The organism is Nocardia sp. NPDC051929 (genome assembly GCF_044548645.1).
In the GTDB taxonomy this organism is placed as follows: Bacteria; Actinomycetota; Actinomycetes; order Mycobacteriales; family Mycobacteriaceae; genus Nocardia; species Nocardia sichangensis.
Window position 1 is genome coordinate 57672 of sequence record NZ_JBIUCG010000004.1, and the last position, 56520, is coordinate 114191.

Annotated in this window: 57 protein-coding genes (2 of these 57 running past the window's edge); 26 read left to right on the plus strand and 31 right to left on the minus strand. The window is 68.2% G+C overall.

Features of this window, described 5'->3' with window-relative positions; genetic code table 11:
• From rpsR to rpsF, 3 genes are all read right to left on the minus strand, one after another.
• Window positions 1-14: the 5' portion of a 30S ribosomal protein S18 gene (rpsR, locus tag ACIHAX_RS06265; RefSeq protein ID WP_043700357.1), read on the minus strand. Its footprint begins 238 nt before the window's first position; the window shows 14 of its 252 coding nt (coding positions 1-14); the start codon lies at window positions 12-14; its stop codon lies off the left edge, out of view.
• Between the two features lie 58 nt (window positions 15-72).
• Window positions 73-609 (minus strand): single-stranded DNA-binding protein, encoded by a 537-nt coding sequence (locus ACIHAX_RS06270; RefSeq protein ID WP_039803206.1) that lies wholly within the window; start codon window positions 607-609, stop codon window positions 73-75.
• An 88-nt stretch (window positions 610-697) separates the two neighbouring features.
• A complete protein-coding gene (gene rpsF, locus ACIHAX_RS06275; protein WP_039803204.1) occupies window positions 698-985 on the minus strand; it encodes a 30S ribosomal protein S6 in 288 nt (95 codons plus the stop codon).
• Window positions 986-1199: 214 nt separating this feature from the next.
• On the opposite strand from rpsF, the gene ACIHAX_RS06280 reads away from it, so the two are divergent.
• Window positions 1200-2591: a hypothetical protein gene (locus ACIHAX_RS06280; protein ID WP_397276111.1), complete on the plus strand. Its 1392-nt coding sequence runs from the start codon at window positions 1200-1202 to the stop codon at window positions 2589-2591.
• Here the strand turns inward: ACIHAX_RS06280 and ACIHAX_RS06285 are convergent.
• Window positions 2588-3121 (minus strand): CGNR zinc finger domain-containing protein, encoded by a 534-nt coding sequence (locus ACIHAX_RS06285; protein ID WP_364424829.1) that lies wholly within the window; start codon window positions 3119-3121, stop codon window positions 2588-2590. The genes ACIHAX_RS06280 and ACIHAX_RS06285 overlap by 4 nt on opposite strands.
• Before the next feature lie 83 nt (window positions 3122-3204).
• Between ACIHAX_RS06285 and ACIHAX_RS06290 the strand changes: the two genes are divergently transcribed.
• Window positions 3205-4101 (plus strand): DMT family transporter, encoded by an 897-nt coding sequence (locus ACIHAX_RS06290; protein WP_364424828.1) that lies wholly within the window; start codon window positions 3205-3207, stop codon window positions 4099-4101.
• Window position 4102: 1 nt separating this feature from the next.
• On the opposite strand, the gene ACIHAX_RS06295 is transcribed toward ACIHAX_RS06290, so the two are convergent.
• The 3 genes from ACIHAX_RS06295 to ACIHAX_RS06305 all read right to left on the minus strand — a co-directional run bounded on the left by ACIHAX_RS06295 (window position 4103) and on the right by ACIHAX_RS06305 (window position 6654).
• Window positions 4103-4726 (minus strand): Tellurium resistance, encoded by a 624-nt coding sequence (locus ACIHAX_RS06295; RefSeq protein ID WP_397075120.1) that lies wholly within the window; start codon window positions 4724-4726, stop codon window positions 4103-4105.
• A 95-nt stretch (window positions 4727-4821) separates the two neighbouring features.
• A complete protein-coding gene (locus ACIHAX_RS06300; RefSeq protein WP_355071148.1) occupies window positions 4822-5919 on the minus strand; it encodes a DUF475 domain-containing protein in 1098 nt (365 codons plus the stop codon).
• Between the two features lie 159 nt (window positions 5920-6078).
• Window positions 6079-6654 (minus strand): TerD family protein, encoded by a 576-nt coding sequence (locus ACIHAX_RS06305; RefSeq protein WP_355071149.1) that lies wholly within the window; start codon window positions 6652-6654, stop codon window positions 6079-6081.
• 144 nt (window positions 6655-6798) lie between these two features.
• Here ACIHAX_RS06305 and ACIHAX_RS06310 point away from each other — a divergent pair, with 144 nt between their 5' ends.
• Genes ACIHAX_RS06310 through ACIHAX_RS06330 form a run of 5 tightly spaced genes read left to right on the plus strand, consistent with a single transcriptional unit; the run spans window position 6799 to window position 12685 of the window.
• Window positions 6799-8016: a hypothetical protein gene (locus tag ACIHAX_RS06310; protein WP_355071151.1), complete on the plus strand. Its 1218-nt coding sequence runs from the start codon at window positions 6799-6801 to the stop codon at window positions 8014-8016.
• A 13-nt stretch (window positions 8017-8029) separates the two neighbouring features.
• Entirely contained in the window at window positions 8030-9244 is a 1215-nt protein-coding gene (locus ACIHAX_RS06315; protein WP_355071153.1) for an HpcH/HpaI aldolase/citrate lyase family protein, read from the plus strand.
• Complete coding sequence (locus ACIHAX_RS06320; RefSeq protein WP_364424825.1) at window positions 9241-10701, plus strand: phosphoribosyltransferase family protein; 1461 nt, start codon at window positions 9241-9243, stop codon at window positions 10699-10701. The genes ACIHAX_RS06315 and ACIHAX_RS06320 overlap by 4 nt, the downstream gene beginning before the upstream one ends.
• On the plus strand, window positions 10698-11837 hold the full coding sequence (locus ACIHAX_RS06325; protein ID WP_355071157.1) for a cysteine protease StiP family protein: 1140 nt from the start codon (window positions 10698-10700) through the stop codon (window positions 11835-11837). Before ACIHAX_RS06320 ends, ACIHAX_RS06325 begins: the two co-directional genes overlap by 4 nt.
• A 59-nt stretch (window positions 11838-11896) precedes the next feature.
• Complete coding sequence (locus tag ACIHAX_RS06330) at window positions 11897-12685, plus strand: HAD family hydrolase (RefSeq protein ID WP_397276349.1); 789 nt, start codon at window positions 11897-11899, stop codon at window positions 12683-12685.
• Here the strand turns inward: ACIHAX_RS06330 and ACIHAX_RS06335 are convergent.
• Together ACIHAX_RS06335 and ACIHAX_RS06340 are read right to left on the minus strand one after the other, a co-directional pair.
• Window positions 12657-13052 carry a hypothetical protein gene (locus tag ACIHAX_RS06335; RefSeq protein ID WP_397276116.1) on the minus strand — a complete coding sequence of 132 codons (396 nt, stop codon included), beginning with the start codon at window positions 13050-13052 and terminating at the stop codon, window positions 12657-12659. The two genes, ACIHAX_RS06330 and ACIHAX_RS06335, sit on opposite strands and share 29 nt — an antisense overlap.
• Before the next feature lie 12 nt (window positions 13053-13064).
• The gene (locus tag ACIHAX_RS06340) at window positions 13065-13463 is read right to left on the minus strand and encodes a MerR family transcriptional regulator (RefSeq protein WP_397276118.1); all 399 of its coding nucleotides are present in this window, start codon (window positions 13461-13463) and stop codon (window positions 13065-13067) included.
• 47 nt (window positions 13464-13510) lie between these two features.
• On the opposite strand from ACIHAX_RS06340, the gene ACIHAX_RS06345 reads away from it, so the two are divergent.
• On the plus strand, window positions 13511-14308 hold the full coding sequence (locus ACIHAX_RS06345; protein ID WP_356963106.1) for an MBL fold metallo-hydrolase: 798 nt from the start codon (window positions 13511-13513) through the stop codon (window positions 14306-14308).
• A gap of 3 nt (window positions 14309-14311) precedes the next feature.
• On the opposite strand, the gene ACIHAX_RS06350 is transcribed toward ACIHAX_RS06345, so the two are convergent.
• From ACIHAX_RS06350 to ACIHAX_RS06370, 5 genes are all read right to left on the minus strand, one after another.
• Window positions 14312-15157: a hypothetical protein gene (locus ACIHAX_RS06350; RefSeq protein WP_355071170.1), complete on the minus strand. Its 846-nt coding sequence runs from the start codon at window positions 15155-15157 to the stop codon at window positions 14312-14314.
• 119 nt (window positions 15158-15276) lie between these two features.
• The gene (locus tag ACIHAX_RS06355) at window positions 15277-16779 is read right to left on the minus strand and encodes a hypothetical protein (RefSeq protein ID WP_397276121.1); all 1503 of its coding nucleotides are present in this window, start codon (window positions 16777-16779) and stop codon (window positions 15277-15279) included.
• A 103-nt stretch (window positions 16780-16882) separates the two neighbouring features.
• Window positions 16883-17647 (minus strand): AIM24 family protein, encoded by a 765-nt coding sequence (locus ACIHAX_RS06360; protein ID WP_355072070.1) that lies wholly within the window; start codon window positions 17645-17647, stop codon window positions 16883-16885.
• Between the two features lie 2 nt (window positions 17648-17649).
• Entirely contained in the window at window positions 17650-18345 is a 696-nt protein-coding gene (locus ACIHAX_RS06365; protein ID WP_356963104.1) for an AIM24 family protein, read from the minus strand.
• Between the two features lie 6 nt (window positions 18346-18351).
• Window positions 18352-18975: an AIM24 family protein gene (locus ACIHAX_RS06370; RefSeq protein ID WP_364424877.1), complete on the minus strand. Its 624-nt coding sequence runs from the start codon at window positions 18973-18975 to the stop codon at window positions 18352-18354.
• A 181-nt stretch (window positions 18976-19156) separates the two neighbouring features.
• Between ACIHAX_RS06370 and ACIHAX_RS06375 the strand changes: the two genes are divergently transcribed.
• Both ACIHAX_RS06375 and ACIHAX_RS06380 read left to right on the plus strand, forming a co-directional pair.
• On the plus strand, window positions 19157-20578 hold the full coding sequence (locus ACIHAX_RS06375) for a TerD family protein (RefSeq protein ID WP_355071175.1): 1422 nt from the start codon (window positions 19157-19159) through the stop codon (window positions 20576-20578).
• Between the two features lie 28 nt (window positions 20579-20606).
• The gene (locus ACIHAX_RS06380; protein ID WP_397276124.1) at window positions 20607-22178 is read left to right on the plus strand and encodes a TerD family protein; all 1572 of its coding nucleotides are present in this window, start codon (window positions 20607-20609) and stop codon (window positions 22176-22178) included.
• Between the two features lie 21 nt (window positions 22179-22199).
• On the opposite strand, the gene ACIHAX_RS06385 is transcribed toward ACIHAX_RS06380, so the two are convergent.
• The 3 genes from ACIHAX_RS06385 to ACIHAX_RS06395 form a co-directional block, all read right to left on the minus strand.
• Window positions 22200-23930 (minus strand): glycosyltransferase family 87 protein, encoded by a 1731-nt coding sequence (locus ACIHAX_RS06385; protein WP_397276127.1) that lies wholly within the window; start codon window positions 23928-23930, stop codon window positions 22200-22202.
• Window positions 23931-24503: 573 nt separating this feature from the next.
• Window positions 24504-26933, minus strand: coding sequence for a transglycosylase domain-containing protein (locus ACIHAX_RS06390; RefSeq protein WP_397276129.1), 2430 nt, complete (start codon window positions 26931-26933; stop codon window positions 24504-24506).
• A gap of 450 nt (window positions 26934-27383) precedes the next feature.
• A complete protein-coding gene (locus tag ACIHAX_RS06395; RefSeq protein WP_355071181.1) occupies window positions 27384-27803 on the minus strand; it encodes a DUF5318 domain-containing protein in 420 nt (139 codons plus the stop codon).
• Between the two features lie 112 nt (window positions 27804-27915).
• On the opposite strand from ACIHAX_RS06395, the gene ACIHAX_RS06400 reads away from it, so the two are divergent.
• From ACIHAX_RS06400 to ACIHAX_RS06415, 4 genes are all read left to right on the plus strand, one after another.
• On the plus strand, window positions 27916-29019 hold the full coding sequence (locus ACIHAX_RS06400; protein WP_364424816.1) for a DUF1707 domain-containing protein: 1104 nt from the start codon (window positions 27916-27918) through the stop codon (window positions 29017-29019).
• A gap of 3 nt (window positions 29020-29022) precedes the next feature.
• Window positions 29023-29820, plus strand: a complete 798-nt coding sequence (locus tag ACIHAX_RS06405) for a DUF1707 domain-containing protein (RefSeq protein ID WP_397276131.1) — start codon at window positions 29023-29025, stop codon at window positions 29818-29820.
• A gap of 113 nt (window positions 29821-29933) precedes the next feature.
• A complete protein-coding gene (locus ACIHAX_RS06410) occupies window positions 29934-30491 on the plus strand; it encodes a PadR family transcriptional regulator (protein WP_039803160.1) in 558 nt (185 codons plus the stop codon).
• Window positions 30484-31584, plus strand: a complete 1101-nt coding sequence (locus tag ACIHAX_RS06415; RefSeq protein WP_355071185.1) for an inositol-3-phosphate synthase — start codon at window positions 30484-30486, stop codon at window positions 31582-31584. The genes ACIHAX_RS06410 and ACIHAX_RS06415 overlap by 8 nt, the downstream gene beginning before the upstream one ends.
• Window positions 31585-31653: 69 nt before the next feature.
• On the opposite strand, the gene ACIHAX_RS06420 is transcribed toward ACIHAX_RS06415, so the two are convergent.
• From ACIHAX_RS06420 to ACIHAX_RS06445, 6 genes are all read right to left on the minus strand, one after another.
• Window positions 31654-32079 (minus strand): GyrI-like domain-containing protein, encoded by a 426-nt coding sequence (locus tag ACIHAX_RS06420; RefSeq protein WP_355071187.1) that lies wholly within the window; start codon window positions 32077-32079, stop codon window positions 31654-31656.
• A gap of 9 nt (window positions 32080-32088) precedes the next feature.
• Window positions 32089-32547 carry a GyrI-like domain-containing protein gene (locus ACIHAX_RS06425; protein ID WP_355071188.1) on the minus strand — a complete coding sequence of 153 codons (459 nt, stop codon included), beginning with the start codon at window positions 32545-32547 and terminating at the stop codon, window positions 32089-32091.
• Between the two features lie 251 nt (window positions 32548-32798).
• Window positions 32799-35087 carry a transglycosylase domain-containing protein gene (locus tag ACIHAX_RS06430; protein ID WP_397276134.1) on the minus strand — a complete coding sequence of 763 codons (2289 nt, stop codon included), beginning with the start codon at window positions 35085-35087 and terminating at the stop codon, window positions 32799-32801.
• 234 nt (window positions 35088-35321) lie between these two features.
• Window positions 35322-36215, minus strand: a complete 894-nt coding sequence (locus ACIHAX_RS06435) for a carbohydrate ABC transporter permease (protein WP_355071192.1) — start codon at window positions 36213-36215, stop codon at window positions 35322-35324.
• Complete coding sequence (locus ACIHAX_RS06440) at window positions 36215-37240, minus strand: carbohydrate ABC transporter permease (RefSeq protein WP_397276136.1); 1026 nt, start codon at window positions 37238-37240, stop codon at window positions 36215-36217. Before ACIHAX_RS06440 ends, ACIHAX_RS06435 begins: the two co-directional genes overlap by 1 nt.
• 44 nt (window positions 37241-37284) lie before the next feature.
• Window positions 37285-38586 (minus strand): ABC transporter substrate-binding protein, encoded by a 1302-nt coding sequence (locus ACIHAX_RS06445; protein ID WP_356963088.1) that lies wholly within the window; start codon window positions 38584-38586, stop codon window positions 37285-37287.
• 122 nt (window positions 38587-38708) lie between these two features.
• Between ACIHAX_RS06445 and ACIHAX_RS06450 the strand changes: the two genes are divergently transcribed.
• Together ACIHAX_RS06450 and ACIHAX_RS06455 are read left to right on the plus strand one after the other, a co-directional pair.
• Complete coding sequence (locus ACIHAX_RS06450; protein ID WP_355071196.1) at window positions 38709-39554, plus strand: DUF2786 domain-containing protein; 846 nt, start codon at window positions 38709-38711, stop codon at window positions 39552-39554.
• A 103-nt stretch (window positions 39555-39657) separates the two neighbouring features.
• Window positions 39658-40170, plus strand: a complete 513-nt coding sequence (locus ACIHAX_RS06455) for a TIGR04338 family metallohydrolase (protein ID WP_364424812.1) — start codon at window positions 39658-39660, stop codon at window positions 40168-40170.
• Between the two features lie 384 nt (window positions 40171-40554).
• On the opposite strand, the gene ACIHAX_RS06460 is transcribed toward ACIHAX_RS06455, so the two are convergent.
• Window positions 40555-41541: an o-succinylbenzoate synthase gene (locus ACIHAX_RS06460; RefSeq protein WP_397276139.1), complete on the minus strand. Its 987-nt coding sequence runs from the start codon at window positions 41539-41541 to the stop codon at window positions 40555-40557.
• A gap of 106 nt (window positions 41542-41647) precedes the next feature.
• Between ACIHAX_RS06460 and ACIHAX_RS06465 the strand changes: the two genes are divergently transcribed.
• The 3 genes from ACIHAX_RS06465 to ACIHAX_RS06475 all read left to right on the plus strand — a co-directional run bounded on the left by ACIHAX_RS06465 (window position 41648) and on the right by ACIHAX_RS06475 (window position 43733).
• On the plus strand, window positions 41648-42037 hold the full coding sequence (locus tag ACIHAX_RS06465) for a hypothetical protein (protein ID WP_355071201.1): 390 nt from the start codon (window positions 41648-41650) through the stop codon (window positions 42035-42037).
• Window positions 42038-42073: 36 nt separating this feature from the next.
• Window positions 42074-42412 (plus strand): hypothetical protein, encoded by a 339-nt coding sequence (locus ACIHAX_RS06470; protein ID WP_355071203.1) that lies wholly within the window; start codon window positions 42074-42076, stop codon window positions 42410-42412.
• 85 nt (window positions 42413-42497) lie between these two features.
• Window positions 42498-43733, plus strand: coding sequence for a lycopene cyclase family protein (locus tag ACIHAX_RS06475; protein WP_397276141.1), 1236 nt, complete (start codon window positions 42498-42500; stop codon window positions 43731-43733).
• 87 nt (window positions 43734-43820) lie between these two features.
• On the opposite strand, the gene ACIHAX_RS06480 is transcribed toward ACIHAX_RS06475, so the two are convergent.
• Window positions 43821-44993, minus strand: coding sequence for a thiolase family protein (locus ACIHAX_RS06480; protein WP_364424811.1), 1173 nt, complete (start codon window positions 44991-44993; stop codon window positions 43821-43823).
• A 99-nt stretch (window positions 44994-45092) separates the two neighbouring features.
• Between ACIHAX_RS06480 and ACIHAX_RS06485 the strand changes: the two genes are divergently transcribed.
• Window positions 45093-45623 carry a winged helix-turn-helix transcriptional regulator gene (locus tag ACIHAX_RS06485; RefSeq protein WP_397276351.1) on the plus strand — a complete coding sequence of 177 codons (531 nt, stop codon included), beginning with the start codon at window positions 45093-45095 and terminating at the stop codon, window positions 45621-45623.
• A gap of 141 nt (window positions 45624-45764) precedes the next feature.
• On the opposite strand, the gene ACIHAX_RS06490 is transcribed toward ACIHAX_RS06485, so the two are convergent.
• The 3 genes from ACIHAX_RS06490 to ACIHAX_RS06500 all read right to left on the minus strand — a co-directional run bounded on the left by ACIHAX_RS06490 (window position 45765) and on the right by ACIHAX_RS06500 (window position 49311).
• Window positions 45765-46847 (minus strand): sn-glycerol-3-phosphate ABC transporter ATP-binding protein UgpC, encoded by a 1083-nt coding sequence (locus tag ACIHAX_RS06490; protein ID WP_355071208.1) that lies wholly within the window; start codon window positions 46845-46847, stop codon window positions 45765-45767.
• 91 nt (window positions 46848-46938) lie between these two features.
• On the minus strand, window positions 46939-47925 hold the full coding sequence (locus ACIHAX_RS06495) for a phosphotriesterase-related protein (protein ID WP_356963081.1): 987 nt from the start codon (window positions 47923-47925) through the stop codon (window positions 46939-46941).
• Window positions 47926-48051: 126 nt separating this feature from the next.
• Window positions 48052-49311 (minus strand): helix-turn-helix domain-containing protein, encoded by a 1260-nt coding sequence (locus tag ACIHAX_RS06500; RefSeq protein ID WP_364424808.1) that lies wholly within the window; start codon window positions 49309-49311, stop codon window positions 48052-48054.
• A 148-nt stretch (window positions 49312-49459) separates the two neighbouring features.
• Here ACIHAX_RS06500 and ACIHAX_RS06505 point away from each other — a divergent pair, with 148 nt between their 5' ends.
• The 6 genes from ACIHAX_RS06505 to ACIHAX_RS06530 all read left to right on the plus strand — a co-directional run bounded on the left by ACIHAX_RS06505 (window position 49460) and on the right by ACIHAX_RS06530 (window position 54701).
• Complete coding sequence (locus ACIHAX_RS06505; RefSeq protein ID WP_355071212.1) at window positions 49460-50254, plus strand: LLM class F420-dependent oxidoreductase; 795 nt, start codon at window positions 49460-49462, stop codon at window positions 50252-50254.
• Window positions 50255-50406: 152 nt separating this feature from the next.
• A complete protein-coding gene (locus tag ACIHAX_RS06510; RefSeq protein WP_355071214.1) occupies window positions 50407-52203 on the plus strand; it encodes an ABC transporter substrate-binding protein/permease in 1797 nt (598 codons plus the stop codon).
• Window positions 52204-52929 (plus strand): amino acid ABC transporter ATP-binding protein, encoded by a 726-nt coding sequence (locus ACIHAX_RS06515; RefSeq protein WP_355071216.1) that lies wholly within the window; start codon window positions 52204-52206, stop codon window positions 52927-52929.
• Between the two features lie 98 nt (window positions 52930-53027).
• Window positions 53028-53324: a hypothetical protein gene (locus ACIHAX_RS06520; protein WP_355071217.1), complete on the plus strand. Its 297-nt coding sequence runs from the start codon at window positions 53028-53030 to the stop codon at window positions 53322-53324.
• Between the two features lie 33 nt (window positions 53325-53357).
• The gene (locus ACIHAX_RS06525) at window positions 53358-54197 is read left to right on the plus strand and encodes an alpha/beta fold hydrolase (RefSeq protein ID WP_397276145.1); all 840 of its coding nucleotides are present in this window, start codon (window positions 53358-53360) and stop codon (window positions 54195-54197) included.
• A 99-nt stretch (window positions 54198-54296) separates the two neighbouring features.
• Entirely contained in the window at window positions 54297-54701 is a 405-nt protein-coding gene (locus ACIHAX_RS06530; RefSeq protein ID WP_356963070.1) for a nitroreductase family deazaflavin-dependent oxidoreductase, read from the plus strand.
• An 11-nt stretch (window positions 54702-54712) separates the two neighbouring features.
• On the opposite strand, the gene ACIHAX_RS06535 is transcribed toward ACIHAX_RS06530, so the two are convergent.
• The 3 genes from ACIHAX_RS06535 to ACIHAX_RS06545 all read right to left on the minus strand — a co-directional run.
• Entirely contained in the window at window positions 54713-54943 is a 231-nt protein-coding gene (locus ACIHAX_RS06535) for a hypothetical protein (RefSeq protein ID WP_355071223.1), read from the minus strand.
• Between the two features lie 219 nt (window positions 54944-55162).
• On the minus strand, window positions 55163-56419 hold the full coding sequence (locus tag ACIHAX_RS06540; protein ID WP_397276148.1) for a CHAT domain-containing protein: 1257 nt from the start codon (window positions 56417-56419) through the stop codon (window positions 55163-55165).
• On the minus strand, window positions 56416-56520 hold the 3' end of the coding sequence (locus ACIHAX_RS06545) for a tetratricopeptide repeat protein (protein ID WP_397276150.1). It continues 1422 nt past the right edge of the window; 105 of the gene's 1527 nt are visible here — the last part of the coding sequence; its start codon lies beyond the right edge, outside the window; its stop codon occupies window positions 56416-56418. Before ACIHAX_RS06545 ends, ACIHAX_RS06540 begins: the two co-directional genes overlap by 4 nt.

Genomic DNA, 56520 nt, shown 5'->3' on the forward strand with positions numbered 1-56520 from the left:
GGCGCTTTAGGCATGGTCTTGTACTCCGTAATCAGTGATGGCCCGAATTCGTGCGGGCCGTTGTGGCCGTTCTCAGAACGGCGGTTCGTCATCCATGCGGCTGTTGCCCCCGAAGGAGCCTGCCGCGGGCGCACTGCCCCAAGGGTCGTCCTCGGCACCGCCGGAACGCCCACCGCCACCACCGGAGGAGGCGTAGCCGCCACCGCCGCCGGACCCGGACCCGAAGCCGCCGCCACCACTGCCGCGGCTGGTCTTGTTGACCTTCGCGGTGGCGTAGCGCAGCGAGGGACCGACCTCGTCGACCTCGAGCTCGACGACCGTGCGCTTCTCACCCTCGCGGGTTTCGTAGGAGCGCTGCTTGAGCCGTCCGCTCACGATGACACGGGAACCCCTGGTCAGGCTTTCGGCGACATTCTCTGCGGCCTCGCGCCAGATATTGCAGCGCAGGAACAGCGCTTCGCCGTCTTTCCATTCGTTCGAATTACGGTCGAACACACGGGGAGTCGACGCGACGGTGAAATTCGCCACCGCCTGTCCCGCCGGTGTGAATCGAAGCTCCGGGTCGGCCGTCAGATTTCCGATGACGGTGATGACCGTGTCGCCTGCCATGTGGTTCCTCCTGCTCGGTGTGCAGTCCGCGTCTCGCTGTTGCGCTAGAGCCTAGGCACAGGCTCCGACGCAAACGAGGGTTGCCGGACTACTTGTCGTGGCGCAGAACCTTGGTGCGCAGCACCGACTCGTTGAGACCGAGCTGGCGGTCGAGCTCGCTCACGGTGGCGGGCTCGGCGGTCAGGTCGACCACGGCGTAGATGCCCTCGGCGTGCTTGGCGATCTCGTAGGCGAGCCTGCGGCGGCCCCAGATGTCGACCTTGTCGATCTTGCCGCCCTCGGTGCGAACGACACTGAGCAGGTTGTCCAGCGACGGACCAACAGTGCGCTCGTCCAGGCTCGGATCGAGGATGACCATCACTTCGTAATGACGCACGGACCAATCACCTCCTGTGGACTAGGAAACGGCCACGGACGGTCCGTGGCAGGAGGGTCGTTGCGTCAGCAACCCGAACAGGCTACATGAGCGGCACCTGAGCAGTGAAATCGCCCCGCGAGCCGCCCCGGCTCGCACGTGTTCGGCTCGCGCGTTCGCGTCGCTAGGAAGGGGAATGGCGGCACGGCCCCGACCGTCCGCTTAGGGTGGATCCATGCCGACCGGACTCGCCGCCAGCGACCTGCCCGCGGGTGGCGTGCGACGCCGCGCGGCGTTCGCCGTGGTGGTGGTGCTGCTCTGCGGTCTCGTCCTCGCGCTGGCGTACGCGAACAAGGCGCGTTGCGCGGGTGCGCCGTTCGACCGGGACGGGCGCAGCACGGTTTTCGATGTGATCAAGGATTCGGACGTCTGCTATTCCGATATCCAATTCCTCTGGCTCGGCCGAGACATCAACGAGCACGTCTTTCCCTATGTGACCGGCGGCATCACCGACGACGGGGCGTTGGTCGGCGGCGCGGTGGAATATCCGGTGCTCAGCGGCGTGCTGATGTGGTTCGGCGCGGTGGGCGCGCACAATGACGCCGATTTCCTGCGGTACTCGGCGCTGCTGCTGGCGCCCTTCGCGTTGCTGACCGCGTGGATGCTGGCTCGCCTGGCCGGCGGCGCGGCCCTGCTGTGGGCGGCCGGACCGCCGCTGGTGCTCTATGCCTTCCACAACTGGGAGCTTCCGGTGGTGTGCACGGCGGTGGCGGCCGTCTACGTGATGACCGCGTTGACCCGCTACTCGGTGCGTACCAGGGGCGTCGTGGCCGCGGTGCTGCTCGGGCTCGGGTTCTGCCTCAAGCTGTACCCGGGGATCTTCGTGTTGCCCTTGCTGGCGTACGTGCTCACCGGCGGTGGCGAGCGCGACACGGGAGCGGGCGATCGCGGACCGGACGTCCGTGGCGCTCTGCTCACCGCGGGCGCGGCGATCGGCACCGTGGTAGTGGTGAATCTGCCGTTCGCGCTGGTGGGTTACGAAGGCTGGCGCGCGTCCATCACCTTCCAGCAGTTGCGTCAGGCCGATATCACCACGAATTCCATCTGGTACTGGGGACTTCGGCCGATGTTCGGTCCCGATCCGCGCAGCGAGGCGGCGTTCCAGCAACTGGTCTCGGTCGCTTCCCCGTTGCTGGTGCTCGCGGCGTTCGCGCTGGCCATGTGGCTCGGCTGGCGGCGCTACCTGGCGACCGGCGTGTTCCCGTGGGTCGGTGTGAGCGGCGCGATGCTGTGTGGATTCCTGTTGTTCCACAAGGTGCATTCCCCGCAGTACACCCTCTGGCTGGTGCCGTTCCTGGTGCTGCTCGAGATCCCCTGGTGGTTGGTCGGCAGCTATCTCGTCGCCGACGCGGCCATCGGGATCGGGGTGTTCCGCTACTTCTACTCGATGGGTACGGGCAAGTCGGTCGAGTTGATGGAGCACATTGTCCAATTCGGTGTGTGGGGGCGCGCGAGCCTGCTGATCGTGTTCTTCTTCGTCTTCCTGTGGGCGGCGCCGCGTGGAAATCGGTCGATGACGCCCCGGGCCGCGCGGTCCGACCCCCGCGATCTGGTTCCGGTGGTCTAAGGCCCACCGTGCCGGGCCCGAAAGGCCGCGCTTTTGGCGCGGTTGCCGCACAGGGTCATGTCGCACCACCGGCGCGAGCCGCCACGGGAAGTGTCCACATACAGCCGCGTGCACACGGGGCGACCGCACTCCTTGACGAGCGCCCGGCTGCCCAGTAACTCGATCGCGGAACGTGCGACGGCGGCCAAGGCCGCGTCCGCGTCGCCGGAACGGACGACCGTGCCGTCGGCGCGCAGGCTGATCGAGGGCGGGACGCCCTCGGCGAATTCGTTGACGGTCCGGCGATCGCCGTCGTCGAAGGCGGTTTCGCGGGCAGCGGCCAGCGCCATGCGATAGGCCGCCTCACGCAAGCGCACCGCCCGCGCGAGGGTGTCCGCGTCGGCGGTTGGCGGACTGTCGAGCAGGCCCGCGGCGACGATCCAGTCGGCCAGCGCCGCGGGTGTGGAGAGGACGTCCTCGAACCTGGTCGAGCGCCCCATGACGGTACCGGCGAAGTCCAGGGCGAGGTTGCCGCTCACGAAGGTGAACACCTCCTCATAGTAACCGCCTTGACAGGTTATTGAACCGGATGCCACTGTGATAACCACCCAAGGTGGTTACTCGAGGAGGGTCCGTGCAGAGCCGATTCGCGATGGTGGCCGCGCAGCCGCTGTTCGTCTTGTTGTGGAGCAGTGCGTTCATCGCGGGGGTGATCGGGGTCGGCGCGGCGCCGCCGCTACTGGTGCTGTTCGTGCGCTTCGCCGTCGCGGGAGTGCTGCTCACGGCCTACGCCCTCCTCGCGCGGGTCACGTGGCCGCAGGGAGGCCAATTGCGTCACGTGCTCGTCGCCGGGCTGCTGATGCAGATGGTCCAGTTCGGCGCGTTCTACACGGCGATGGCCGAGCATGTTTCGGCGGCGGTGATCGCGCTGGTGCAGGGCTTGAATCCGGTGGTCATCGCTCTGTGCGCCGGACTGATCGGCGAAGTCGTCACGATGCGGCAGTGGTTCGGCTTCGGCATCGGCGGCATCGGAGTCGCACTCGCCGTGTTCGACCAGTCCCACTTCTCCCTGGCCGGACTGCTGCTGTGCGTGGCAGGGCTGCTCGGGTTGAGCATCGGCACCGTGTACCAGAAGCGATTCACGCCCACCGTCGATCCCAGGGCGGCCACGGCGCTGCACGTGGCGATCAGCGCGCCGATCGCCGGGGTGCTGACCTGGCTGTCCGGCCAAGTGCACGTGTCGGACGTGGGCCGGTTCGCCGGGTCGCTCATCTGGATGGTGCTGGTCAACTCCATGGCCGCGTTCCTGCTGCTCAACGCCATGTTGCGCCGGTGGGACGCGACCAGGGTGGGCAAGCTGTTCTTCGCGACGCCGGCCGTGACCGCGATCCTGGCCTGGTTGCTGATCGATCAGCCGCTGCGACCGTTGACCGTCGCCGGACTCGCCATCGGCCTGGTGGGTTTGGTGTTCGCGGCTCGCAAGCCGGCGACGGCGGTCGTCGCGCGGCAGCCGGTGCCCGTGCCGCGGTGACCTACTTGCGCCCGGCCTGCCACTGCATACCCCACTGGTATGCCTGGTCGAGTTCGCGCTGGGCGCCGTTGACGTAGTGGACTTCCCGGTGCACGGTGATCCCGGCCCCCTGGTTCTGCAGCAGGGCGATGGCGCACGAGCGAGCGCCGTCCACCGGAGAATCGAGGCGGACCTCGACCTGCGGACCGGATGTGGGGTAGAGCGTCACCACGCCGTCGGCGGCGGCCCAGTTCGGCACACCCTCGTAGATGAAGGCGAAGATCAGGATGCGCCGGAACAGCTCGGGCCGCGCGAGGTCGATGTGCAGGTTCTCGCCCGACGCGGCCGCGCCGCTGCGATCGTCGCCGTCGAGCCGGATGTAGGGCTCGGCCTCCAGCGTGCCGAAATTGCCGCCGATCGCCTGGACGACGCCCTTGGCGCCGTTGGACAGTTCGTAGAGACAGCCGAGGTCGAGATCGATCGGCTTGGCGCGGCGGAAGAATCCCCTCGGTCCGCTCGACCAGTTCAGGTTGACCCGCATGGTGCCCTGCTGCTCACCCGGCTTGGTCAGGTTGATGCTCGGTGTCGCCTTCGACAGGGTCACCTTGGACAGGTTGACGCCGCCGGGGTTGTCGTCGATCGCCATGGCGCGATCCCCCCTCTGTGGAAACGAGAGCGGCAGCGGCCATCCCTCGGGATGGGGCCGCTGCCGCAACGGGTCTTCGGGCTGCTTGCCGGGAATCAGCCTACCGGCGTCGGTTCCCGTTCGCTGTCCAGTTCCTCTTCGTCCGCTCGGCCGTTGCGGACGATGCTGGTGATGAACGCCGCGCCGATGAACGCGACGCCGACCAGGCCGGTGACGACCTCGTTGATGTGCACTCCGATCGAGACCAGCAGGATCGCCGCGAGCGCGCCGATCGCCCAGTGCGCGCCGTGCTCCAGGTAGACGTACTCCGACAGCGTGCCCTTGCGAACCAGGTACACCGTGATCGACCGGACGAACATGGCGCCGATCAGGCCGAGGCCGAGCGCGATGATGATCGGGTCGGAGGTGATGGCGAACGCGCCGATCACGCCGTCGAAGGAGAACGACGCGTCGAGCACCTCCAGGTAGAGGAACAGGAAGAAGCCCGCCTTACCGGTGGCCTTGACCAGCTCCGACGGCCCTCCGCTCTGCTCCTCGGTGTGGAACATGGAGCCGAGCCCGTCCACCGCGATGTAGGTGATCATGCCGAGCAGGCCCGCGACCAGCACGGTCGAGCGGTGCGCCTCGTCGGCGATGAACTCCGCGGTGAGGATCAGGCCCGCACCCGCGACCACCACGGAGAGCATGTCCAGCTTGCCCGCCTTGGCAAGCGGCCGCTCCAGCCAGCTCAGCCAGGTGATCTCGCGTTCCTCGAAGATGAAGTTGAGGAACAGCAGGGCCAGGAACATACCGCCGAACGCCGCGATCTGCGGATGCGCGTCGGTGAGCAGCTTCTCGTAGCTCGGGCTGCCGTCCGGGAAGGTAAGGGCGCCGTCCGGGGGCGGGTTGAGGGCCAGGTCGAAGGCCCGCACCGGATCCAGCCCCGCGGTGATCCACACGATCGCCAGCGGGAAGACCAGCCGCATGCCGAACACGGCGATCAGCACGCCGACGGTGAGGAAGATCCGCTGCCAGAACGCGCTCATCCGTTCCAGGACGGTGGCGTTGATCACGGCGTTGTCGAACGAGAGCGACACCTCGAGGATGCCGAGGATCGCGGCGAGCGCGAGGGCGGTCGGTCCGCCGTACACGACCGCGACGACGAGCGAGAGCACCGTGACGACGAGGGACATGCCGAATATGCGCAGGACCACGCTGGGACCTTTCGTGAGTGAAAACGAGGCGGCGACGTTTGCTACCAGCGTGGCTGCTGGATCGCCGGTTGTCCAACGTTGCTCCCAGGGCGCCGGCATGCCTGGGTGGCACGACGAGGGGGCCCGTCGCCGGGCCCCCTGTGAACAGCTAAGTGTTGCTCAGACGTTCACGCCGTAATCACGGGCGATGCCCGCCAGACCGGAGGCGTAGCCCTGACCGATCGCGCGGAACTTCCACTCCGCGCCGTTGCGGTACAGCTCGCCGAAGACCATGGCGGTCTCGGTCGAGGCGTCCTCGGTGAGGTCGTAGCGGGCGAGCTCCTCGCCGTTGCTGCGGTCCACGACACGGATGTAGGCGTTGCGGACCTGGCCGAAGGACTGCGACCGGGAGTCGGCGTCGTAGATCGAGACCGGGAAGAAGATGCTCTCGATCGTGGGCGGGGTGTTCGCCAGGTCGACGTTGATGACCTCGTCGTCGCCCTCGCCTTCGCCGGTCCGGTTGTCGCCCGCGTGCTCGATCGAGCCCTCGGGAGAACGCAGGTTGTTGAAGAAGACGAAGTGCTGGTCGGACAGGACCTTCTTGTCCCCGCCGGTCGCGATGGCGCTGGCGTCGAGGTCGAAGTCGGTGCCGGTGGTGGTCCGCACATCCCACCCCAGGCCGACCGAGACAGCAGTGAGGTTAGGCGCCGCCTTGGTCAGCGAGACATTGCCGCCCTTGGACAAACTGACACCCATGCGGGATTCCCTTTCAATAGTCCGTCATTGGTTCCCAGCATGTCCGGATCGCCGGGGACGCCATCGACAGTAGTAGGTTTCCGCGAACTTTCGTAGGAACCCGCGTAACCCCCGGCGAACAGGAAGATCTCCTACCATCGGGGCGTGGCAGGCCGGAGGCGTGGATGGTTTCGTTCGTCGGAGAACGACGAGTGGATCGAGCATGCCCGCACGACGCTGGCGACGGCTTTCCTCGACATGGATCGGCGCCAGAGCGCGGCCGAGGCCGCGGTGCACGCCGCCGACCAGATCTTCCCCGAGCGGCGCACGGGCGCGCGCTGGGAACCGTTGCGGCACAGGTGCTATGGCGCCGCGGAGGTGTATCTGACGCTGAGCGCCGAGCTGGAGGCCGCGCAGCAGGGCGGCCCGCCGGTGCCGCAGGGCCGGCAGCGCGTCGACGCGGCGGTACGGCAACTGGCCGACGCGGCGCGCGCGGTCGACGAGTTCTATCGCGGCGACCAGGGCAAGCTGGAGGAGTCGGTGGCGGTGCTCGGCGCGGTGCCGCAGTTGGCCCAGCAGGTCAAGGTCGCCGCGGCCGGTGTGCGCGGGCGGGCCGCCGAATCGGAGTTCGCGGACTATCCGTCGGTGCGCAGGCACGCCGCCGCGGTCGATGAGGCGCTGGTCACACTGGAGGCGGCGGGCTCCGGCGGGTCCGCGGGCACCGTGCGGGAGGCCGCGAACCATCTGCAGGCGGTCACCAACGAGCTGGCGGATGCGTTGGCGCAAGCACCATCTCGGGCGGCGGCCGCGAACAACGCGATATCGTCCGTGACAACCCGGCTTGCCGCCGTCCGGACCAGGGCCGAAGGCGTTCCGCAGGCGTTCTCGGCGCTGCTGCGCGAGTTCAATGCTGCGAGTTCGGCCGATCTGGCTAACAATGAGCGGGAAAGTCAGCGAGCCATCGAGGCCGCGGACGCGGCCCTCGGCAGGGCTCGTGCGGCGGCGGTAGAGAACAATCCGGAGTTTGCACTTGATCTGACCACATCCGCGCGCGGGTTCCTCGCCGAGGCCGAGCAGCGAGTCGACGCCGTCACCAAGCGGCTCAGCCTGCTGCGTGCGATTCGGTCCGACCCGCACGAACAGGCCAAGGCCGTACGATTCCGGCTGCGGGACGCCCAGATGCTCGCGGTGAGCCGCGGGCTGGTCGCCGAATGGGGCTCGGTCCTCGACGCGCAAGCGGCACGAATCGACCGAATCAGCGAAACACTGTCGGGGCGTCACCCCGACTACTGGGCCTATGTGGCGGAACTGGATGCCGTCACCGAATTCATAGCCGGGGTAGTGGATCGAATGAGAAGACAAGCAGGACCACGACGAGAATGAGAATGGGGCAACGATGACCGCAGGCATCGCCGTCCAGCAGGAGGTTTCCCTGCGGAAGCGAATGCCGCTGCGCCACTTCCGGCAGTTGCCCGGACCGGAGGCGAGGCGTCTTTTCCACCGGCAGCCCGAACCGTTCGGCGACGACAACACCGACCGCGAGCTGCTCGCGATCGGTCTCGGTGCGACGCTGTACGCGCCCGCGACCAGGCCCGATCTCGCGCTGACGATCGGCAGGCGGGCCGGGCACGGCGTGTGTTCGATGGTGATCGACCTCGAGGACGCGGTGGCCGATCACGAGGTGGAGTACGCCAAGCGGCAGACCGTCGACGCGCTGGATCTGCTCGCGGGCAGCCACGACGCCAACCCGCTGTTGTTCGTTCGGGTGCGCGACGCGGACACGATCACCGAGCTCATCGAGCAACTCGGACCGGGCGCCAAGGTGCTGACCGGGTTCGTGTTCCCGAAGTTCGACAGCGTCACCGGGCCGAAGTACCTCAACGCGCTGAACGTGGCGGCCCAGCGGCTGGGCCGGCCGCTGTACGGGATGCCGGTGCTGGAGTCGGCGGGGCTGGTGCATCGGGAGACCCGCGATTACGAACTCACCCAGATCGCGGCGCTGCTGGCCGCGCACCGGGACCGGGTGCTCGCGGTGCGGGTCGGCGCGACCGACATGTGCTCGACCTTCGGCATCCGGCGCGACCGCGACCTGACCATCTACGACGTGCGCGTGGTCGCCGACGTCATCGCCGACATCGTGAACTACCTGGGGCGCGCGGACGGAACCGGATTCGTCATCACGGGGCCGGTGTGGGAGTACTTCGCCGATCACGAACGGATGTTCCGGCCGCTGCTGCGGACGGCGCCGTTCGAGGAGTCCGACGCGGTGCCGTTCCGGCAGTACCTGGTCAGCCGGGATCTGGACGGTTTGCTGCGGGAGATCACGTTGGACCGGGCCAACGGCATCCAGGGCAAGACGGTGATCCACCCGTCCCACGTGGCGGCCGTGCACGCGTTGTCGGTGGTGACACACGAGGAGTACTCGGACGCGCTGGACATCCTGCGCGACGACGTCGGCGGCGTGGCGGCCTCCGGCTACCGGAACAAGATGAACGAGATGCGGCCGCATCGCAGTTGGGCGCGACAGACCCTGTTGCGCGCGCGGGTGTTCGGCGTGGCGAACAAGGGAGTGTCGTTCGTGGATCTGCTGACGGCGTTGGTCACCGTATGAGCCGAACCGCGACCGATTTCGGCGACAACGAAACATTCTGGGCGACAAAAGTACTCGGTATAGACCTGCATCACGATCCGGTGCGCGAACTCGGCTCGGACCGGCTGCGCACGGCGCGTTTGCCGATCACGGCCCTGGTGCAGCCGGGTGTGCGCCACAACAATCGGCGCCGGGCGCACCTGCTGGTTTCCACCGTGCTGGGCAAGCATCTGCCGACCGATCCGCGGGTAGTGCTCGGTGCGGGCGATCAGCTGGGCGATCTGGTCCGCGCGGTGCTCGGTGAGCGCGATGCCGTCGTGCTCGGATTCGCCGAGACCGCAACGGGTCTCGGTCATTGTGTGGCCGCGCGAATCGGCGCGAGCTGCTACCTGCATTCGACCCGGCGCGCGGTGCCGCACGCGTCGACGCTCGCCGGTTTCGAGGAAGGGCACTCGCACGCCACTTCCCACCTGCTGCAACCGGCGCCTGCCGACATCTTCGTCAACGATCTGCCGCTGGTACTCGTCGATGACGAGATTTCCACCGGCGCGACGGCGATCGATGCGGTGCGCGCGCTGCACGCCTTCGCGCCCCGTGCGCACTACGTGCTCGCGTCACTGGTCGATCTGCGCACCGAGGCCGATCGCGCCCGATTCGACGCGGCCGCGGCCGAACTCGGTGCCCGGATCGACACGGTCTGTCTCGCCATCGGTCGCGCGTCGCTGCCCGACGGGCTGGTCGAGGCGGTCGGCGCCCTTCCCGAACCGCGGCTCAACCCGACCGCCGCGCATCTCGGTTCGTTCGGGCGCGTCGAACTCCCCTGGCCGACCGCGGTTCCAGAGGGTGGCAGGCACGGCGTACTCGCTTCCGACATCGGCGCGTTCGAGGCGGCGCTGCTGGAAGCAGGCCAGGCTTTGACCGCCCGGCTCGACGCGGACTTCGCGGGCAGGCCCGTCATCGTGCTCGGACACGAGGAGCTGATGTACCTGCCCCTGCGATTGGCGGCGCTGCTCGCCGAGTCGGGCACGCCCACCCGCTTCCAGACCACCACGCGATCGCCCGCGTACGTGCTGGATGAGCCGGGATATCCGTTGCGGCGAGGGTTTCGCTTCACCGCGCCCGAGCCGGGCGATGCCGCGCCGCGCTATCTCTACAACGCGCAGTGGCCCGCGACCTCGCTCGACCTGTTCGAGGCCGACTTGGCGGGGCTGGTCGCCGCCCCGTCGGAGCGCGATGCCGCCGTGACGATCACCGACGACGGTGTGGACAGCGGCGCGGAGGGCGACGGCCCGGCCGCCGATCCGGTGCTCGTCGTCGTGGTCGACTCGCCTGCCGACACCGCGGAGCTGACGGCCGAACACGGGCTGATCGATGTACTGACCGCTTCCGGGGCCGACGTGCTACTCGCGGTGCTGCCGGAGGCGGATCCGCGGCGGCTGTACGCCGAACGCGTGGAGTCGAACGGGAGCCGGATATGACCGGTACCAGGGTGGGCGCGCTACCCATCCCGCTGCACGGACCGGAATTCGGCTCCTACGCGGCCGAGGAAGTTTCCTGGCTGCTGAAGGATCTGTCGGAAGTCGACCTGGAGGCCGACATCGCCGAGCGGGAACGGCGGATCCAGGCCGGGAAGGCGCACTACGCGGAGTCGCTGCCGATCGAATATCAGCCCGACGCGTCGTACCGGGCGCTGTTCGACGAGGTGCTCGCGGCCAGCGCCGAACGGCTCGCGCTGGCCGTGGCGACCGTGTCGGAGCTGGTCGTCGCCGAACGTGGCGAGGACGTCGTCCTGGTGTCGCTGGCCCGCGCGGGCACGCCGGTCGGCATTCTCATGCGCCGGTGGCTGCGTTCGCGGCGTCCGAGCCTGGAGGTGCCGCACTACGCGGTGTCGATCGTGCGGGATCGCGGCATCGACGCGGTGGCGCTGGACTATCTGGCCGAGCAGCACGATCCGTCCTCGGTCGTGTTCGTGGACGGATGGACCGGCAAAGGCGCGATCACCCGCGAACTGACCGAAGCGCTGGACGCCTACCACGCCGCCGGTGGCCCGCGGTTCGACGACGAATTGGCGGTGCTGGCCGATCCAGGGCACTGCGTGCGCACCTACGGCACCCGCGACGACTTCCTGATCGCCTCGGCCTGCCTGAATTCGACTGTCTCCGGCTTGGTTTCGCGCACGGTTCTGAACGACACGCTGATCGGACCCGGCGATTTCCACGGCGCCAAGTTCTACCGCGAACTGGCCGGTGACGACGTGTCCGGGCGCCTGCTGGACACCGTGAGCGGCGCCTTCGACGCGATCCGCGATCGGGTGCCCGCCGAGGTGGCCGCGATCCGCGCGAGCGACCGGACGCCCACCTGGACCGGCTGGGCATCGGTGGAGCAGGTGCGGGAGCGGTACGGCATCACCAGCGTGAACTTCGTGAAGCCCGGTGTCGGCGAGACCACGCGGGTGCTGCTGCGGCGGGTGCCGTGGCGGGTGCTGGTGCGCGAGGCGGACGCCCCGGAGCACGCGCACATCCGGATGCTCGCCTCGGCCCGGGGTGTCCCGGTCGAAATCGTCGCCGACCTGGCATATTCGTGTATGGGATTGATCAAGGACGTGCAGCAGTGAACCTATCCCCGGCAACCCATCGAAGACGGGCGCTGATCGCGACCGACCTGGACCGGACGATGATCTACTCGCGTAACGCCTTCAGCACCACCGCCGACGTGCCGACGGTCTGCGTGGAGCATCTGGAAGGGGCGCCGCTTTCGTTCATGACCACCACCGCGGCGCTGCGGATGCAGACCCTGACCGAACCCGCCGCCGTCGTTCCCACCACCACCCGCACCATCAAACAGTTCGACCGCATCCGGCTGCCCGGAGCGCCGTGGCGCTACGCGATCACGAGCAACGGCGGGAACATCCTGGTGGATGGCGTGCCCGATCTGAGCTGGCGCATCGACATCGACGCCAAGGTCCGTGCGGGTGGGGCCACCCTGTCCGAGGTGAGCAAGGAATTGCACACCCGCATCGACGACTCCTGGGTCACCAAGTTCCGCGTGGCCGACCACCTGTTCTGCTATCTGGTGGTCAAGCCCAAAGCCGTCCCCGAGGGATTCCTCGCCGAGTGGGACGACTGGTGCCGTCCGCGCGGCTGGTCGGCCTCCCAGCAGGGCCGCAAGATCTACACCATGCCGGTCGCGGTCTGCAAGAGCCGCGCGGTCGCCGAGGTGCGCAATCGCCTCTGGGAAAACCGGGAACTCGCCGACGAGGCGCGCACCCTCGCCGCGGGCGACGGCGCCCTCGACGCCGAAATGCTGCGCGCCGCCGACTCCGCCATCCGCCCCCGCCACGGCGAACTCGAACAACTCAACTGGACCCACCCCAACCTCACCGTCACCCGAGCCACCGGCATCCTCGCGGGCGAGGAGATCATCAACTGGTTCATCAAGGCTGCTCCGACGCCTTCCGAGTAGCCAGGACGGCATCGGTGTACTGCTCGGTGGTGAGATCGCCGTCCTGGATTCCGAGTCGACGAAACGTGGTACGCACGATTTCCAGCGCTTCCGCCAGCTCCGCTTCGGGCACGATGGTTTCCAGCTCGATGAACGTGCCGTCCAATTCGGGGACGGTCACCAGCGTGGCCAGCAAGTCGCGCCCTCCGGATGCGAATCGATAATCGATGCAGTGCTTTTCGAAGCAGCCCTCCGAAGACAATCGCTCGTCCGCGAGGTCATAGTAGGTGTCCTTGTACTTCGAGCGTTGACCTGCGCTCCGTGCCGCCAACGCAGCATGCACGGACTCGACGTCACGGACCCGAGCCTCGAGTTCCGCCTCGATCATGCGTCCGTCGACTCACACCAGGTCGGCGGCGGGGTCGAAGGTCGACTTGAAGTCCGGGCATTCGACCAGGGGGTCGTGGGTGCAGGTGGCGGCGTGGCGGAGGCTGTCGCGCATGCGGATGAGGCGGGTTATGTCGTCGTCGAGTTGCCGGGCTTTTTCGGCCATGCGGGCGCGTAGTTCGGCGTCGGAGGGGGAGGCGCGGAGGAAGCGGGCGATTTCGGTGAGGGTGAAACCGGCGCCGCGTGCGCAGAGGATGAGGGCCAGGCGGTTCAGGACGTCGGGGTGGTAGGTGCGGCGCAGGCCGTTGCGGCCGGTCGGGGCGATGAGTCCGCGTTTCTCGTAGAAACGCAGGGCGGAGGGGGCGAGGCCGGTTTGTTCGCCGACCTCGGCGATATCGAGCAGGTCGGCCATCTCGTCTCCTTGACTTGAACCGCGCTTCAAGTCACAGACTAGCTCACATGACAATCCATCACCTCAATTGCGGATCGGTTCGGCAGATCGAAGCCACCTACGACGGACCCGCGCCCGCGCATGCCGTGAACCACTGCCTGCTGGTCGAGACCGCGTCCGACGGCCTGGTCCTGATCGAGACGGGCATCGGACTGGACGACGTGCGCGACCCGGCGGGCACCCTCGGCGCGGACTGGGTGGCGATGGCCCAGCCCATCCTTTCCGAAGACGAAACCGCGATCCGGCAGGTCGAACGGCTCGGCTACGAGCCCGCCGACGTCCGGCACATCATCCTCACCCACCTCGACGTGGACCACTGCGGCGGATTGCCCGACTTCCCGCACGCACAGGTCCACGTCCTCGCCGCCGAACTGGCAGCGGCGCAGGCCGAAGCGCCGAGCTTCCGCTATCGCTCCGCGCACTGGGCGCACGATCCGAACTGGGTGGCCTACCCGTCGGAACCGACCGGACAATGGTTCGGTTTCAACGCGATCCAACCGAAGGACCTGCCCGACGACTTCCAGCTGATCCCGCTGGGCGGGCACACCGCGGGCCACACCGGGGTCGCCGTTCGCCACGGCGACAGTTGGTTGCTGCACTGCGGCGACGCGTACTACTACCACCGCGAACTCGATCCGGCTCCGCAGCCGCACCCGGTGCTCGACGTCGTGCAGACCGGTTCCGAGGTCCACCACGACTTGCGGCTGGGCACCCAGGCTCGGCTGCGCGAGCTACACCGCGATCACGGCGACGAGGTCACCCTGATCAGCGCGCACGACCCGTGGGAGTTCCAGCGCGCGAGCTGACCCCTACCGGCGCTGCCAGCACTGTGCCCGGTCGCCGAGATTCCACCACGAGATATAGCCCGGGTCCTGGTCGAGCAAGGTCCATCCGGCTTCGAGCAGGTCGAAGAACGCGCTGTCGGCCGTCCGCCCGCCGCGTGCTTCGCCGATGTAGATCAGCGACGAGCCGCCCGCCTCCTGGTAGGCGGCGAGGGTGCTGGAGGCCATCGGGTTCTCCCAGCCGGGCGGCCAGCAGAGGAACAGCGCGTGGTCGGCGTGCCCGGCGACCAGATCGGCCGTGGAAGACGGCGGCGTGGCGGTGGGATGCCAGGTGGCGGCCTGCCCCGGCGCGGCGGGGAAGGCCGTGTTGGTCGCCCGGTCCGGCGGGTGGGAGTCGAAAGCGCTGATGGGCACGCCGATTCGGGTGAGCTGATGCGCCCAGTAACCGCGCCCGGAGCCGACTTCCAGCACCGGCCTGCCCTGCGCGACGTCCGCTACCCAGCGCAGTGTGGCAGGTGCGGGGATCGCGTACGCGTACGCGGCTTGCAGCACGATCTGCGCATACGCCAGCCGCGCGCTGCCTTTCGGGTTGCCGCCGTTCACCTCGGCGCGGTTCGCGCGCTCCCTCGGTCCGGGCGATACCGCGGCGGCGACGATGTCCCAGTACGGATTCGTGCTGGCACCGCCGGTCATGTAGTGCAGTAGGTGTAGGTCGAACGTGGCGTCGGTGATGTCGTCACCGGTGCCGGGCAACCGGCCCGCGGTGGACCAGTAGTCCGCGACCCGCGGATACGCTGTCGCGAAGGTGGATTCGTCTTGGACGAGGTTCGTCAGCGCCGTGCGGCGCTGCGGCGAAAGCGCCAAGTCAGCCATCTTTCGATTCTCCGCCGACCGTCACCGGCCCTGGGGAACATCGAGACGAGTTCACCGACCTGTCGCGAATCCTTCGCTCTCCGTGGGTGATACGTCCACAAGCCTGTTCGCGCCCCGGCTCACCCGCTGTCGCGCATCGACACCAGTCCGCCGAGTGTGCCGAGGTAGGCCGCTCCGTCGGGGCCGAGGGCGATTCCGGCGTAATTGTTGTTGAAGCCGAGGCCGGTGCCGGACAGCTGTTTCCACACGGTCGCGCCGGTGCGGTAGTCGAGGGCCGTCCAGTACCAGGGATCGCTCGGATCGGTGCCCTTCGTGTAGGTGTAGATCAACCCGGTGGCCAGGGACAGCTTCGGTACCACCGACGGCGCGGCTTCGACCGCGTTGGTCCAGGTCAGATGGCAGCCGTTGCCGTCGGCGTCGATGTCGACACGGGCGAAGCCCGCGGCGGTGGTCTTGCCGGAGGCGACCGCGTCGGGGTGTCCGTAGCCGTAGTTGTTCTCGACGATGAGTGAGCGTCCCGCGCCGATCAGCGAGTTCTCGGTGGCGCTGTGGCCCGGCTCGAACACCGGCACCGCGCACACCTGCCGTTCGGCGACCGAGGGCGCGGTGCGGTAGACGACGACGTTCATCGGATCGGCATTGTCGGTGATGGCGACATAGCCGTCGGGCAGGACGGTGGGCGTGGTGCCGGTTCCGTCGTCCACTTGGCCCGGCTTGCGCTGGTTGCTGTTGGCGTAGGTGGTTTGCCAGGTGATCCGGGGCGCGCCGTCGGGACCGGCGTCGAAACGCAGGAGCCGCCGGTTGGTGGCGATGTAGACCTCACCGGCCGCACCGACCGCGAACGAGTTCTCGATCTGATTCTCCGTACCGTCTCCGAGCCGAACCACCTGCGCTGCTCCGGTATCCGGATCCAGTGTGCCGACCACGCCGTTCGTCTTGGCCACGAACCAGATCAGGCCGTTCGAGTCCGGCAGTGCGGAGTTCAGCGTCTCCTCCGGGTGCAGCACGCCGGTCAGGTCGTAGTCGCGTACCAGCGAGAACCCGTCGGCGGCGGGGTTCTCGGCGAACACTTGAATGTGTCCGGTGCTGGTGCCCACCACGGCGCGGTCTTCGTCATCGAGGTAGAAGTACCCGCCGCCGCCGAAATTGTCGAAAGCGCCGGGCCGCAGCGTATCGAGGGGATTCTTGCCCGGCAGTGGATGTTTGCCGAGGACGCTCATCGTCGTCGGGTCGATGAGGTAAAGGCCCGGTTGCAGCCCCAGGCAGGTGCTGACGATGCGTCCGGCGCGGTCGAACGCCACCGAACCGCACTCGCTGCCGAGCAGCAGGGAATCGGTCCGCGGTGACCGGCCGAGCGGACCGGGGCGGCGGTAGGTATCGCTCATCCACCCGTCGTTGTGGACTCCCGAGTTTCCGTTCGGCGCGAGATGTGGGTTCTGCGGGACCGGTGGGATGCCGGTGACCGGTTCGCCGCTCGCGGCGGCACCGACGAATCGCGCCGGTTCCGGCACGGCGGGCACCGAAGGAATCGGCGTCGCGGCGGCGGGCACCGCGACTACCGCGGCAAGGATTGCCGCAGGCAGGGTCGCGCGCAGAACCTGGGAGGGGAGGATGTGAAACACGAATGAACGGTATCCGGGTCCGGCGGGCCGCGAATCCCCCACGCGAGTGATTACGCGGGCACGGCCGCGACCGTCGGTACCCGATTCGCGTCGCCGCCGCGTTTCAGTACTGCTGGTGCCCGGCCAGTTGCTGGGCGATGAGTCCTTGCAGTCGTTGCAGGCCGCCGACGGTGATGCCGCTCTGGATCTGTCCCTCGATGGTGCGCACCAGCACCGAGTCGCTGAGCACCTTCTCGCTGGACTGGATCAGCACGGTCCCCGCGCCGGTGAAATCGAACTGGCGCTCCTCACCGGAGTTCACGCCGAATCGTGCCGCACCGGCGGCCAGGAAACCCGAGATCCAGCGTTCGTCGTAGTGGTGGCTCGGGGAGGGGCAATCCGCCCAGCCGACCAGCGACTCGGGGTCGACGCGCAGCGGTGGCTCGGCGAACATCACCGGCCCGTTGGAAGAGGCGAGGAACTTGCCGGTGCCGATCAGCGTGAGGAACCCGGGCACGATGGACTGGTTGAGCGACAGGCCCGGCTCGAAGGCCAGCAGGTTCGCCGCCCGGATGGTCAGGTTGCCGTTGTCCTCGAGATCGTAGGAGTTGATGTCGTAGCCACGGTCGCCGATGATCAGCTTGCCGTGCCCCTCCGCGACGACGTAGTCGCCGGTGAACAGCGGCGCCGAGAACTGCTGCGACACCATGTGCAGCAGTCCGCCCTGCAACCCGTGGCTGAGCGCCTGGAACCGGATGTCGCCGTAGTAGGCGATCATCGCGCCCTTGCGCATGAACCACGGCTTGTTCAGGTCGATGCAGTAGGCGTAGCTGTTTCCCGGGATGTTGTCGCTCTCACCGAGGTTCATGGGGTTGAGGATCTGGGACATGCTCACAACTTCTCTTCGGAGGCCTGCACGTAGACGACGCCCTGCCCGACGCAATGCAACTGCATCGCCTCGCCGGAACCGCGCCCGACGGCGTCCCGCCAGCTCAGCGCCGCTTTGAGCTCGGTCTGCACATTGCCGTAGGCGGCGACGAAGGCTTGCGGATCGACCACGACCGGATTCGGGCCGCCTACTTGCAATTCCAGGAATCCGCCGTGCGCGAGCAGCACCGCGGCGCCCTGCCCGGACAACTGGGTGGTGAACAGGCCCTGTCCGGTCAACGCCCCCGAGGCGGCGCCACGCAGCGCGCCCATCAGGCCGCCACCGCCTCCGCCACCCGAACTCATCACGGAGACCACCGAACTCTGCAATCCGGCGGTGTTGGCGAGCAGTCGCGAAGCCTCGACGCGCAACGTCGCACCCGGCTGCATGTGCACGACGTGCACCTCCAGGCCGGCGAATCCGTAATGGACCTCGCCATTGCCCTGCGCGAGCATGGTGCGCTCGTGCTCACCCGCCATCGCGCGGCCCGCGAGCCCCATCAGCCCGCCCATGCCGCCCATCCCTTGCGCCCCCGGAACCTGGTGGGGGGCAAAGGAAACATCGCCGGTGTAGAACAGCATCGCGCCGTTGCGAGCGACCACGCCGCCCGCCATTCCGACGTTGACCTTGACGACTTTGCCGTTGATCTTCTCGAACATCCGTCTCTACCGTTCCGCCGGTTGGATCAACACCACGCCGTGGCCGTCCCAGCGCAGCGAGAACGCCTCGCCCGCGTCCTGACCGACGAAACTGCGCCAGGACACGTCGGTGACGAAGGACTGGTTGAGGTTTCCGCGCGCCGCGACGAACGCGTCCGGATCGACGATCAGCGGGTACTGCGGCGAGACCTCCAGGTGGATGAGCGGACCGCCGGCCGAGAGCAGCGCGACCTGGCCCTGGCCGGAGACAGTCGTGGTGAACAGGCCCTGTCCGGTCGACGCACCGCGCAAACCGGCGAAACGCACGTCGGTGCGGAGGTTCCCGGCGAACGCGAGCAGTTGTTGCGACTCCACTTGCAGCGTCTCGTTGTTCAAGTCGACGACGGTGACGTGCTGGCCGTTGACCGCGAAGAACACTCGTCCGTGACCGGCGCACTCCATCAGCGAGAGCTTCTCACCGGTGGCTCGGCGCTTCAGCCCGGCGAGCACGCCGTCGCCACCGCCGAAGCCGGCCGCCTTGAACTGCACGTTTCCCTCGTAGGCGATCATCGAACCGGAGATCGCGCGGAGGCTGGTGCCGGCCAGACGGGCCTCGATCACCTTCTTCGACTGCTCGAACAGTTGCGCCATGGAATGTTTGCCTGCTGTCTCGATCGGGAACACGGTGGGATCGCCGTATTCCATCTACGTGCCGTCACCCTAACCGATGGTTCCGTGGGTGTCGGGGCAGCACGGCCGTTCGATTCCAGCGCCGCGCAGCGCGTTTCTCGTAGAGTGTCAGGCGAACGCACCGACAAGCGAAGGGTCGAACTTGTCCGCAACTCTCGCCAAGGGCCAGAACGGTCCGCTGGCCACCAACGACGTGGTGATATCCGTCCAGCTCACGGCGCCGGCGGATTTGTCGGCGCTACTGGTCACCGAGCGGGGCAAGGTCCGTTCCGATGCGGATTTCGTCTTCTTCAACCAGCCGAGCGGCCCCGGGGTCAATCTGCAGCCTGCGCCCGCGGGCCAGCCCGCGTCGCTGGCTGTGTCGCTGAACGCGGTGCCCGCCGACATCGATCAGATTCGCGCTGTGATCACGCTCGACGACGCGAACAGCAATTTCGGTAGGTTCCCCGCCCCGACCGCGATCGTGTCGGATGCGGCCGGAAATCAGTTGTACGCCTATCGGATCGACGGGCTGAACACCGAGTCGATCGTGATCGCGCTCGAGCTGTACCGCCGCCAGGGTGCGTGGAAGGTGCGTGCGGTCGGACAGGGCTACGCGGGCGGTTTCGCCGCGCTGGTCACCGATCACGGTGTGACGGTCGACGATGCTCCCGCCCAGCCCGCTCAGGCTCCCCAGGCCCCGCCGCCGCCTCCGCAGCAGCCGGTTCAGCAGCCGCCCGTCCAGCAGCAGCCGAACTACCCGCCGCCGACCACCCCGGCGTACCCCACCCAGCAGCAGGCGCCGCAGTACGCGCCGACCGGTGGTTATCCGCCGCCCGGACCTGGCTACCCGCCGCCCGGCCCCGGCCAGCCACCGCAGGGTGCCCCTGGTTATCCGCCGCCCGGTCCGGGTTACCCGCCGCCGCCCGGCCCCGGGCCCGGCTACCCGCCGCCCGGCCAGCCGCCGCAGCCGCAGCAGCCCGCCGAGGTCAGCCTCAGCAAGGACCGCCCGGTCAGCCTGGTCAAGGGGCAGCGCGTCACGCTGCGCAAGGAAGGCGCCGCGCTGACCTTCGTGAAGATGGGTCTCGGCTGGGATCCGGTGCGCAGCCGCGGCATGTTCGGCAACCGCACGGTCGACATCGACCTCGACGCGTCGGTCATCATGTTCGCCGACATGAACCCGGTGGACGTCGCGTACTACGGACAGTTGACTTCCAAAGACGGCTCCATCCGCCACCAGGGCGACAACCTCACCGGTGAGGGCGAGGGCGACGACGAGGTGATCCTGGTCGACCTGACCCGCGTCCCCGCGCACGTCAACACGCTGCTGTTCATCGTGACCTCCTACAAGGGCCACACCTTCGAGCAGGTGCAGAACGCGTTCTGCCGCTTGGTCGACGGGACGAACAACGGCGAGCTGGCCAGATACACCCTCGCGGGCGGCATGCCGTTCACCGCGATGGCGATGGCCAAGCTGTACCGGGTGGGCAACGACTGGAAACTGCAGGCGCTCGGCGAAGGCTTCCAGGCCAAGCATCCGGGTGAGGCGGTGCCGCAGCTCGGCCGCTTCCTCGTCAACGGTTGATCGGCGGCGGGACAGCAGGGCGGACAAGGTGATTCAACTGCAGGCCGGTCAGAACATCCCGTTGACCGGTGAGGTCGTTCGTTTCAGTGCGAAAGCCGAGGCTGCCCTCGATGTTTCCGCGCTGGTGGTGGCGGAGAACCTGAAGGTGTTCTCCAGCGACGATTTCGTCTTCTACAACCAGCCCGCCACGGCAGGGGTCGCCTTGGCGGCCGACGGGGTCACGATCACGCTCACCGAGGTGCGCGCGGACGCGAAGGCCGTACTACTCGTGGTCAGCGTCGATCCGGCCGCCCCCGCGCGGGCGGGCGGGCTCGGGCCGGTCACCGCCACCCTGTCCGAGAACGGCAGCGCGACCGCCGAATTCGCGATCACCCCGTCGTCCGGTGAGACGGCGCTGATCTGCCTGGAGGTGTACCGGCGCGGTCCGGCCTGGAAACTGCGGGCGGTGGGCCAGGGTTACGCGGGCGGCCTCGCCGTGCTGCTCACCGCGCACGGCGTCGAGGTCGACGGTGCGGCCCCGGAGCAGGCCGACCAACCCGGTACGCACACCATGTCCGGTCCACTGGCGGGTGACGCGCAGATCGCCGCTGCCGGTGCGCCGCTGGAAGTCGGTCACGGCCTGGAACGGCTGTGGATGGTGTTCGAGGACGCGGCGCGGTCGGCCGCCGCGCTGGTATCGGCACGTGAGTACGCGGCCAAGCGGTTGGATCACGAGCTGTCGCTCGCCGTCTCCGATCCCGCGACCAGGAACACTCCGGCGGCCGAGCAGGCGCGCAGCGCCGCGCAGCAACGGCACGACGAACTAGTCGACACCGCCGAGCGCAACCACCAGCGGGATGCCGAACAGCTGATGGGCGAACTCGCCGCGGCCGACCGGGTGCTGCCGCGCGCCCTCGCGTCCTGGGACTCACCCGCTTGGGACAAGCCGTCCGCGCCGAGCGACGGTATCCGGCTCGGTGAGTTGTACGCGCTCGACCGGGGATCGCTGCGTATTCCGTACTGTGTTCCGGTGCCGCTGAATCGGCCGCTGTGGATCGATGCCGAGTCGACCCGTGCGGTCGCGCCGGTCGTGGGCGCACTGCTGGCGCGGTTGCTCGCCACGGCGCCGCAACGGCGAACGCTGGTCGACATCATCGACCTCACCGATGCGTTCGGCGGCTTCACCGGCCTGCTCGCTCCCGTGCTGAACGGACCGCCGATCACCGACCACGCCGACATCTCGGCGCGGCTGCAAGCGCTGGTGGACGCGGCCGAACTGGCCGAATTGGCTTATACGAGCGGCGCTTTCACGCCGCCCAGCGAGCACCGGGTCCTGCTGGCCGCGGACTTCCCGCACGGCTACCAGAGTTCGGACGCGCAGCGCATCGGCGCGTTGATCACGCGCGGCGAGCTGATCGGACTGTCCATCGTGATCGTGGGCGCGAACGAATCCGATTCGGCCGACACCACCGTGGCGATGCTGTCGCAGTCGTGCCGCCACCTGCCGACGATCGGCGGCACGCCGCTGTTCGATCCATGGACCGGCAGCGCGTGGCAACTCGATCTGGACCTGTTGCCGCACGAGCCGGAACGGCAGGCGCGCTTCCTGCGTACGAGGTGAGCGCCTGAACCGGCGACCGGGTCAGCCGCCCGCGACCGCCGTACGCGGCCGCAGCGGCTCAGGCAGCCAGGGCAGCGGCGGATCCGGCATGCGGTCGACGACACCGCCGACCGGGTCGTCGACGAAGTCGCGCCGCACCAGGTCCTCCTCCGGGCGGTAGATCTGGCGCACGATCAGGGCGCACAGTCCCACCACCGCCAGGTCGCGCAGGGCGACGGTGCCGGTGAACCACTGCTCTGGCAAACCTTTGCGGTCCAAACCGAGGTAGTAGAACATTCGCGGCACCCAGACCAGCGCGTCGACGGTCATCCAAGTCAGCAGGATGCGCCGGTGCGGCAGCGCCAGGACGGCCAGCGGCACCAACCACAACGAGTACTGCGGACTCCACACCTTGTTCGTCAGCAGGAACGCCGCGACCACGAGGAAGCACAGTTGCGCCAGCCGCGGCCGTCGAGGCGCGGTGAATCCGATGTAGGCGATCACCGCGCAGGCCGCGACGAACGCCAGCAGTGAGACGGCGTTCAGGATCGCGGGCTGCTCCCCGTAGGTCAGCGCGCCGTCGAAGCCGCGCCAGCCGGTGAACGAGGAGATCACGTTGTAGATCGAGTCCGGGTCGGCGTGCCGGGTGGTGTTGAGCCGGAAGAATTCCTGCCAGCCGTTCGGGAACAACGCGGCGATCGGAAGGTTCACCACCAGCCAGGTCGCCAGCGCGGCGCACATCGCGACGGACGCGGCGCCGATCGGTCGGGCGCTGAGGAATTGGATGCGGTAGGGCGTCTCCCGCACCCACGCCAGGAAGGTCGGCCAGCCGTCGATGTCGCGTATCCGCAGGCCGAGGTGCGTGCGCAGCGTGCGTTGCCTCGTCTCGGTACGCAGGCACAGCACGAGGATCGGCCCGAGCAGCAGCAGCGGATACAGTTTGGCGGCGCCGCCCAGACCGAGCAGCACGCCCGCCAGCACGGGTTTGCGCCGGGCCCAGGCGAGCAGGCCGGTCGCGGCGAAGGCGGTCGCGAGCGCGTCGAAATTGGTGAAGGCGTGCACGATCACCAACGGCGAACAGGCGACCAGCGCCGCGTCCCAGATCCGGCGGCCGGACAGCAACGCCGATGCCCAGACGGTGATCAGCCAGGCCATGGCGAGACCGACCGCGACGATGTTGAAGTAGATCACCACTTGGAGCGCGCCGGGCAGCGGCGAAGCGTCCCAGCTCTTCGCGATCCGCATCGAAAGGTACTGGTACAGGCCCGAGAGCACGGGATATTCCATGTACCGCGTCTCCCGTCCACCGTCGGGAGTCTGTTCGGTCCACTGCTTCTTGTACGGGAAGGCGCCTTCGTTCAGGCGCTCGGCCCCGTAGAGCGGCACGGTGTCCGAATAGCACATCGCCACGTACTGGCGGCCGTTGTTCCAGTCGAGCGTGGGACCGTCCGCGCCGGTGGTCTGCTGGATGCATCCCGCTTTGCCGAACCAGCCGAGCGCCAGGAACATCAGGGCGAACGCCATCAGCACCCGCATGGGCGTCCAGAACCGCACCCGCCCGATCAGCGCATGATCACCGACCGGCCCACCGATCACCGTCGACAATTGCGCGGCGAGCGAATCGTTGCGACTCGGCCGGTCTCGCGCGTCCGCCGATCGCAGATCAGAGGCGAGCGGAGCAGGGGCGGCGTAGTACGCCCCACCGGGCGCCTTCTGGTCCGACAGCGGTGCCCTCCCATTCCTCCGTGGCTCCACCAGCTGCTGATCGGTCACGGAAACCGAGGCTACCCGGAGTACGGCCCACGGTCCGGACCGAGTCGGCTTCGGTCTTCCGCGCGTTGCCATCCGCGCACGGCCTCCGAGGTGCTACCAGGATCCGAATGGTTTCTGGTACAAGACTCCGATCTGATCTCTTCCTTCGTGTCGGCCCTGGCTGCGATCGGATACGTTGGCCAGGGCTGAAAGGATTCGGTCTTTCGACCGCTGTTGGGCGGTCGAGCCTTTCCGTATTTTCTCATGCGTTGGGTATGAATGACGCCGGGCGGGGATGGCCCGCATGATCAACGCATTCTGGTCTGGACATCCTTGGCGAGTTCGGTGATCCGCCTGCTGACCAATAATGTCTGCCCAGAGGGGCGTTTTTCACGGTGATCCTGTCCGCCGAAGTTCGGATATGTACTTGCATCCGAGGGCGCCGGGAATGGAATTCGCCGACCGGACCGATCGATCACGGCTTCCCGGAATTACCAGCCCAGGGAGCAAGCCGTCTCTCGGCAATCCGGCGCAAATACGACGAAGGCCGGGACCGGACCTGATGCGGTCGGACCCGGCCTGTGCGCCGGCGAACTATCGGCCCCGTGTCGGAGCGGTTCCGTTCGTGCCTTCGTTGTTACCCGAGTTGCCGTTGTTGCCGGGTCTCGGTGAGCCGGTGGCCGTCGGCGCGGCACCGTCGGACGGTGCGACCGGTTGGCCGGGCAGCGGTCCGGAGTCCGGTTCACGCTGCTGCTGCGGGCGCTGCTGCTGAGGTGCGGGCTGGACGCCGGGGACCGGGATCGTGATGCCGGGCAGAATCTCCACCTGGGTCGGCGCGACCACCACGGGTGGCAGAAGCGGAGAGTCGACAGTGGACGGCGGGGTGTAGGGCGCCGACCATTCGGGGACACCGGCCTGGCCCTTGATGGGGGCGGGCTTCGGGAACGTCTCGTTGCGAGTCCCCGAGAGCGCGCCGTCCATGGTCGCCTTCCAGATGTCGGAGGGCAGACCGGAGCCGTAGATCATGCCGCCGCTGTAGTTGCGCAGCGGCGAGTTGTCGACGCTGCCGACCCACACCGCCGTCGACAGCGACGGGGTGTAGCCCACCATCCAGGCGTCCTTGTTCTCGCCGGTATCCAGCAGCTGCGCGGTACCGGTCTTGGTCGCCGATTCGCGCCCGTTGGCCAGCCCGTGGTTACGGGAGTAGGCCGCGATCGGCTTCATCGCGGCGGTGACGTTGTCGGCGACAGCGGCCGAAACGCGCTGCTCACCGGCTACCTCACCACGGTCGAGCAGGACCTGACCGTCGGCGGTCACGACCTTCGATACGAAATGCGGCGCGTGGTAGACGCCGGAGGCGGCCAGCGTCGCGTACATCGAGGCCATGTCGAGCGGCCGCGCCTGGTACTGGCCGAGCACGATGCCGTTGTTGGGCCCGGAGCCGTCCGACTCGGTGAGCGTCTTGCCGACTCCCGCGATGGTGTCCGGCATGCCGAGCTTGTACGCCATGTCGGCGATCTTGCGCGGGCCGTTCTGCATGTCCAGCTCCATCCGGTAGAAGCTGGTGTTCAGTGACCGTTTCAGCGCCTCGGCGATGGTGCACGTGCCGCAACCCTCGCCTTCGACGTTGGAGATCTTGATGCCGTTCACGGTCAGCGGCGAGCTGTCGTACATCTGCGACAGCGGGATGCCCAGCTCCAGGTTGGCCGCGAGGCCGATGACCTTGAACGACGAACCGGTCTGCAAACCGGCGTTGGCGTAGTCGTAACCTTGGCCGTTGTCGCCGCCGTAGTAGGCGCGCACGGCACCGGTGTGCGGATCGATCGAGACCACGGCGGTACGCAACTGCTCCGGCTCACCCTTCATCTTCGAGGTGGCCGCGTCGACCGCGGCCTGCTGGGCCTTCGGGTCGATCGTGGTGGTGATCTGCAAGCCCGCGGTGTTCAGTTGCTGCTCGCTGATGCCCGCCGCGCCGAGTTCCTTGAGCACCTGGGTCTTGATCAGGCCCTCGGGGCCGGAGTCCTGCGCCTTGTCCCGAGTCGAGGAGAGCGGGACGACCTGCGGGTACTGCAGGCCCTGTCGCTCGGTCGCGCTCAGGTTGCCGCCGGAGACCATGCCGTCGAGCACGTAGTTCCAGCGGGTCTTCGCGCCCTCGGGATTCTTCTCCGGGTCCAGGCTGGACGGCAGCTGGATGGTGGCGGCGAGCACCGCGCCCTCGGCGACGGTGAGTTCCGACACCGGCTTGCCGAAGTACGCCTTGGCCGCTGCGTCGATGCCATACGCGCCGCGACCGAAATAGATGGTGTTCAGATACGCGGCGAGGATCTCGTCCTTGCTCCACTGCCGCGCCATCTTGGCCGAGATGACCAGCTCGTGCATCTTGCGGGTCAGCGAGTGCTCGTCACCGACCAGCGCGTTCTTCACGTACTGCTGGGTGATGGTCGAGCCACCGCCCGCACTCTCCCGGCCGAGAACGTTGTCCCTGGCCGCGCGCGCGAAGCCGGAGATCGAGAAGCCGGGGTTGGTGTAGAAGTCGCGGTCCTCGGCGGCCATCACCGCGTTGCGTACGTGCGGCGGGATCTGGTCGATGGTGACGTCGGTCCGGTTGCCTTCCGGCGGAACCACTTTGCTGATCACCGAGGTGCCGTCGGAGGCGAAGATGGTCGCCACCTGGTTCGACTTCAGGTCCCCCGGCTGCGGCACCGACACCGTGGTGTACGCGGCCAGGAAGATGCCGCTGGGCAGCAGAATGGCCAGCGCGATCAGCACGTAGAGGGTGCGGCGCACGATCCGCCATGGGAATTTCTTCTGCTGCCCGGGCTGCCGCCTTCCCGGCCCGTCGGAGCCGCCGCTGCCGCCGCGGCGCGGCGGCGGGCCCGACGGCGGACCGCCCGCGGCCTGCCTGCGTTCGCCGGTCGTGGGGCCGCTACCGGTGACGCGACGTCCGTCACGGTCCACCGCCGGACGTGCGCCGGTGGCCGGACGCGGTCCGGTGGCGGGGCCGCGCCTGTCGCGTTCGTTCACCGCCTCGGTCAGGGAAGCCGGCCGCTGCGTCCGCTGGGCAGGCTGGGGGCCGGGAGCGCCACCATTGGGCGCGCCGCGGTTGGGCTGTGGCGGTCGGCCCGGCTGGGGCGGACGGCCGCCCTGCGGAGGACGACCGTTCGGCGGAGGGCCGGGACGGCGCGGCGGCTGGGGGCCGCGCGGCTCACCGGGGAGAGGGCGCGCACCGGGCGGCGGGACCGGACGGGCGCCGGGAGGTGGTCCGGGACGGGGATTCTGATACGGGTTGGGACTTGGACGTGAACTCTGCGGAGGACGACCGCCATGTGGCTCATCGCCGTAGGGCTCGTAGGGCGAATTCACTGACAAGATCTCCATAACTCGTAGCGGTCCAGGTGGCAATCAGCGGTAGTCGTCACCGCGGCGGACGCATGCCGGCTCCGCGAGTCACCCGCCGGGGACGACCCAGGCACTTCATTCGGCGGCGGTGCGCCGGTTCGCGCGTGTCCCGGAGCGGCGTCGCGGCGGTGCCGGCGCGGAACCGAGTACATAGGACTGCACCAGATGATTCCAGCTGCAGGTCCGGCATACCTCGACGACATGAACCGAGAATTCTTCGCGCGTCTCGGCGAGTCGCGCAAGCTCCTCGGGTGTGCGAGCCGATCCGGCGACCGGCCCCAGGCCGTCGCCGAAGACCCAGGATACGAGGGTCAGCTGTTCCTTCCGGCAGATGGGGCATGTGACCTCGCTCCCGCGGCCATGGAACTTCGCCGCACGCAAGAGATAAGGATTCGCATCACACACCTCGGCGACATCGACCCGGCCCGCATAGACGTCAGCCAGCAGCGACCGGCGCCGCAGGGCGTAGTCGACAACTTGCCGCTGAATTCGCACGAGAACCAGAGTAGCGGGGATGGAATCGGGCCGCCCCGGGCTGCTGCGGATTGACCGTTCCCGACCGGGCCGATCCAGCGCGTCGCGCCGCTACCCGGACTACGATCCGTCTGTGTCCACCGCAGCATCCGGGCGCATGCGAGCGCGTGATCTCGACCGCGCCGACGCATCCGGTCTTCTGGATGCCGCCTACGCCGAGGGGCAGCTCGGCGCCGACGAGTACCACGACCGGATCGCGCAGGCCGCGGCGGCGAAGACGCTCGGCGAATTGGCCGCGCTCACCGCCGACCTGCAAACCCCGGCCGCTGCGCGCGGGTTCGCCGCGCGGCGCCCGTCGGGCGCGCGAAAAGTATTGCGCCGCTCCGGTTCCGGCGGCAGTTATCCCGGTCACACCAGGGCGCGCGATGCCGATCGCGCCACTACGCGCGAACTGCTCGACCGCGCCCGTGCCGATGGCCAGCTGTCCGAAGACGAGCACGACGCCCTCATCGAACTCGCCGCGGAAGCGCGCACCCTGGGAGATCTGGACGATCTGGTCGCGGATCTCCAGCGGCCACGCGACGTCGCCCCCGCGCCGCGACCGCCGCGGTCGCATCGACCCCAGTGGTATCGGGCCGCGGTCGCTGTGGCAGCGGCGCTGGCCGCCTGCGCCGGTTTTCTCGCGGTCACCAAGGAGGCGGAACCGCGATCCACGGCGCAAGCCCCGCCGGTCGTGGACGTGGGGGCGGTGCAGCCCGTGGTGGTCCCGACGCCGAGTCTGGTCACCACCGAGGGGATCGCCACCTTCCTGCGCAACTACCAGCGGAAATTCGGCGACCTCCAGGTGGACGAGCTGTATATGCACGGTGATCACGCCTCGCTCACCCGGGCTGTGCCCGGCCAGCCGAACCGGAAGGTCCAGTACGACTACCGCGGTGGTTTCGCCCAGTCCATGCAGATCGAGACACGCAAGGCGGACACGCCGTCGGTGGATCTGGCCGGACTGAACGTGGAGGCGATCGGCAGGGCTCTCGCCGACGCGGCCACCATGACCCGAGTGCCCGGCGGCGTCGTCACGCATTTCAAGGTGGGCGTGAACGGTCTGTCTCCCGGGTACGGCGTTGCTGCCGGGCAACCCGTCATCGAGGTCTACGTGAGCAACGCGGTGAAAGAAAGCGGCCACTTCGTGCTGACCCCGACGGGCGAGGTGCGCCGCGTATGGCCGTTCGGAGGATGAGCGATGGCGACCACCCGATACAGCGACGTCCGGGCCCGCGACACCGACCGCGCCGACGTGTGCGGGCTGCTGGACGCCGCGCTCGCTGACGGCCAGCTCACCGCCGACGAGCACGCCGCGCGTACCGCTCGAGCCATGCGCGCGAAGTCCTTCGGCGAGCTCGAGGCGTTGATCGATGATCTGCAGATCCCCGACGGGCTGGCGAATGCCCCGGTGGTCCGGGTCGACCGGCGGCGTCCGCGCCGCTGGCTGGCGCCGGTGTCGGTGGTCGTCGCGGCCCTGGTGGCAGGCGCGATGGTCGGGGGGATCAGCCGTTGCGGTGTCGATCTGCCCGGCTTCGGGGAGGACGTTCCCGACTTGACCACCGGCGCGGGGCTGGCCTATTTCCTCGCGGAGTACCGGGCCGAATTCGGCGATATGAACGCCGACGAGGTCACGTTCTATCCGAAGTATGCGGTTGTGGACCGGCAGAAGCCCGGCAGCGCCGCCGAGACCGGCGACTACCACTACAACGGCGAATTCCGCACCTCCGGGACCTCCCAGCGGGAACGCGGGGCCCGCAGCTTCGACCTGGCCGCCATCGACGTGCCCGCCATCGCAGGCCTGCTGGCCGGTGCGCCGCGGACGGTGAGGTGCCCGGACGGCGTGATCACCCTGGTCATCGTGCAGTTCGATACGCACGGTCCATACGATCGCGGCGCCGTCGTGGAGATCCACGTCACGGGCAAGGACGGCTCGTCCGGCTACCTGACGACCACTTTCGCGGGCGAGCCGCTAGCGGTCTTCCCACCCACTCGCTGAACCGCGAGTTCGGCCGCACCGGGCCTACGGCTGTGCACAGATGTATCGCTCCGATATAGTGGAAAGTCGCATCCATCGGTTAGGTTCTGTACACAGTCAGGGGGTGAAGCCCGGTGCTCGAACTGGCAATCCTCGGGCTGCTCCTGGAAGCGCCCATGCACGGGTACGAGCTGCGCAAGCGGTTGACGGGCCTGCTCGGGGCCTTCCGTGCCTTCTCCTACGGATCGCTCTACCCGACACTGCGCCGCATGCAGGCGGACGGGTTGATCGCCGAGGAGATCCCCGCGGGCGCGACGACACGCCGCGCGCGACGGGTCTATCAATTGACCCCGGCCGGGCGGGAACGGTTCAGCGAGTTGCTCGCCGACACCGGGCCGCAGAACTACACCGACGACGGCTTCGGCGTTCATCTGGCTTTCTTCAGCCGCACTCCCGCGGAAGCGCGGATGCGGATCCTGGAGGGCAGGCGGCGTCAGGTCGAGGAGCGCCGAGAGGGGCTCCGGGAGGCGATCAAGAAGGCCAGCGGGTCGCTGGATCGCTACACCCGGCAGCTCCATCAACTCGGACTCGAATCAAGCGAGCGCGAAGTGCGCTGGCTCAACGAGTTGATTGCGGCGGAGCAATCGACGAAGGCGGCACCACAGAAAGAGGGAAATATCGGCCATGAGTGACGTCAAGAAGGCTGACAACGCCACAGAGGTTCGCGTCGCCATCGTGGGTGTGGGCAACTGCGCCTCCTCGCTGGTCCAGGGCGTGCAGTACTACAAGGACGCGGACGAATCCGCGACCGTCCCCGGCCTGATGCACGTGCGGTTCGGGCCGTACCACGTCCGCGACGTCAAGTTCGTCGCCGCGTTCGACGTGGACGCCAAGAAGGTCGGCTTCGACCTGGCCGAGGCGATCTTCGCCAGCGAGAACAACACGATCAAGATCTCCGACGTGCCGCCGAGCGACGTCGTCGTGCAGCGCGGGCCGACCCTCGACGGCATCGGCAAGTACTACGCGCAGACCATCGAGCTGTCCGAGGCCGAGCCGGTCGACGTGGTGCGGGTGCTGAAGGACAACAACGTCGACGTGCTGGTGTCCTACCTGCCGGTGGGCTCCGAGGAGGCCGACAAGTTCTACGCGCAGTGCGCGATCGACGCGGGTGTCGCGTTCGTCAACGCGTTGCCGGTGTTCATCGCCTCCGACCCGGTCTGGGCGGCGAAGTTCACCGAAGCCGGTGTCCCCATCGTCGGTGACGACATCAAGAGCCAGGTCGGCGCGACCATCACCCACCGCGTGATGGCCAAGCTGTTCGAGGATCGCGGTGTGCAGCTCGACCGCACCATGCAGCTGAACGTCGGCGGCAACATGGACTTCAAGAACATGCTCGAGCGCGAGCGCCTGGAGTCGAAGAAGATCTCCAAGACCCAAGCCGTCACCAGCAACCTCAAGAAGGAACTCGGCGCCAACGACGTGCACATCGGCCCGTCCGACCACGTGGGCTGGCTCGACGACCGCAAGTGGGCCTACGTCCGCCTGGAAGGCCGCGCCTTCGGTGACGTGCCGCTGAACCTGGAGTACAAGCTCGAGGTGTGGGACTCGCCGAACTCCGCGGGCATCATCATCGACGCCGTACGCGCGGCGAAGATCGCCAAGGACCGCGGCATCGGCGGACCGGTCATCCCCGCCTCGGCCTACCTGATGAAGTCCCCCCCGCAGCAGCTCGCCGACGACATCGCGCGCGCCCAGCTGGAAGCCTTCATCATCGGCGCCGAGTGATTCGGTGACACCGACGCAAGCCGGCCGGAGGCAGAAGCCTCCGGCCGGCTGCGTTGTGCGGCGTCCGCGCTAGTCCAGCGAGACGTAGACCTCCACCGACGCCGGGCCGGTGTAGCGCTCCACCTCCGCGGTGTGGGAGCGGGTGATGGTTCCCGCGTTCTCCGCCTTCGCCACCTGTGCCCAGGCGGTGCGCAGCAGGTCGTAGGGCTTGTCGGAGACGACGAACTTGGCGTAGCGGCCCTGCGGGATGATGGTGAGCACATCGCCGGAGTCCAGCTCGTCCATCGCGCCGATCTCGTAGCCGAGTACGGCGACGGCGTGGTCGTTCTGACCGATGTAGGCCGCCACCCGCGGCACGTTCTTCTCCCGCGCCAGATAGCGATCCCAGGTGAAGTTCACCAGGTCGAGGTCACGCGCGGTCACCTCCCGGCCGGCCAGCGGCACGGTCAGGCCCGCGACCATGCTCTGCGGCAATGTGACGATCTCGAAGTCCACTGTCTGTTCCTACCCGTTGCCCTGATCGTCTGCCACTGCCACGAAAACTTCCACCGTCCGTGCGTCCGGATAGTGTTCCCAGTCGCCGGTATAAGCGCGAATGAGTCGCCCCGCGGCCTCCGCGTCCCACACTGCTCGCCAGATGCTCACGATGGTGTCGCCGAGATTGTCTCCACTGGCGACGAACCGGGCGAAGCGCCCGGCGGGCACCCGGGCGAGCACGTCTCCGGGCTGCAGGTCGGCCAAGCCGTGACAGCGGTAGCCGACGATATGGGTCAGGTACGAATTGATCTCCGGCGCGTGGTCGACGTACGCGGTGGTCGGCGGTCCGGGCAGCTTGCGGGCCAGGTTGCGCTTCCACGCCTCTTCGACTTTCGCGCGGCGCGGCCCCTCGACCGCGAGCGCGGGGCTGCGAAGCACTGTTCCCGCCACCAGCGTCTCGGGTTGGTCAACGACATTGAAATCCACCGGCGTAGCCCCTATGTCTCGTCTGTCCTCAATTGGCGTCGGTCCCGGTGCCCTCCGTGGTGACGCAGGCTACCGCCTCCGGGCCCGTCGCTCGCGCCGCGCTGTCGTCGCTCGGGCGCATATCCTTCCGCATTGTTTTCGCGGTTTCGGCGTCGGCCCGTTCCGACGCACTCGCTGTTCGCTCTCACTCTGGCAAACGATGCTGCCATGTCATGCGTTCCGCCGGGCCACGGAAGGTCACAGCATCATCGCTATCCAGGAACCGGAATGCTCAGTCCGGGGAAAATCTCGACCTCGCTTGGCGGTTGCGGGCTGGGCGGGATGATGACGACGGGCTCGCGCTGCGATGACGGCTGCGGTGGGTTCAGGATGTCGTAGGGACCGCCGGAGGGCGGCTTGCTCGGATTCGGCCGGGCCGGGGCTTGCGCGCCCGGAGCCTGCGCACCAGGGAACTGTTCGATCGGAGCGCCGTCGAGCGCGTCGTCCATGACCTGTTTCCAGATGTCGGCGGGCAGGCCGGAGCCGTAGATGTCGGCTCCGCGTGCGGTGCGGATCGGTTGTGGCTGATCGGTTCCGACCCACACCGCCGTGGACAGCGACGGGGTGAAGCCGATCATCCACGCGTCCTTGTTCGACTCGCTCGCGCCGAACTGCGTGGTACCTGTCTTGGCTGCCGATGGGCGGTTGTTCTTCAGCGCGTGCCCGTTGGAGTAGGCCGCGATCGGGAGCATCGCCTCGACGGTGTTCTCCGCGATCGTCTTGGAGATGCGCTGTTGACCCGCGGGCGGCTGGTCGCCGACCTTTTGCTCGCCGCGATCCAGCAGCACCCGCCCGTCACCGGTCACCACTCGCTGCACGAAGTACGGCCGGTGGTGGACGCCCGACGCGCCGATCGTGGCATACGCCGAGGCCATATCGATCGGCCGGACCGAATACTGCCCGAGGACGATTCCGTTCAGCGGTTTCCCGCCGTCCTCGGTAAGGGTCTTGCCCGCGACGCCGGGCAGCTCCTCCGGAATCCCCGCCGCGTGCGCCGCGTCCGCGATGGACTGAGGACCGTCGAACATCGTCATGGTCAGCCGGTAGAAGCTGGTGTTCAGCGAGCGTTTGAGCGCCTCGGCCATGGTGCACTTGCCGCACGATTCGCCGTCCACGTTGGTGATCCGGGTACCGCGGTCGGTCACGGGGGAGCTGTCCAGCACGCGGGAGAGCGGAATGCTCTGCTGTTGCGCGGCGATCGCCGCGAAGACCTTGAACGCCGAGCCGGTCTGCAACGGCGCCTGGGCGAAGTCGAAGCCGATGCCGTCGTAGCCGCCGAAGTACGCGCGTACCGCGCCGGAACGCGGATCGATCGACACCACCGCGGCGCGCAGTTCCGGTGGCTGCGCACCGAGCCGGTCGCGCACCGCGCCCAGTACCGCGTGCTGCGCTCTGGCGTCGATGGTGGTGGTGATCTGCAGCGCGCCCTTGTTCAAGTCGCGCTCGCTGATGCCGGAGTCGCGCAGCTCGCGCACGACCTGGTTGCGGATCAGGCCCTCGGGGCCGCGAGCCACGTTCTCGTCCGGGATCTGGCTGAGCGGGATGATCGGCGGAAAGGTGGTCGCGTCCCGATCGCCCGGCGCGAGCGCGCCCATCTCGACCATTCCGTCGATCACGTACCGCCAGCGGGCCTTCAGGTCCGCGAGGTGGGTTTCCGGATCCAGGATCGAGGGCGTGCGGATCAGCGCCGCGAGCACCGCGCCCTCCGCGAGGGTCAGCTGGTCGACCTGCTTGTCGAAGTAGACCTTGGCCGCCGCGCCGATGCCGTACGACCCGCGGCCGTAGTAGATGGTGTTGAGGTAGGCGGCGAGGATGTCGTCTTTGCTCCACTGCCGTGCCATCTTCGCCGCGATGATCAGCTCGCGCATCTTGCGGGTGACCGTGCGCTCGGAGCCGAGAAAGGCGTTCTTCACGTACTGCTGGGTGATGGTGGAGCCGCCGCCCGCGTTGTCCTTGCCGAGCAGATTGTCTCGCGCGGCGCGCAGGAAGCCGGAAGTCGAATAACCGGGATTGGTGTAGAAATTGCGGTCCTCCGCCGACAGCACCGCGTCGCGCACCGGGCGCGGCACATCGGACAACGGGACCGGCGTCCGATTCCCGTCCGGCGGGACGATTTTCGCGAGCACGGTGCTGCCGTCGGCGGCGAAGACGGTCGCGATCTGATTGGTCTGCACCGCATTCGGATCCGGGATCTCGGCGCTCCAGTACGCCAGGACCGACAGCAACGCGGGCACCACGCCGAAGATGATGAACAAGGCCAGCAGCAGGCGACGGATGCGTTCGGCCCGGCTGCGCGGCGGACGATCCGGCTCCGCGGGGCGTGGCGCGGTCGGTCGCGATTTCCGGCGAGCCGCCGCGCGCTCGCGCCGCTCCCGCGCGTTCCGGTTCGCCGTATCCGGCCGCTGCGTCCAGCCCGCGATCGAGGCATACGGTGCGGTCGGAGGACCCCCCTTGGCGCCACGCCTGCGTTCACGCGGTTTGCGGAACGAGCTCACGATCATCTCCTCCCGGAGCGTCGGACGAACTCACCTGCACGAACGGACGGAAAAGAGCATCGAAAGGCCGAGTTTACCGCGTACGTTCACAACCGGGTTTCCACTTCTCGGGCCGTTGACACAGCGGTGCACGCAGACCATATGCGTGCTGCGCGAAGCGGCGAACCTATCTGTCCCTAGCGATCCCGCCAACGCCACCACACAGCTCAACCACGGGTTTCGAGCGAAGCGGCAAAAGACTCAGCTCTTCACGCCGCCCGCGGTGAGGCCGGAGATGATCCGGCGCTGGAAGATCAGGACCATGACGACCAGCGGGATGGTGACGATCGTGCCTGCCGCCATGATCGCCGCGTACGGCTGCACCAGCGGGTTGTTGCCGGAGAAGCGGGCGATGGCGACGGTGACCGGCTCGGTCTTGTCGCTGGAAAGCAAACGGGCGAGCAGGTATTCGTTGACCGCCGCGATGAACGCGAGGATCGCGGTGGTGAACACGGCGGGAGCGGCCAGGGGCAGCATCACCAAGCGGAAGGCCTGCAGTTTGGTGGCGCCGTCGATCCGCGCGGCTTCTTCGAGTTCCCACGGCAGTTCGGCGAAGAAGGACGCGAGGATGTAGACCGTCATCGGCAGCACGAACGAGATGTTCGGAATGATCATCGCCTGGTATTCGCCGATCCAGCCGAGGTTGGTGAAGAGCTGGAACAGCGGGGTCACCAGGACGACCACCGGGAACATCGAGGCGCTGAGAATCAGTCCGGACACCACGTACTTGCCGTGGAAGGTGAGCCGGGCCAGCGCGTACGCGGCCAGCACGCCGATCCCCAGCGCGATCACCGTCGTGATGGAGCCGATGACGAGGCTGTTGACCAGCGCCTTGCCGAAGTCGTTGCCGCGGCTGGTGTCGAACGCGTTGCGGAAGTTCTCCAGCGTCACGTGGGTCGGCCACGGAGTGTTGTCGAAGGTGTAGTCGGGATCGCGGAACGCGGTGACCGCCATCCAGTAGAACGGCGCGAGCCCCCACACCAGCACGATCAGCGCGCCCAGGTACAGCCGTACCGAGCCGATGCGTTTGGTCCACGGCACCGGCGCCGCGGCGGATTCGCTCGTCACGGCCTGCTCCGCTGTCTGCACGGACATCAGTGCGCCTCCCGCTGTTCTTCCTGGGTACGAACCGCGTTGGCGCCCAGGATCTTCACCAGCACGAACGCCACGGCGAAGATCAAAAGGAAGGTGATCGTGGACAACGCGGCCGCGCTGTTGGGGCCTTGCCGGACCTGATCGACCACCAGGATGGATACCGTGCGGGTGGCGGGGTTGCCCAGCGTCATGATCGCGGGCAGGTCGTACATCCGCAGCGCGTCCATGGTCCGGAACAGCACCGCGACCAGCAGGGCCGGCTTCAGCAGCGGCAGCGTGATCTGGGTGAACCGCTGCCAGGCCGACGCGCCGTCGACGCGAGCCGCCTCGTACACGTCGGCCGGGATGACTTGCAGGCCTGCCAGCAGCAGCAGCGCCATGAACGGCGTGGTCTTCCAGACGTCGGCCGCGATCACCGCGATCCGGGCGGGCCACGGGTCCGAAGTCCACAGGATGTGCGTGCCGAGCACGCGGTTCACCACGCCGTCGTACTGGAACATGAATTCCCACAACCGCGCGGTGACGGCGGTCGGGATCGCCCACGGGATCAGCACGGCCGCGCGCAGCAGCGCCCGGCCACGGAAGGTCTTACCCATCACCATGGCCATGCCGAGGCCGATCGTGGCCTCCAGCGCGACGGTGACGACCGTGAAGAACAGCGTGACCCCGATGGCCAGCCAGAATTGCGAGCCGAGATTGCCGGTCGGGCACGGCACCGTCTCGCCGGTCGCGATCTGGCACTGTTGCAGCAGCCAGTGCGTGTAATTGTCGAACCCGGCGTTGCCGCCTTCGACGAACATGCCGGTCGCCGGGTCGAGTCCCGAGTCCTTCTGGAAGGACATCCACAGCGCCCGGAACACGGGATAACCGATGACGACCGCGAGCGCGATCAGGACGGGGGTGACGAACAGCCAGGCTTTCCCGGAGCGACGCAGCTCCGAGGCCAGCCTGGCGGCGAAGCCGCGCCTGGCCGGAACGAATTCGTCTTTCGGCACGCTAGTCGCCGTTCCCGAAGGATCCGACACCGTTTCTCTCCTGCGGGTTCGTCGGGTCCGTTGCGTTCAACCGCTCACGATCCAGCGGTTTCGATGCCCTTTTGCATACCGGTGATCGCGTCGTCGACGGACTTGGTTCCGTTCAACGCAGCATAGGCGTTGTCCTGGATGGCCTTGCTCACGGCGGGGTAGAACGGCGTCACCGGGCGCGGCACGGCGCTGGCGATGGAGTCCTTGAGCGCGGGCAGGTACGGCATCTTCGCGATCAGCGCCGGGTCGTCGTACATGGACGCGCGCACCGAGGGCAGCGCGCCCGCGGCGACGATGTGCTGCGCGTCCTCGCTGATCAGGAAGCGCAGGAAGTCCAGCGCGGTTGCCTTGTTCTTGGAGTACGCGCTGATCGCCGCGTTGTAGCCGCCGAGGGTGGAGGCGCCGACGCCGTTCTCCCCCGGCAGCGGGGCGACCGCGAACTTGTCCTTCACGGCGGAGGCCTCGCCGCCGACGTCACCGAAGGTGGACGGCCACGAGCGCAGGAACATCAGCTTGCCCGTCGCGAAGGCGTTGCTGGACTCGGGCTCCTTGAAGGTGATGGCCTCTTTGGGAATGTCGCCGTTGTTGTAGGCGTCGACCAGGACCTTCAGTCCGGCGCGGGACTGCGGGCTGTTCACCGTGGGGGTCTTGCCGTCGGCGCCGACGAAGCTGCCGCCGTAGGCGTTGATCACCTCGGCCGCGTTCACGGTCAGACCCTCGTAGGGCGCGAACTGACCCGCGTAGCAACCGATGTTCTGCTGGCGCGCGATGGGGCACTGGGCCAGCAGCTCGTTCCAGGTCTTGGGCGGGTTCGGCACCAAATCCTTGCGGTAGAACAGCAGGCCGCCGTTGGTGTTGCGCGGCGCGGCGTACAACGTGTTGTTGTAGGTGGCGCTGGCGACCGGCGGGGACAGCAGCGCGCTGGTGTCGATGGCGAAGGAATCTTTCAACGGCTGGATCCAGCCCTTGGCGGCGAACTCGGCGGTCCACGGCACGTCCAAGGCGACCACGTCGTAGTTGGACTGCTTGGAACGCATGTGCTCGACCAGGTCGTCGTACTGCTGCGAGGCGTCGTTCGACTGCTCCTTGAACGTCACCTGCTCGTCCGGGTGCGCGGCGTTCCAGCGCTCGATCAGCTGCTTCACCGCGCCGGTCTCGGTGGTGTCCTTGCCCTCGACGTAGGTGATCGGGCCGCGACCGGTGAGATTCTGGCTGATCGGGCTCCCGCTGCTGTCGCTGGAGCAGGCGCTGGTGAACGTCGCGGTCAGCAGCCCGACCGACGCGAGGGCCACCGCGGCCCGCGGTACGAGCGACGAACGTAGGGACGTCACCTTCTTCACAGCCATCGCAAACACTCCAGGATCGTTCGTGAGCGGCAGCACACCCTGCCGGTGCACAAGGCAAGATACATGGTGCCGATCCGGCGTGCGGGACAGTGGCTGGAACTCGCCCACTAGGCTGGGGCGCGATGTCTTCGCCGAACGCGGTTCCCGATCGGATGCTCACGCGCATCGGTGGGCTGCTGCGCAAGGCCGAGTGCACGGACAACGAACACGAGGCCGAGGCGTTTCTCGCCGCTGCTCAGCGGCTGGCCACTAAGTCGTCCATCGACCTCGCCGTGGCGCGGGCGCACATCGCGGGACGCGAGCGCAGGCCCACACCGGTGCAGCGGATCATTCCGATCGGCGAGCCCGGCAAACGCGGGTTGCGCACCTATGTCCAGCTGTTCGTCGCGATCGCGGCCGCGAACGACGTGCGCTGTGACGTCGCCCGGACTTCGACACAGGTCTACGCCTACGGGTTCGACTCCGACATCGACACCTGCGAGGCGCTCTACGCCAGCCTGCTCGTGCAGATGGTGCGCGCGTCCGACCAGTACATCAAGTCGGGGGCCTACCGATCGGCCACCGTCGAGAAGATCGTGGTGGAGAAGCGGTGGGGTCGCCAGGTGCGGCGCCGGGTGCAGGCGCCGGTCGCCGGTGTGACGGCGCGGCTGAATTTCCAGATGGCGTTCGCCGCGCGGATCGGGCGGCGGCTGTCGGAGGTCAAGGCCGAGGTGGAAGCCGAAGTGTTGCCACGCGACGCCGAGGTGTCCGGGACGGCGCTGGCCCTGCGGAACAAGGAGATCGAGCTCACAGACTTCTACGCGAAGACGTCGGAGGCGCGCGGCACCTGGCGCGGGCCGCAGGAGTCGGCGGGACATTCGGCGGCGGCGCGGGCGGCGGGGGACCGGGCGGGGCGGGCCGCACGGATCGGTAATTCGCCCGAACTGCCCGCCGCGCGTAAGAAGTTGAACTCTTCCGAGGGCGGTTGACCGGCGTGAACGTCACGGGCCGAACCGGGCGAGCGGCTGCCGGGGTCCGGTCGGCGCAACTCGGCGACAGGCCGATGCCGCCCGTGGGATCGGCGGCGCGGCGATGACCGTGCGCGACGGCCAGCGTGCCAAGGTCTACGACGCCGAGCAGTTGGTACGCGGGGTGTTCGATCGCGCGGACGAGCACGGTGTGCGCACCGTCGAACTCTATGGTTCGCAGCTCACGTTGCCGATCGAGCGCCGCTTCGCCTCGGTGGAATCCGTACAGAGTTATACGGACAAGGTGCTGGCGCTCAATTGGGTGCGGGCGCGCTGGGAGCGGGCCGCCGTGGCGGTGCGCGTCCGTTCTCGCGCCGGAACAACGGCCGCGCACTACGAGGCGGCCGGGAACGTTCTGGCGGTTCCGCTGCACACCGGCGGCACCGCGTGGGCGCTGCGGGAATTGGTCATCCTGCACGAACTGGCGCATCACCTCGAATCCGCCCCCGAGTCGGCAGCCCCGCACGGCCCGGAATTCTGCGACCGCTACGTGGACCTCGTAGACGGCGTCGTCGGTCCTGAGGCAGCGTTGCTCTTGCGCACGACGATGCTGGGATGCGGCGTCCGGATCGGGTGAGCGGCCGGCGATTCTTTACCAGGTTTCGCGATCAGGCATTCACCTGGTGACCGGGAATGGCGATCCAGGCGGCTGTCATCGTGGCCGCTAGGCCGCCCTTGCCTGCGAATATGAGGCGATGTTGAGCCTAGCGGTCCTGTGTAGGGTCTGGTGGGATCGAGGTGCGCTGCTGGAGTAGGAGAAGGCTCGAGTAACGGGTCGGCGTTGATCTTGGCCGTGGAGTTGGTGCGTTACCTGCGCCGCTGGTACGCGTGCTCGTCTCGGTCTCGGGAGTAGCAGGGTATAGCAGATCCTGAGGGGTTCGGTGCACGCTGCCACACCTGCCTGACCCCGAACACAGGTGTCGCTTGGGGGTGCGAGGTGGACCCGTTGCAACCACGCGCGTTATGTGGCCGGGTTCTTCTGTGCGGCGAGGGCACTGACGCGAGCCAAGCGGTCCTGCCACCAGGCGGCGCGATCGGCATCGGGCTGCCGATGGCTTTCGAGCAATTCCGGTTCCGGCTCGGGTGGGGTGCGCAGAACCGGGAGGTAACCGTCGACCGCACGCAGGGATCCGCGCGTCACGTCCCCGGTGAGCAGGCTCAGCGTGCCCAGCCCGCAGGCGAAGTCGAGTTCGGGCAGCGCCCCGGCCAGCGCCAGCTGGGCGGCGAGGCCGACGCTGGTCTCCAAGGCGGAGGAGACCACGCAGGGCAGCCCGGCTGCCTCGGCCACCTGCAAGGCGCGGCGGACTCCGCCGAGCGGCGTGCATTTGAGGACGGCGATGTCGGCGGCCCCGGCGACCGCGACCCGCATCGGGTCCTCGGCGCGGCGGATGGATTCGTCGGCGGCGATGCGCACGTCCACGCGGCGGCGCACCGCGGCGAGCTCCTCGATGGTGCGGCACGGCTGTTCCACGTACTCCAGCCCGCCCGCGGCCTTGTCGATCAGTTCGATGTGGCGCACCGCGGTGTCGATATCCCAGACCGCGTTGGCGTCGACTCGGATCGCGCCGTTGGGGCCGAGCGCGTCGCGGACCGCCTCCACCCTGGCCAGATCCTCGGCGAGCGATTCCGGGTGGTCGGCGACTTTCACCTTGGCGGTGCGGCAGCCGGATCGGGCCACGATCGCGTGCGCCTGCCGCGGGTCGACGGCGGGCACGGTGCAATTGATCGGAATGCGATCCCGCACCGGTTCGGGCCAGCCGGTGGTTACCTGCTCCACGGCGGTGGCCAGCCAGCCGGCGGCCTCCCGGTCGTCGTATTCGGGAAACGGACAGAATTCGCCCCAGCCGAGCGGCCCGTGGATCAGCATGCCCTCGCGCACCGTGATGCCACGGAAGCGGGTGCGCATCGGAATGGCGTAGACGATGTTCTGCGCTGCGGAGTCGCTCATCGCCGACCAGCTTATGCGGCTGCGGCGGCCGATCGCGGGATTGCGCATGCGGACTCGAGTAGTTTCCCCGAGTCGGCCCGGCGCGCGAGACGGGATCGTTGGCGTCATGATCCACACCGGTACTCCGCAGCCTTGGCCGTACGGCACGCCGCCCGTAGGGCAGCGGCCGGTGCGGACCTGGGACGTCGTACTCGCAGTCGTGCTGTACTCCGTCGCCGTAGTTCTGGGTGCGGCCGCCGCCTATTTCACCGTCTTCTTCGCCTTCGCCTCAGATCCGTGCGGTCAGGACAACTGCCGCACCGAATACCTCGGCTGGGCGTTCGCGGTGTCGTGGGGCGGGACGGCGACCGCGATCGTCGGGGTTACCGCGATCCTTGTTCTCGCCGCGATCAAGCGTTGGTACATGTGGTACTGGCCGGTGCTGGCGATGGCGCTCATCGTCCTGTCGTTCGCCGGCGGCGTCGCGCTGGCTTCCCAGGTCTACACAGGCGCTTGAGATGCCCTGCGGCCGTTGACCGGTCATGCTGAAGCAATGGCGTGGCACATCCGGCGACGAACGGCCGATGCCTTGCGCGTGGCGCTGGGGTCGGTGATCGTCCTCGGATTCGGCTGGGTGATGGCCGCTTTCGTCCCGCTCTACGAAGTGCTCCTGCGCGACGGACACGAGGGCCGAGGCGTCGGGTACCTGCCGTGGGCACAGGTCATCGCCTGGGCGGGCATCGTGGCGTCGGTGCTCGCAGCGGTCGTCTCGGCCCTGGAGAAGGTGCGCGACCGGAGGCCGATCGCTTGGACTCCGCTGATCGCGGTGCCGCTGATCCTCGAATCCTGGCTGGTCGGCTTCTTGATCGCGGTCGTGCTGGTCTCCTATTGATCTGCCGCTGCTCCGAGTTCGATCTGCCCAGGTGTGGGCAGTTTTCGAGCGGAGGGTGCCGGTCGATCTTCTTCATACTGACCGGGTGGGTCTGGAAATAGAACTTTGTGTGGTGGGACTCGGTCCGACGGGTCGCGCGCTGGCGCATCGGGCGATGCGCGCAGGGCTCTATGTCACGGCGATCGATCCGCGGCCGGAGCGCTTGTGGTCGCCTACCTATGCCTGCTGGGTCGACGAACTGCCGCAGTGGCTGCCGTCGAGCGTGATCGCCGCCCGTCTCGAAGCCATGACGGCGTGGGCCGGCACCGAGCACCGCATCGAACGGCCCTACTGCGTGCTCTCGAACCAGGGACTGCGGGATGCGTTGCCGCTCGACGACGCTACGGTGCTGGCCGGCCGGGCGACTCGAGTGGACGCGCACGAGGTGGAACTCGCGGACGGCAGGATCGTTCGCGCGGCGGTGGTCGTCGACGCCCGCGGGCTTCATCGGGTCGAACAGCGCCGTGCGGTGAGCGCGCACGGAATTTTCGTGTCCGCCGAAACCGCGGCGCCGATGCTCGCCGAGGGCGAGGGATTGCTCCTGGATTGGCGCCGCGACAATGGTGCGGGCCCGGACGAGCCGCCGTCGTTCCTGTACGCGGTGCCGGTGGGCGATGGCACAGTGGTTTTCGAGGAGACCAGTCTCGGCCTTCGTGGCGGTATGCCCCAGCATGAGCTGCGCAAGCGTTTGCGGAATCGGCTCGCCGCGCATGGCGTCCAGGTGACCGGTGCGGAGCCGTGCGAAGCCCCGCACTACCCGCTGGATCAGCCGCCACCGAAGAAGGGGTCGGGCGCGGTGATTCCCTTCGGCTCGCGCGGCGGCATGATGCACCCGACTACCAGTTACAGCGTGGCCGACTCGCTGGCCCTGGTGGACACCGCGGTCAGTGCGGTGTGCGATGAACGCGATCCGGTTGCCGAATTGTGGCCATGGCAGGCTCGGCTGGTCTACTGGATGCGGATGCGCGGGCTGTGGGGTCTGGGCCGGCTCACCACCGACCAGTCGATCGCGATGTTCGAGTCCTTCTTGCAAGCCTCGCCGCGCGGACAGCGGGCGTTGCTGTCCGCGCACGACGACTACGCCGCGCTGGGAGCCGTGCTGTTCGACACGGTCGCACGCGTGCGTCCGTTCCGGTGGCGCTACGACCTGGTCGGCTGGACCAACCGGAACCGCTGGGCGGGATACGCCTTCGAACGGCAGGCACACCGGAGGAGTGGTCGTCCTCGCGGCGGGCCGGCCGAACTCCTCGACGTATCCACTGTGCCCGGGCGGAATCCGTAGACGGCGTTCGAGCATCAGCGTGTGCCCGATCATTTCTTCTGCGCCACCGGCAGATCCGCCTATGGACTCGGTTGGGAAAGAAGCGGATCAGCCCAGCCGCTCCACGATGGTGGCGTTCGCCAGACCACCTGCCTCGCACATGGTTTGCAGGCCGTAGCGGGCGCCGCGGTCCTGCATGGCGTGGACCAGCGTGGTCATCAGGCGTGCGCCGGACGCGCCGAGCGGGTGCCCGATCGCGATCGCGCCGCCGTTGACGTTGACCTTCGCCAGGTCCGCACCGGTGTCGTGCGCCCAGGCCAGGACCACCGGCGAGAACGCTTCGTTGATCTCGATCAGGTCGATGTCCGACAGCTGCAAACCGGCCCGCTGCAAGACCTTTCTGGTCGCCGGGATCACCGCGGTGAGCATCAGCAGCGGGTCGTCGCCGGCCACCGCGAAGCTGTGCAGCCGGGCGAGCGGCTTCAGCCCGAGTTCCTTCGCGCGCTCGCCGGTCATGATGAGCACCGCCGCGCTGCCGTCGCTGACCTGGCTCGCGCTCGCGGCCGTGATCGCCCAGCCGATCTGCGGGAAGCGGGCGGCCATGGCCGGGTCGTAGTAGGCGGGACGGAGTGCGCCCAGCGTCTCCAGCGTGCTACCGACCCGGATGCCCTCATCGGTGGCGAGTCCGTTGATCGGCGCTAGTTCCCGCGCGAACAGGCCGTTCTTGGTGGCGAGCGCGGCCTTCTCGTGGCTGGCGAGCGCGAACTCGTCCAGCTGGGTGCGGGTGAGTTCCCATTTCGCCGCGATCAGCTCCGCGCTGATGCCCTGCGACACCAGGCCTTCCGGGTAGCGCTCGGCGAAGCCGACGCCGGAGATGTCGTCCGATCCGACCAGATTGGCGCCCATGGGAATCCGGCCCATCGACTCCACGCCTGCGGCGACCACGATGTCGTAGGCGCCCGCGATCACGCCTTGCGCGGCGAAGTGGATCGCCTGCTGGCTGCTGCCGCACTGCCGGTCGACGGTGGTGGCCGGGACCGATTCGGGATATCCGGCGGCCAATGCGGCCCGCCGTGTCATATTCGCCCCCTGCTCGCCGAACTGCGTGACGACGCCGCCGATCACGTCATCGATGAGGGCGGGATCGATGCCGCTGCGGTTCACCACCTCGCGCAGGCTGTGGGCCAGCAGATCAACCGCATTGACGTCGTGCAGTGCTCCGTTCGGCTTGCCTTTGCCGATCGGCGTGCGTACCGCTTCGACGATCACCGCGTCTCTCATGGTGCTTCCTTCCGGACCGAGAGCCGGGCCGCCATGCCTGGCTCTATCAACACATAGTCAGATTACACCTGGCAATAGTTGACACAAGTCAGCTCCGGTATGATGTTCGTCATGGCAGCAGTGATGGAAGGACCGTTGGCCGATCTCAGCGCGTGGAAGGCCGAGGAATGCTCGATCGCCAAGGCGATGGACATCGTCGGTACGCGTTCGGCGGTGCTCATCCTGCGCGAGGCGTACTACGGGACCCGGCGGTTCGACGGGTTCGCCAGCCGCGTCGGCATCACCGACGCGGCGGCCGCGGCCCAGTTGCGCAAGCTCACCGAGGCGGGCTTGCTGGCGAAACGGCCCTACCGAGAGGAAGGCAAGCGCACCAGGCACGAATACGTGCTCACCCGGATGGGACGAGATCTACTGCCCGCCGTGCTGGCGCTCATGCAGTGGGGCGACGCCTACTTGCAGCCGGGGCCTGCCCCACTGCTCTTGGTCGAGGAGTCGACCGGCGCCCCGGTGCGGGTGCAGGTGCGCAGCGAGTCCGGCCGCGAGATCGAACTCGAGGAACTGGGCGTACGGCTCAACGAGGAGTACGCCCAGCAGCGGCGCGAGCGCCGTCGAGTGGACGCGACAGACTGATGCCCGCTCGCGGCGCTGTGCCGAGCGGGCCGTCAACCTGCGATGCCGCGACCACACCTGAGCTGCCGAGCCGCCGGCGGTGACCGCCTCGCGCTGGATCGAGCCGAGAGCCGAAGCCGTGCGGCCCACCCGGCAGCGTGCTCAGTTGAGCCTGCGTCCTTCGGTGTCGAAGAAGTAGACGTGCTCCGGCGCGGTGGCCAGCCGCAGCCGGGCGCCCTTCGCAGGCGGATTGCGCCAATCCGCGCGCGAGACGATGGTTTCCCCGGCGCCGTCGGTCCCGCCTTCGGCGACGGTGCGGCCGTAGATGTAGGCGTCGGAACCGAGTTCCTCCACCACGTCGACTTCCATCTCGATGCCGGAGCCGTTACCCAGTTCGAAATGCTCCGGGCGGATACCGACCGTCACGGTGTTCCCCGCCTCGTCCGCGACCGTGCGCGGCAGCGCGATCGCGTGCCCGCCCAGCTCCACCCGGCTATCGGTGACCGGAAGCGTGAACAGGTTCATGGCAGGCGAACCCATGAACCCCGCGACGAACACGTTGGCCGGATCGCGGTAGAGGTCGCGCGGAGTGGCGCACTGCTGCAACAGGCCGTCCTTCAGCACCGCGACCCGATCGCCCATGGTCATCGCCTCGACCTGGTCGTGGGTGACGTACACCGTGGTGGTGCCGAGCCTGCGCTGCAACTGCGCGATCTGGGTGCGGGTCTGCACGCGCAGCTTGGCGTCCAGGTTGGACAGCGGCTCGTCCATCAGGAACACCTGCGGCTGCCGCACGATCGCGCGGCCCATCGCCACCCGCTGACGCTGGCCGCCGGACAGCGCCTTCGGCTTGCGATCCAGGAAGGGCTCCAGGTCCAGCAGCTTGGCCGCCTCCAGGACCCGCTTCTCCTTCTCCGCCTTGGCCACCTTGGCCAGCTTCAGCGCGAAGCCCATGTTCTCCGCGACGGTCATGTGCGGATAGAGCGCGTAGTTCTGGAACACCATGGCGATATCGCGTTCCTTCGGCTCGGCGTGCGTGACGTCGTTCTCGCCGATCAGGATGCGTCCGCCGTTGACCTCCTCCAGCCCGGCGAGCATGCGCAACGAGGTCGATTTCCCGCAGCCGGAGGGACCGACCAGGACGAGGAATTCGCCGTCCTCGATCTCCAGGTTCAGCCGATCCACGGCGGGTTTGGCGGATCCGGGGTAGAGCCGCGTCGCGTTGTCGAAGGTCACAGTGGCCATGACGAATTCACATCCCATCCCGGCAGGAACGTGCCGGACGATCCGAGTAAGGGTGCGGCGATCCTATCGGGCGGGCCGGCGACGAGCCACGTCAGCGGGTGCGCGCCTCGAAGAACGCGCGCGGGACGTCGACCAGCATGGTGTCGATCTGCTCCTCCGTGACATCGCGTTCGAGCACGTAGGGGAACACATCGTCGAACAGGTGGGTGTAGTGCCACTGCGGCAGGGCGGCCATGGCGGCGGGCTCGATCCAGTCGATATAGCAGCTCGCGTCCTGGGACAGCACCATCCGGTCGGTGTAGCCGCGGCGGACCATCTCGATCAGGGTGTCGGCGCGGGCTTCGAAGGTGGTGTCGAGGTTGATGCCGAAGCGGTCCATGCCGAGCACGAAGCCGGCGTCGGCGAGTTCGGCGAGGTGATCGCAGTCGGTGGTGTCGCCGCTGTGCCCGAGCACGATGCGACCCGGGTCGACGCCTTCCTCGTCGCACATCACGCGCTTCACGTCGAGCCCGGCGCGCGACTCCGGATGGGTGTGCACCGTGATCGGCACGCCGGTCTCGAGATGGGCCCTGGCGACCGCGCGCATGACCCGTTCGACGCCCGCGGTCAGCCCTTGCTTGTCGATCGCGCACTTGAGCATGCCCGCCTTGACCCCGGTGCCCGCGATGCCGTCGCGGATGTCGCCGACGAACATGTCGACCATCGGGTCGGGGACCTGCGCGCCGACGATCTCGTTCAACGCAGGGCCGCGGTAGTGGAAGAAGAACGGGACATCCCCGTAGGTGTAGATGCCGGTGGCGACCACCAGGTTCAGCGGCACCTGCTCGGCGATCCGCTGGATCCGTGGGATGTAGCGGCCCAGCCCGACCACCGTCGGATCGACGATCGTCCGCACCCCGGCGTCGTAGGCGACCCGCAACCGTCGCACGGCATCGGCGATGCGTTCGTCCTCGGAGCCCCATTCGGCCGGGTAGTTCTGCTGGACGTCCCCGGTGAGCACGAAGACGTGCTCGTGCATAAGTGTCACTCCGAGCTCGGCGGAATCGATCGGCCCGCGCACGGTTTCCAGCGTCGACACAGCGATTTCTCCTCATCTGAGCTGCGCATTCGCAGGAATCGTACGAACCGGTATGTGAGGTGGGCCATATTCGCCGGTGCTGAATCTTCGTACAACTTTCGTGCGCATCGCACAGAAGGACGCGGCTCAGGCCACCGGGCACGGTTGCAGCACCGCCGGTCCGAACCAGCGGGCGGCTTGCAACGCCAGATGCAGGTGCAGCGTGCGATCGTGATCGTCGAAGTCGTGGCGGGTCAGGTCGAGTGCCTGCCGCACCCGGTACTGGACGGTGTTGCGGTGCACGGCCAACTCCTGCGCGGCCGCGGCGTAGCTGCGGTTGTTGGCCAGGAAGACGCGCAGGGTTTCGCGCAGCCAGAGATTGCGCTGGTTGCCGGTCGCGAGTTCACCCAGGCAGTCGGCCACGTACTGGCGCAGTTCCTCGATGTCGCCGCCCAGCAGCGCGACGGCCGCCACCTGGTCGTGCGACACCGCGCGGGGCGCGTCGGGACCGGCCAGCAGCACGAGTTCGCGCACCCGATCGGCTTGCCGCAGGCTGCGGCGGAATCCCGCGACGCCGGAACCGCGCCCGCCCACCGCCACACGCACCGGCAACGCCAGTGCCGACAGGGCACGCTCGATGGCCTCGGCATCGATGGTCGTGTCCCGAGCGATCGAGAACCACAGCCGCACTTCGCGTTCGTCGGTCGGCACCAGCAGCGCCCGGCGGGGGTGGCCGAGCAGCGGAACCAGCGCCGCGCGCACGGCGTCCAGGACATCCACCGCGGCCCGTGCGGACAGCTGCGGCTCGGTCCAGGCGTTCACCGCGACATGCCGGCCGGACAAGGGATAGCCGAGCACTTGCTCGGCCTGGCCGATGTCGTCGGCCGAGCCGTCGAGCACCCGCGCCACCCATTCCTGACGCAGGCCGCCGCGACTGCCCACCCACCGGTCGCGCTCCTGCTCGTAGGCGATGCCGACGTGCTCGCACACCCGGTCGATGTACACCGCGGAGCGATGGACGATCCGGATGATCGCCGCCGCGCTGTCGGAGCCACCCAGTTCCGCCGCGTAGCGCATTGCGATGTCGAGGAACCCGGCATGCCCCACCCGGTACGCCCGCATCAGCGCCGACAGCGGGACGTCGCGCTGCGCGAGCGTGCGCGCGTACACCAGCGCCCGCGCCGGGGCGTGCACGTCGTGCTCGGCGGCGTCGTTCTGCACGAAGTCGAGGACGGACATCAGATTGTCGGTGGTGCCCGCCTCGAACAGGCCCCGCAGCCGGGTATCCAGGTCGAGCGCCGCGACTTGCGCGCGCATCACCGCCGACAGCTCGGCGATCAGCTGATCGCGACCGCGCAGCATCGTCGAGACGACCGCGCGAACCACTTCGTTCTCGCCGTCGGCCACTGGCGACACCTCCCTTCGCCGGGCTCGGCATCGGGTCTCAACCTAGCCCCCGCCGGACGCGCCGGAAGCATCGTGCGGCGACCTGCGGGAACCCCACCGCGCCGGTAGCCTCGGGGCGGGGGCGGGCCGAGCGACGAGGAGTAATGCCATGAGTCGTCCAGTTCGTATCGGAGTTCAGCTACAACCGCAGCACGCGCCGGAGTACCGGCTCATCCGTGACGCGGTGTTGCGGTGCGAGGACGCGGGCGTCGACATCGTGTTCAATTGGGACCACTTCTACCCGCTCACCGGCGATCCCGACGGCGCGCACTTCGAGTGCTGGACGATGCTGGGCGCGTTCGCCGAGCAGACCGAACGGGTGGAGATCGGCGCGCTGGTCACCGGCGGCGGCTACCGCAATCCGGATCTGCTGGCCGATATGGCGCGCACCGTCGACCACATCAGCGGCGGGCGGCTCATCCTCGGCATCGGCGCGGGCTGGTTCGAGAAGGACTACGACGAGTACGGCTACGAATTCGGCACCCCGGGCAGCAGGCTCGAGTTGCTGAAGGAGACGCTCGCCCGGATCAGCGCCCGGCTGCCGAAGCTCAATCCGCGCCCGACTCGCGACCTGCCGATCCTGATCGGCGGCGGTGGCGAGAAGAAGACCTTGCGGCTGGTCGCGCAGTACGCCGACATGTGGCACACCTTCGCCGACCTGGACGTGCTCGCGCACAAGAACAAGGTGCTCGCCGAGCACTGCGCCGCCGTCGGCACCGACCAGGCGCGCATCGAGCGCTCGGTGCAGTGGCCGGGACTGGAGAAGGCGCCCGCTTTCGTCGAGGCGGGAGTCACCACCTTCACCATCGGGGCCAGCGGACCGGATTACGACCTGAGCGAGGTCGCGAAGGCCGTGCGGTGGCGTGACGAGGTCAACCCGGAACCGGTGAGCGGGCTGGCCTGATCCGGATTGCCCGGCGACTGTTGCGCGAGGGCGGTGTGGAGTTCGAATCACCGTGATCGCAACTCTGGACCGCCGCAGCGGCATGGATTCCGGCAATTCCGGCCCTGGGGTAGCCGTGGGTTAGCAGAATTCCGCCGCTAGGGTTGTCCGTCATGGCTGTTCTGCCCGCTGTTCGGTCTCGTGCGTTGATCGCCGTGATATTGCTTGCCGTCGGTCTCAGCGCGACGGCGTGCGGTTCCGGCTCCGACGACGCGAGCACCGAGCGCAACCTCTGCGCACCGCCCGGCCCGGCCGCCGCCTCCGCCGCGCCGACCAACCTGGCCTCGTCGGCCGCCGCGGGCAGCGACCGCTACACCACCGCGACCACCGCGCCGCTGACCTCGATCGACGTCTCGAAGCTCGGCTTGATCACGCCCGGCAAGCTCAGCGTCGGCACGCTCTCGGACGCGCCGCCGAGCATCTGCGTCGACCGGCAGGGCACGTTCACCGGCTTCGACAACGAGCTGCTGAAGGCGATCGGCGCGAAGCTCGGCCTCCAGGTGGAGTTCTCCGGCACCGAGTTCGCCGGGCTGCTCGCCCAGGTGTCCGGCGGTCGCTTCGACGTGGGCTCGTCCAACATCACCACCACCGACGCGCGCCGCCAGCTGGTCGGCTTCACCAACGGCTACGACTTCGGCTACTTCTCCCTGGTGGTGCCGAGCGGCAGCGGCATCAAGGGGTTCGCCGACCTGAACCGGAGCACACGGATCGCGGTGGTGCAGGGCACCGTGCAGGACGAGTTCGTCGTGAACCAGCTGCATCTGGACCCGGTGAAGTTCCCCGACTACAACACCGCCTACGCCAACTTGAAGTCCGGCCAGGTGGACGCCTGGGTGGCCCCGTCCGCCCAAGCGGAAGGCGCGATCAAGCCGGGCGACGGAACATCGGTGTCGCAGAACACCTTCAGCCTGGACAACTTCGTCGGCTACGCGGTCGCCAAGAACAACCAGCCGCTGATCGACGCGCTCAACAGCGGCCTGGACGCGGTGATCGCGGACGGCACCTACGCCAAGCTCTACACCGACTGGGTGCCACGGGAGCTGCCGCCGGGCTGGAAGCCGGGCTCGCGGGCCGCGCCCGCGCCGCAGCTGCCGGACTTCGCGGCGCTCGCGGCGGGCAAGAAAAAGGACGAGACGGAGCAGAACGCGCCGAAATCCACGGTGCAGCAGTTGCGGGAGACGTTCTTCGACTGGTCGCTGTACCGCAAGGCATTTCCCGATCTGTTGAAGACCGGCCTGCCCAATACCTTGATCCTCGCGGTGGTCTCGGGTGCGCTCGGCACCGTGATCGGCATGCTGCTCGCGGTCGCCGGTATTTCGCGGACTCGCTGGTTGCGCTGGCCCGCGCGGGTTTACACCGACATCTTCCGCGGTTTGCCCGCCGTGGTGATCATCCTGCTGATCGGTCTCGGCGTCGGGCCGGTGGTGCGCAACCTCACCGGCAACAACCCGTACTGGCTCGGTGCGGTCGCGCTGGCGTTGCTCGCCTCGGCCTACATCGGCGAGATCTTCCGCTCCGGCATCCAATCGGTCGAGGCCGGGCAGTTGGAGGCGGCGCGCGCCATCGGTTTCGGTTACCGCCAGGCGATGACGCTGGTGGTGATCCCGCAGGGCGTGCGCCGGGTGCTCCCGGCTCTGATGAACCAGTTCATCGCCCTCATCAAGGATTCCTCGCTGATCTACTTCCTCGGCCTGCTCGCCACCCAGCGCGAGCTGTTCGCCGTCGGCCGCGATCTCAACGCGCAGACCGGCAATCTCTCGCCGCTGGTCGCCGCCGGTCTGGCCTATCTGCTGCTCACCATCCCGCTCACCCACCTGGTGAACTACATCGACCGCCGGATGCGGACCGGCCGACCCGACCGGCCGATCGACCAGGTGGAGGCGGCCACGATCACGGAAGGGCGCGGATAGATGAGTGCCTCCCTCACCGGTACCGGACTGCATCTGACGCTCGGACACAACCACGTGCTGCGCGGGATCGACATCCACGTCGACGCGGGCAAGACCGTCACCGTCATCGGGCCGTCCGGGTCGGGCAAGTCGACCCTGCTGCGGGTGCTGAACCGGTTGTACGAGCCCGATCAGGGCGACGTGCTGTTGGACGGCAAGTCCGTGCTCACCGAGAATCCGGACCGGCTGCGGCAGCGTATCGGCATGGTGTTCCAGCATTTCAATCTGTTCCCGCACAAGACTGTCGCGGAGAACGTCGCGCTGGGCCCGCGCAAGCTGCGCGGCCTGTCCAAGGACCGAGCACGGGCGCTGGCCGTCGAGCAATTGGAGATCGTCGGTCTGGCCGACAAGGCCGATTCCCGTCCCGGGAACCTGTCCGGCGGGCAGCAGCAGCGCGTGGCCATCGCACGGGCGCTGGCGATGCAGCCGGAACTCATGTTCTTCGACGAGGCCACCTCGGCGCTGGATCCCGAGCTGGTGAAGGGCGTGCTCGGTTTGATGACCGACCTCGCCTCCGGCGGCATGTCGATGGTCGTGGTCACCCACGAGATGGGCTTCGCCCGCACGGTGTCCGACAGCGTGGTGTTCATGGATCAGGGGCAGGTCGTGGAGACCGGCACGCCCGACGCTTTGTTCGACGACGCGCGGACTCCGCGTTTGCAGAGGTTCCTCGCCCAGGTGCTCTGAGTCGGTAGCACATTCGGGGCAACTTTCATTGATGCGCATCTGCTAATGTATTTGTCATCACGATTCCAGCTATCCGCGCGAGGAAAGAGGGAAATTCGATGACCACAGCACACGCCCAGCACACCGGCCACGACCATGTGCACGGCCCGGACTGCGGGCACACGGCGTTCCAGCACGGCGATCACATCGACTACGCCCACGATGGTCATCTGCATCGCGAACACGCGGGTCACTACGACGAATGCGAGCGGTCCGAGCACTGCGAATGCCGCGATCACCCGCACCGGCACGGTCCGAACTGCGGCCACGAGGCCGTCCAGCACGGCGACCACGTCGACTACCTGCACGACGGCCATCGTCACGCCGCCCACGACGGTCACTTCGACGAGCACTGATTCGCGTCGGTCTCCGGTTCTAGAGTCGGGCGGGTGATCGAAGAACTCGAGATTCGTACCGGGGCGGGAACCTTCGACGTACTGGCCGCCGGCGCTCCCGGCGGACGGGAAGTGCTGTTGCTGCACGAGTTCCCCCAATGCGCACGGGAGTGGGAGTTCCAGCTCCGCGTGCTCGGCGGCGGCGGGTGCCGCGTCGTCGCGCCCGACCAGCGCGGGTACTCGCCGGGAGTGCGGCCGGAGCGAGCCGCCGACTATCGGCTCGAGGAACTGGTCGGCGACGTGGTCGCGATAGCCGACGCGCTGGGGTGGGAGCGCTTCGACCTGATCGGCCACGGCTGCGGCGCGCGGGTCGGATGGGCAGTGGCGGCGGGGCTGCCGGAGCGCGTCCGCACGTTCAGCGCGGTGTCGCATCCGCATCCTTCCGCGCTCCAGCAGGCGATAGCCGAGGACGAGGATCAAGCGTTGCGGTCCCACCATGTGATCGCCCTTCGGCAGCCGCGCACCGCGGAGCGGGCTCTGCTCGCCGACGACGCCGCCGCGCTGCGCCGGATCTTCGAGTGGAAGATCCCGGAGGAACGCGTCGAGGATTACGTGGGCCGGTTGTCGCGGCCCGGCGCGCTCACCGCCGCGTTGAACTGGTATCGCGCCATGGACCTCGCCGGTCCGACCGGCCCGGTGTGCGTTCCCACCTTGTACGTATGGGGCACCGAGGACGCGACCTTCGGCTCCACCGCGGCGCTGGCGACCGGAAAGTACGTCTCCGGCCCGTACCGATTCGAGATGCTCGAGGACGTCTCGCACTGGGTTCCGGAAGAGGCGCCCGAGGCGCTGACCCGCCTGCTGATCCAGCACCTGCTCGCCCATCGCGGGTGAATGCCTCGGCGGCGCTGTTCATCCCGCCGTTCCCCGCACACGGTGTGCGGACGGAGGGAAAGCTGAGTCTCGTCCACCGACAAGCAAGGGAGGTGAACCGTGGACGTCAAGGAAGTCAATCGGCGAACCATCGCCCAGTTCCGAGCGGGCGGCGAGATCGAGGGCATGCAACGCGACCGTCTGATCTTGCTGACCACGATCGGCCGCAGAACCGGCGCCCCGTACACCACCCCGCTGATGTTCCACCACGACGGCGACCGCCTGCTCGTCGTCGCTTCCAACATCGGTGCGCCGAAACATCCCGACTGGTACGTGAACCTGCGGGAGAACCCGCGCGTCACCGTCGAAGTGGGCGAGGAGAGCTATCCGGCGCTGGCCGCCCCGTTGACCGGCGACGACCGTGCCCGCACCTGGGCGATGCTGAAGAACGCCTATCCGTTCTTCGCCGAACACGAGATGCAGACGTCCCGGGTCATCCCGGTGGTCGCCCTCACGCGGGCGTGACGAGCACCGGACTAGCGGCGGGCGCGCGTGTCGGCCGCGTCGACTCGCCGGTCGGCGACCAGGTCGAGCAGGGCGGTCAGATTGTCGGGGTCGGTGGGGTCAACGGCCCCTTCCGGTAGAGCCAGCTCCGTGAGCCGTTGGCCCCGGTGGAAGGCGGCGGGGCGCAGCGGCGGCGCGTCGTCGGGTTGCCCGAGGATGGTGGCGAGGTTTCCGTCGTTGTCGTAGACGGCGTAGTAGCGCATTGGTGGGCTCCTCAGAGGCCGGTCGAGGCGGTCATCCAACTGGTGTTGCTGGTTCTCCTGGTCGCGAATCGTGATGGGTGACGGCGTTCGAGCTTATCCACACGTTCGAAGCTGAGTGTCGGTTTGCGCACTAGTTGCGTTACCCATTCTCGCGCGTTTCCCGCGGCATCGCTGCACGTAGACCGGTATATGGAGACCGCGCGGGATGGTTTGCCCGAGTTAGGCGCACACGGTGGCGAAGGCCGCCCAGAGCACCGGGGAATGCTCGATCCGGCCGATGTCGCGCCATGCGCTGAGACGGTCGCGCTGCCATTCGGCGATGGCGGTCACGGGGTCGGGTCGCTCGTGCGCCTCGTCGATGGCGCAGATCGTCTCCTGGAGCGGGTGGACCTGCGCCGGTGCGCCCGCGACGCGCTGAAAGGCGAAATCCGTGGGCAGCGGCCACCGGCTGGCGGTGACCAGTTCCGCGCCGCCGGTGATCATCGCGGCGGTCAAGCCGAGCGCTTCGCTGAACCGCAGGTCGCCGCCGCTCTCACAGGCGATCAGCGCGACCCGGCTCGGGATCGGCCACAGTCGTTGTCCGGCAACAGGTTCCGATTCGATGGTATGCGTTCCGAGCAGGAGGTCTTTGGCCGAGAGCGGCCGGTGGGTGCGGGACGGTTCCGCGAAGCCGACGGCATCGGCGGTGCAGGCGAGATGCAGTTCGGCGTCCTCACTGCGGCCCGATCCGGGCGCGGCGGCGGTGACGTGTCCGACGTAGAGCAAGCGGCTCGCGCCCGCGCGCAGGACGGAGCCGAGCCAGTCGCGATCGATATCCGTGCGCCGGAAGGTCTCGACCGGGTTCGCTACCGCGGGGCGCAAGCGGTCGTTCGCGGTGTACATCGCCATTCGTTGTGCGAGCGGGGCTTCAGCGGTCATCCGGCCCAGCACCGAGCCGAGCGTCGAATCGGCGCGGAAGCCGGGAACGCGCGGATCCAGCACCGCGACGACCGGCCGCGCGGCGGTCTCGGTCCAGGTGCGGGCGACCCGTCCGGGCGCTTGCGCGACGCCGGCAGGCGCGAGCAGGCTGACGTCGGCGATGTCGATCAGCCGGACGTCGCGATCCGGCGCGACGAGTTCCCACGGCACCTGGGCGACACGCGGTGACGGTTGCAGCCGGATGTGCGGGCGCACGCCGCGCTGCCACAGCTCGTAGAGCTGTGCGGCCAGGCCATAAGGCAAAAGTGCTCGCGAAAGCGCCTGTGCGACGGCATATTCCCGTTCGTAGTCGGCGAACGCGCCGGTGGTGAGCGCCTGCTCGAGACCGCCGGGCTCGGCGGGACGCGGCAGCGCGTCGGCGAGCAGTCCGACCGCCCGCATCGCCGCGTCCTCCGGGAGCACTCCCGCGCCGCGAGGCGCGCTGTCGTCGACCCATCGCCACGACACGTAGATGTCTCCCGCGTCCGCCATGCGGACCAGCACCGTCGGTCGCGTCATACCGTCAGCACCCGATCGTCGCGGATCACCCGGCCGTAGCGCTGTTCGGCGGCGGCGATGAACGGCGCGAGCGCGATTCGGCCTTCCGCGGCAAGTGCCAG

Coding starts and splice junctions, on each gene's coding strand:
- ACIHAX_RS06415 (WP_355071185.1), top strand. CDS start 30,484: ATGAGTGACGTCAAGAAGGCTGACAACGCCACAGAGGTTCGCGTCGCC.
- ACIHAX_RS06350 (WP_355071170.1), bottom strand. CDS start 15,157: ATGGCTGACTTGGCGCTTTCGCCGCAGCGCCGCACGGCGCTGACGAAC.
- ACIHAX_RS06340 (WP_397276118.1), bottom strand. CDS start 13,463: ATGGCCGACCTGCTCGATATCGCCGAGGTCGGCGAACAAACCGGCCTC.
- ACIHAX_RS06520 (WP_355071217.1), top strand. CDS start 53,028: ATGACCACAGCACACGCCCAGCACACCGGCCACGACCATGTGCACGGC.
- ACIHAX_RS06455 (WP_364424812.1), top strand. CDS start 39,658: ATGACCGTGCGCGACGGCCAGCGTGCCAAGGTCTACGACGCCGAGCAG.
- ACIHAX_RS06370 (WP_364424877.1), bottom strand. CDS start 18,975: ATGGCGCAACTGTTCGAGCAGTCGAAGAAGGTGATCGAGGCCCGTCTG.
- ACIHAX_RS06450 (WP_355071196.1), top strand. CDS start 38,709: ATGTCTTCGCCGAACGCGGTTCCCGATCGGATGCTCACGCGCATCGGT.
- ACIHAX_RS06305 (WP_355071149.1), bottom strand. CDS start 6,654: ATGGGTGTCAGTTTGTCCAAGGGCGGCAATGTCTCGCTGACCAAGGCG.
- ACIHAX_RS06295 (WP_397075120.1), bottom strand. CDS start 4,726: ATGGCGATCGACGACAACCCCGGCGGCGTCAACCTGTCCAAGGTGACC.
- ACIHAX_RS06345 (WP_356963106.1), top strand. CDS start 13,511: ATGACAATCCATCACCTCAATTGCGGATCGGTTCGGCAGATCGAAGCC.
- ACIHAX_RS06540 (WP_397276148.1), bottom strand. CDS start 56,419: ATGACGCGACCGACGGTGCTGGTCCGCATGGCGGACGCGGGAGACATC.
- ACIHAX_RS06330 (WP_397276349.1), top strand. CDS start 11,897: ATGATCTACTCGCGTAACGCCTTCAGCACCACCGCCGACGTGCCGACG.
- ACIHAX_RS06460 (WP_397276139.1), bottom strand. CDS start 41,541: ATGAGCGACTCCGCAGCGCAGAACATCGTCTACGCCATTCCGATGCGC.
- ACIHAX_RS06270 (WP_039803206.1), bottom strand. CDS start 609: ATGGCAGGCGACACGGTCATCACCGTCATCGGAAATCTGACGGCCGAC.
- ACIHAX_RS06360 (WP_355072070.1), bottom strand. CDS start 17,647: ATGTCCCAGATCCTCAACCCCATGAACCTCGGTGAGAGCGACAACATC.
- ACIHAX_RS06485 (WP_397276351.1), top strand. CDS start 45,093: ATGATGTTCGTCATGGCAGCAGTGATGGAAGGACCGTTGGCCGATCTC.
- ACIHAX_RS06365 (WP_356963104.1), bottom strand. CDS start 18,345: ATGTTCGAGAAGATCAACGGCAAAGTCGTCAAGGTCAACGTCGGAATG.
- ACIHAX_RS06490 (WP_355071208.1), bottom strand. CDS start 46,847: ATGGCCACTGTGACCTTCGACAACGCGACGCGGCTCTACCCCGGATCC.
- ACIHAX_RS06280 (WP_397276111.1), top strand. CDS start 1,200: ATGCCGACCGGACTCGCCGCCAGCGACCTGCCCGCGGGTGGCGTGCGA.
- ACIHAX_RS06325 (WP_355071157.1), top strand. CDS start 10,698: ATGACCGGTACCAGGGTGGGCGCGCTACCCATCCCGCTGCACGGACCG.
- ACIHAX_RS06445 (WP_356963088.1), bottom strand. CDS start 38,586: ATGGCTGTGAAGAAGGTGACGTCCCTACGTTCGTCGCTCGTACCGCGG.
- ACIHAX_RS06315 (WP_355071153.1), top strand. CDS start 8,030: ATGACCGCAGGCATCGCCGTCCAGCAGGAGGTTTCCCTGCGGAAGCGA.
- ACIHAX_RS06470 (WP_355071203.1), top strand. CDS start 42,074: ATGGCGTGGCACATCCGGCGACGAACGGCCGATGCCTTGCGCGTGGCG.
- ACIHAX_RS06430 (WP_397276134.1), bottom strand. CDS start 35,087: ATGATCGTGAGCTCGTTCCGCAAACCGCGTGAACGCAGGCGTGGCGCC.
- ACIHAX_RS06465 (WP_355071201.1), top strand. CDS start 41,648: ATGATCCACACCGGTACTCCGCAGCCTTGGCCGTACGGCACGCCGCCC.
- ACIHAX_RS06535 (WP_355071223.1), bottom strand. CDS start 54,943: ATGCGCTACTACGCCGTCTACGACAACGACGGAAACCTCGCCACCATC.
- ACIHAX_RS06510 (WP_355071214.1), top strand. CDS start 50,407: ATGGCTGTTCTGCCCGCTGTTCGGTCTCGTGCGTTGATCGCCGTGATA.
- ACIHAX_RS06505 (WP_355071212.1), top strand. CDS start 49,460: ATGAGTCGTCCAGTTCGTATCGGAGTTCAGCTACAACCGCAGCACGCG.
- ACIHAX_RS06320 (WP_364424825.1), top strand. CDS start 9,241: ATGAGCCGAACCGCGACCGATTTCGGCGACAACGAAACATTCTGGGCG.
- ACIHAX_RS06480 (WP_364424811.1), bottom strand. CDS start 44,993: ATGAGAGACGCGGTGATCGTCGAAGCGGTACGCACGCCGATCGGCAAA.
- ACIHAX_RS06435 (WP_355071192.1), bottom strand. CDS start 36,215: ATGTCCGTGCAGACAGCGGAGCAGGCCGTGACGAGCGAATCCGCCGCG.
- ACIHAX_RS06335 (WP_397276116.1), bottom strand. CDS start 13,052: ATGATCGAGGCGGAACTCGAGGCTCGGGTCCGTGACGTCGAGTCCGTG.
- ACIHAX_RS06405 (WP_397276131.1), top strand. CDS start 29,023: ATGGCGACCACCCGATACAGCGACGTCCGGGCCCGCGACACCGACCGC.
- ACIHAX_RS06515 (WP_355071216.1), top strand. CDS start 52,204: ATGAGTGCCTCCCTCACCGGTACCGGACTGCATCTGACGCTCGGACAC.